The 56,351-nt window shown below is 75.8% G+C and carries 56 protein-coding genes and 1 pseudogene (2 of these 57 running past the window's edge); 43 read left to right on the top strand and 14 right to left on the bottom strand.

Translation table 11 applies throughout. From position 1 onward, the window contains the following. A protein-coding gene (locus FKM96_RS02350) for an alpha/beta fold hydrolase (protein WP_147793878.1) crosses the window boundary here: on the bottom strand, positions 1-779 show its 5' portion. It extends 55 nt beyond the left edge of the window; the window shows 779 of its 834 coding nt (coding positions 1-779); it begins with the start codon at positions 777-779; its stop codon lies beyond the left edge, outside the window. 364 nt (positions 780-1,143) lie between these two features. On the opposite strand from FKM96_RS02350, the gene rpsP reads away from it, so the two are divergent. The 13 genes from rpsP to whiG all read left to right on the top strand — a co-directional run bounded on the left by rpsP (position 1,144) and on the right by whiG (position 11,696). After that, positions 1,144-1,575: a 30S ribosomal protein S16 gene (gene rpsP / locus FKM96_RS02345; protein ID WP_147793877.1), complete on the top strand. Its 432-nt coding sequence runs from the start codon at positions 1,144-1,146 to the stop codon at positions 1,573-1,575. Then, positions 1,575-1,814 carry an RNA-binding protein gene (locus FKM96_RS02340; RefSeq protein ID WP_147793876.1) on the top strand — a complete coding sequence of 80 codons (240 nt, stop codon included), beginning with the start codon at positions 1,575-1,577 and terminating at the stop codon, positions 1,812-1,814. The genes rpsP and FKM96_RS02340 overlap by 1 nt, the downstream gene beginning before the upstream one ends. 136 nt (positions 1,815-1,950) lie before the next feature. After that, entirely contained in the window at positions 1,951-2,526 is a 576-nt protein-coding gene (gene rimM / locus FKM96_RS02335; protein WP_147793875.1) for a ribosome maturation factor RimM, read from the top strand. Between the two features lies 1 nt (position 2,527). Next, positions 2,528-3,310 carry a tRNA (guanosine(37)-N1)-methyltransferase TrmD gene (trmD, locus tag FKM96_RS02330; RefSeq protein ID WP_147793874.1) on the top strand — a complete coding sequence of 261 codons (783 nt, stop codon included), beginning with the start codon at positions 2,528-2,530 and terminating at the stop codon, positions 3,308-3,310. A gap of 195 nt (positions 3,311-3,505) precedes the next feature. Beyond that, positions 3,506-3,874: a 50S ribosomal protein L19 gene (gene rplS, locus FKM96_RS02325; RefSeq protein ID WP_147793873.1), complete on the top strand. Its 369-nt coding sequence runs from the start codon at positions 3,506-3,508 to the stop codon at positions 3,872-3,874. Positions 3,875-4,004: 130 nt separating this feature from the next. Next, a complete protein-coding gene (gene lepB / locus FKM96_RS02320; RefSeq protein WP_246855159.1) occupies positions 4,005-4,733 on the top strand; it encodes a signal peptidase I in 729 nt (242 codons plus the stop codon). Continuing rightward, positions 4,730-5,530 carry a ribonuclease HII gene (locus FKM96_RS02315; RefSeq protein WP_210417348.1) on the top strand — a complete coding sequence of 267 codons (801 nt, stop codon included), beginning with the start codon at positions 4,730-4,732 and terminating at the stop codon, positions 5,528-5,530. Before lepB ends, FKM96_RS02315 begins: the two co-directional genes overlap by 4 nt. 63 nt (positions 5,531-5,593) lie before the next feature. Continuing rightward, positions 5,594-5,917: a DUF2469 domain-containing protein gene (locus tag FKM96_RS02310; protein WP_147793871.1), complete on the top strand. Its 324-nt coding sequence runs from the start codon at positions 5,594-5,596 to the stop codon at positions 5,915-5,917. A 129-nt stretch (positions 5,918-6,046) separates the two neighbouring features. Beyond that, complete coding sequence (locus FKM96_RS02305; RefSeq protein WP_147793870.1) at positions 6,047-6,409, top strand: YraN family protein; 363 nt, start codon at positions 6,047-6,049, stop codon at positions 6,407-6,409. After that, positions 6,409-7,938: a YifB family Mg chelatase-like AAA ATPase gene (locus FKM96_RS02300; RefSeq protein WP_147793869.1), complete on the top strand. Its 1,530-nt coding sequence runs from the start codon at positions 6,409-6,411 to the stop codon at positions 7,936-7,938. The genes FKM96_RS02305 and FKM96_RS02300 overlap by 1 nt, the downstream gene beginning before the upstream one ends. A 393-nt stretch (positions 7,939-8,331) precedes the next feature. Next, positions 8,332-9,288, top strand: coding sequence for a DNA-processing protein DprA (gene dprA / locus FKM96_RS02295; RefSeq protein WP_371300474.1), 957 nt, complete (start codon positions 8,332-8,334; stop codon positions 9,286-9,288). 471 nt (positions 9,289-9,759) lie between these two features. Next, the gene (locus FKM96_RS02290; RefSeq protein WP_246855158.1) at positions 9,760-10,647 is read left to right on the top strand and encodes a tyrosine recombinase XerC; all 888 of its coding nucleotides are present in this window, start codon (positions 9,760-9,762) and stop codon (positions 10,645-10,647) included. Positions 10,648-10,667: 20 nt separating this feature from the next. Further along, positions 10,668-11,696: an RNA polymerase sigma factor WhiG gene (gene whiG, locus FKM96_RS02285; protein ID WP_147793867.1), complete on the top strand. Its 1,029-nt coding sequence runs from the start codon at positions 10,668-10,670 to the stop codon at positions 11,694-11,696. A 166-nt stretch (positions 11,697-11,862) separates the two neighbouring features. Here whiG and FKM96_RS21225 read toward each other — a convergent pair. Beyond that, positions 11,863-12,102: pseudogene (locus FKM96_RS21225) on the bottom strand (peptidoglycan DD-metalloendopeptidase family protein); the annotation flags it as partial. A 565-nt stretch (positions 12,103-12,667) separates the two neighbouring features. Between FKM96_RS21225 and rpsB the strand changes: the two are divergent. The 8 genes from rpsB (at position 12,668) to dxr (ending at position 19,779) form a co-directional block, all read left to right on the top strand. Further along, positions 12,668-13,621: a 30S ribosomal protein S2 gene (gene rpsB / locus FKM96_RS02275; protein WP_147793866.1), complete on the top strand. Its 954-nt coding sequence runs from the start codon at positions 12,668-12,670 to the stop codon at positions 13,619-13,621. 43 nt (positions 13,622-13,664) lie between these two features. Continuing rightward, positions 13,665-14,510: a translation elongation factor Ts gene (gene tsf, locus FKM96_RS02270; protein WP_147793865.1), complete on the top strand. Its 846-nt coding sequence runs from the start codon at positions 13,665-13,667 to the stop codon at positions 14,508-14,510. Positions 14,511-14,601: 91 nt separating this feature from the next. Continuing rightward, positions 14,602-15,321 carry a UMP kinase gene (gene pyrH / locus FKM96_RS02265; protein ID WP_147793864.1) on the top strand — a complete coding sequence of 240 codons (720 nt, stop codon included), beginning with the start codon at positions 14,602-14,604 and terminating at the stop codon, positions 15,319-15,321. 66 nt (positions 15,322-15,387) lie between these two features. Next, positions 15,388-15,945, top strand: a complete 558-nt coding sequence (gene frr / locus FKM96_RS02260; RefSeq protein WP_147793863.1) for a ribosome recycling factor — start codon at positions 15,388-15,390, stop codon at positions 15,943-15,945. Between the two features lie 328 nt (positions 15,946-16,273). Beyond that, positions 16,274-16,801, top strand: coding sequence for a phosphatidate cytidylyltransferase (locus FKM96_RS22050; protein ID WP_371300473.1), 528 nt, complete (start codon positions 16,274-16,276; stop codon positions 16,799-16,801). 86 nt (positions 16,802-16,887) lie between these two features. Continuing rightward, a complete protein-coding gene (rlmN, locus tag FKM96_RS02250) occupies positions 16,888-18,012 on the top strand; it encodes a 23S rRNA (adenine(2503)-C(2))-methyltransferase RlmN (protein ID WP_147793862.1) in 1,125 nt (374 codons plus the stop codon). Continuing rightward, the gene (locus FKM96_RS02245; RefSeq protein ID WP_147793861.1) at positions 18,012-18,569 is read left to right on the top strand and encodes a DivIVA domain-containing protein; all 558 of its coding nucleotides are present in this window, start codon (positions 18,012-18,014) and stop codon (positions 18,567-18,569) included. The genes rlmN and FKM96_RS02245 overlap by 1 nt, the downstream gene beginning before the upstream one ends. Before the next feature lie 25 nt (positions 18,570-18,594). Further along, complete coding sequence (gene dxr, locus FKM96_RS02240; RefSeq protein ID WP_147793860.1) at positions 18,595-19,779, top strand: 1-deoxy-D-xylulose-5-phosphate reductoisomerase; 1,185 nt, start codon at positions 18,595-18,597, stop codon at positions 19,777-19,779. A 123-nt stretch (positions 19,780-19,902) separates the two neighbouring features. Here dxr and FKM96_RS02235 read toward each other — a convergent pair whose 3' ends face one another. Further along, positions 19,903-21,342, bottom strand: coding sequence for an FAD-binding oxidoreductase (locus FKM96_RS02235; protein ID WP_147793859.1), 1,440 nt, complete (start codon positions 21,340-21,342; stop codon positions 19,903-19,905). A 188-nt stretch (positions 21,343-21,530) separates the two neighbouring features. Here FKM96_RS02235 and FKM96_RS02230 point away from each other — a divergent pair, with 188 nt between their 5' ends. From FKM96_RS02230 to FKM96_RS02215, 4 genes are all read left to right on the top strand, one after another. Further along, entirely contained in the window at positions 21,531-22,775 is a 1,245-nt protein-coding gene (locus FKM96_RS02230; RefSeq protein ID WP_147793858.1) for a diguanylate cyclase, read from the top strand. Positions 22,776-22,789: 14 nt separating this feature from the next. After that, positions 22,790-24,106, top strand: coding sequence for an RIP metalloprotease (locus FKM96_RS02225; protein ID WP_147793857.1), 1,317 nt, complete (start codon positions 22,790-22,792; stop codon positions 24,104-24,106). An 83-nt stretch (positions 24,107-24,189) separates the two neighbouring features. Next, positions 24,190-25,326, top strand: a complete 1,137-nt coding sequence (gene ispG, locus FKM96_RS02220; protein WP_210417417.1) for a flavodoxin-dependent (E)-4-hydroxy-3-methylbut-2-enyl-diphosphate synthase — start codon at positions 24,190-24,192, stop codon at positions 25,324-25,326. A 5-nt stretch (positions 25,327-25,331) separates the two neighbouring features. Continuing rightward, a complete protein-coding gene (locus FKM96_RS02215) occupies positions 25,332-26,240 on the top strand; it encodes a DUF4081 domain-containing GNAT family N-acetyltransferase (RefSeq protein ID WP_246855157.1) in 909 nt (302 codons plus the stop codon). Between the two features lie 15 nt (positions 26,241-26,255). Here the strand turns inward: FKM96_RS02215 and FKM96_RS02210 are convergent, their stop codons facing one another. The 3 genes from FKM96_RS02210 to FKM96_RS02200 all read right to left on the bottom strand — a co-directional run bounded on the left by FKM96_RS02210 (position 26,256) and on the right by FKM96_RS02200 (position 28,436). Further along, on the bottom strand, positions 26,256-27,134 hold the full coding sequence (locus tag FKM96_RS02210) for an LCP family protein (protein WP_147793855.1): 879 nt from the start codon (positions 27,132-27,134) through the stop codon (positions 26,256-26,258). After that, a complete protein-coding gene (locus FKM96_RS02205) occupies positions 27,134-27,439 on the bottom strand; it encodes a hypothetical protein (RefSeq protein ID WP_147793854.1) in 306 nt (101 codons plus the stop codon). The genes FKM96_RS02210 and FKM96_RS02205 overlap by 1 nt, the downstream gene beginning before the upstream one ends. Before the next feature lie 91 nt (positions 27,440-27,530). Beyond that, positions 27,531-28,436 carry an Fpg/Nei family DNA glycosylase gene (locus tag FKM96_RS02200; RefSeq protein WP_147793853.1) on the bottom strand — a complete coding sequence of 302 codons (906 nt, stop codon included), beginning with the start codon at positions 28,434-28,436 and terminating at the stop codon, positions 27,531-27,533. Positions 28,437-28,491: 55 nt separating this feature from the next. On the opposite strand from FKM96_RS02200, the gene FKM96_RS02195 reads away from it, so the two are divergent. Next, positions 28,492-30,303, top strand: a complete 1,812-nt coding sequence (locus FKM96_RS02195) for a proline--tRNA ligase (protein WP_147793852.1) — start codon at positions 28,492-28,494, stop codon at positions 30,301-30,303. Between the two features lie 213 nt (positions 30,304-30,516). On the opposite strand, the gene FKM96_RS02190 is transcribed toward FKM96_RS02195, so the two are convergent. Next, complete coding sequence (locus FKM96_RS02190; RefSeq protein WP_147793851.1) at positions 30,517-31,701, bottom strand: DUF4439 domain-containing protein; 1,185 nt, start codon at positions 31,699-31,701, stop codon at positions 30,517-30,519. Positions 31,702-31,961: 260 nt separating this feature from the next. Between FKM96_RS02190 and rimP the strand changes: the two genes are divergently transcribed. From rimP to rbfA, 5 genes are all read left to right on the top strand, one after another. After that, positions 31,962-32,540 (top strand): ribosome maturation factor RimP, encoded by a 579-nt coding sequence (gene rimP / locus FKM96_RS02185; RefSeq protein ID WP_147793850.1) that lies wholly within the window; start codon positions 31,962-31,964, stop codon positions 32,538-32,540. A 2-nt stretch (positions 32,541-32,542) separates the two neighbouring features. Further along, positions 32,543-33,664: a transcription termination factor NusA gene (gene nusA / locus FKM96_RS02180; protein ID WP_147793849.1), complete on the top strand. Its 1,122-nt coding sequence runs from the start codon at positions 32,543-32,545 to the stop codon at positions 33,662-33,664. A 167-nt stretch (positions 33,665-33,831) separates the two neighbouring features. Further along, a complete protein-coding gene (locus FKM96_RS21220; protein WP_246855156.1) occupies positions 33,832-34,032 on the top strand; it encodes a YlxR family protein in 201 nt (66 codons plus the stop codon). A 177-nt stretch (positions 34,033-34,209) separates the two neighbouring features. Next, the gene (infB, locus tag FKM96_RS02170; protein WP_147793847.1) at positions 34,210-37,119 is read left to right on the top strand and encodes a translation initiation factor IF-2; all 2,910 of its coding nucleotides are present in this window, start codon (positions 34,210-34,212) and stop codon (positions 37,117-37,119) included. Between the two features lie 98 nt (positions 37,120-37,217). Next, positions 37,218-37,676 carry a 30S ribosome-binding factor RbfA gene (gene rbfA, locus FKM96_RS02165; protein ID WP_147793846.1) on the top strand — a complete coding sequence of 153 codons (459 nt, stop codon included), beginning with the start codon at positions 37,218-37,220 and terminating at the stop codon, positions 37,674-37,676. Between the two features lie 111 nt (positions 37,677-37,787). Here the strand turns inward: rbfA and FKM96_RS02160 are convergent, their stop codons facing one another. Then, complete coding sequence (locus tag FKM96_RS02160; protein WP_147793845.1) at positions 37,788-39,290, bottom strand: DHA2 family efflux MFS transporter permease subunit; 1,503 nt, start codon at positions 39,288-39,290, stop codon at positions 37,788-37,790. 74 nt (positions 39,291-39,364) lie between these two features. On the opposite strand from FKM96_RS02160, the gene FKM96_RS02155 reads away from it, so the two are divergent. Beyond that, positions 39,365-39,997 carry a TetR/AcrR family transcriptional regulator gene (locus FKM96_RS02155; protein ID WP_246855155.1) on the top strand — a complete coding sequence of 211 codons (633 nt, stop codon included), beginning with the start codon at positions 39,365-39,367 and terminating at the stop codon, positions 39,995-39,997. Next, the gene (gene truB / locus FKM96_RS02150; protein ID WP_147793844.1) at positions 39,994-40,959 is read left to right on the top strand and encodes a tRNA pseudouridine(55) synthase TruB; all 966 of its coding nucleotides are present in this window, start codon (positions 39,994-39,996) and stop codon (positions 40,957-40,959) included. Before FKM96_RS02155 ends, truB begins: the two co-directional genes overlap by 4 nt. 5 nt (positions 40,960-40,964) lie before the next feature. Here truB and FKM96_RS02145 read toward each other — a convergent pair whose 3' ends face one another. Further along, positions 40,965-41,405 (bottom strand): YdeI/OmpD-associated family protein, encoded by a 441-nt coding sequence (locus FKM96_RS02145; RefSeq protein WP_147793843.1) that lies wholly within the window; start codon positions 41,403-41,405, stop codon positions 40,965-40,967. A 155-nt stretch (positions 41,406-41,560) separates the two neighbouring features. On the opposite strand from FKM96_RS02145, the gene FKM96_RS02140 reads away from it, so the two are divergent. From FKM96_RS02140 to FKM96_RS02110, 7 genes are all read left to right on the top strand, one after another. Next, on the top strand, positions 41,561-42,562 hold the full coding sequence (locus tag FKM96_RS02140; RefSeq protein ID WP_147793842.1) for a bifunctional riboflavin kinase/FAD synthetase: 1,002 nt from the start codon (positions 41,561-41,563) through the stop codon (positions 42,560-42,562). A 107-nt stretch (positions 42,563-42,669) separates the two neighbouring features. Further along, the gene (rpsO, locus tag FKM96_RS02135) at positions 42,670-42,939 is read left to right on the top strand and encodes a 30S ribosomal protein S15 (protein WP_147793841.1); all 270 of its coding nucleotides are present in this window, start codon (positions 42,670-42,672) and stop codon (positions 42,937-42,939) included. A 219-nt stretch (positions 42,940-43,158) separates the two neighbouring features. Further along, the gene (locus tag FKM96_RS02130; protein WP_147793840.1) at positions 43,159-45,393 is read left to right on the top strand and encodes a polyribonucleotide nucleotidyltransferase; all 2,235 of its coding nucleotides are present in this window, start codon (positions 43,159-43,161) and stop codon (positions 45,391-45,393) included. 1 nt (position 45,394) lies between these two features. Beyond that, positions 45,395-46,720, top strand: coding sequence for a pitrilysin family protein (locus tag FKM96_RS02125; RefSeq protein WP_147793839.1), 1,326 nt, complete (start codon positions 45,395-45,397; stop codon positions 46,718-46,720). Positions 46,721-47,015: 295 nt separating this feature from the next. After that, on the top strand, positions 47,016-47,717 hold the full coding sequence (locus FKM96_RS20485) for a hypothetical protein (RefSeq protein WP_168216843.1): 702 nt from the start codon (positions 47,016-47,018) through the stop codon (positions 47,715-47,717). A gap of 20 nt (positions 47,718-47,737) precedes the next feature. Further along, the gene (gene dapB / locus FKM96_RS02115; protein WP_147793838.1) at positions 47,738-48,493 is read left to right on the top strand and encodes a 4-hydroxy-tetrahydrodipicolinate reductase; all 756 of its coding nucleotides are present in this window, start codon (positions 47,738-47,740) and stop codon (positions 48,491-48,493) included. Positions 48,494-48,498: 5 nt separating this feature from the next. After that, positions 48,499-49,032 carry a hypothetical protein gene (locus FKM96_RS02110; protein WP_246855154.1) on the top strand — a complete coding sequence of 178 codons (534 nt, stop codon included), beginning with the start codon at positions 48,499-48,501 and terminating at the stop codon, positions 49,030-49,032. Between the two features lie 133 nt (positions 49,033-49,165). On the opposite strand, the gene FKM96_RS02105 is transcribed toward FKM96_RS02110, so the two are convergent. The 3 genes from FKM96_RS02105 to FKM96_RS02095 form a co-directional block, all read right to left on the bottom strand. Continuing rightward, positions 49,166-50,935, bottom strand: coding sequence for a bifunctional diguanylate cyclase/phosphodiesterase (locus FKM96_RS02105; RefSeq protein ID WP_147793837.1), 1,770 nt, complete (start codon positions 50,933-50,935; stop codon positions 49,166-49,168). 141 nt (positions 50,936-51,076) lie between these two features. Next, positions 51,077-51,637 (bottom strand): GNAT family N-acetyltransferase, encoded by a 561-nt coding sequence (locus FKM96_RS02100; RefSeq protein ID WP_147793836.1) that lies wholly within the window; start codon positions 51,635-51,637, stop codon positions 51,077-51,079. 5 nt (positions 51,638-51,642) lie between these two features. Continuing rightward, entirely contained in the window at positions 51,643-53,112 is a 1,470-nt protein-coding gene (locus tag FKM96_RS02095) for an NAD-dependent succinate-semialdehyde dehydrogenase (protein WP_147793835.1), read from the bottom strand. A gap of 73 nt (positions 53,113-53,185) precedes the next feature. On the opposite strand from FKM96_RS02095, the gene FKM96_RS02090 reads away from it, so the two are divergent. Continuing rightward, positions 53,186-54,001, top strand: coding sequence for a thymidylate synthase (locus FKM96_RS02090; RefSeq protein ID WP_168216842.1), 816 nt, complete (start codon positions 53,186-53,188; stop codon positions 53,999-54,001). Positions 54,002-54,022: 21 nt separating this feature from the next. On the opposite strand, the gene FKM96_RS20960 is transcribed toward FKM96_RS02090, so the two are convergent. Both FKM96_RS20960 and FKM96_RS20955 read right to left on the bottom strand, forming a co-directional pair. Next, positions 54,023-54,343: an AzlD domain-containing protein gene (locus FKM96_RS20960; RefSeq protein WP_147793834.1), complete on the bottom strand. Its 321-nt coding sequence runs from the start codon at positions 54,341-54,343 to the stop codon at positions 54,023-54,025. Continuing rightward, a complete protein-coding gene (locus tag FKM96_RS20955) occupies positions 54,340-55,107 on the bottom strand; it encodes an AzlC family ABC transporter permease (RefSeq protein ID WP_147793833.1) in 768 nt (255 codons plus the stop codon). Before FKM96_RS20955 ends, FKM96_RS20960 begins: the two co-directional genes overlap by 4 nt. Before the next feature lie 214 nt (positions 55,108-55,321). On the opposite strand from FKM96_RS20955, the gene FKM96_RS02075 reads away from it, so the two are divergent. Both FKM96_RS02075 and FKM96_RS02070 read left to right on the top strand, forming a co-directional pair. Then, positions 55,322-56,278, top strand: coding sequence for a carbohydrate ABC transporter permease (locus tag FKM96_RS02075; RefSeq protein ID WP_147793832.1), 957 nt, complete (start codon positions 55,322-55,324; stop codon positions 56,276-56,278). Further along, on the top strand, positions 56,275-56,351 hold the 5' end (the start) of the coding sequence (locus tag FKM96_RS02070; RefSeq protein ID WP_147793831.1) for a carbohydrate ABC transporter permease. The gene runs 850 nt beyond the window's last position; 77 of the gene's 927 nt are visible here — the first part of the coding sequence; the start codon lies at positions 56,275-56,277; its stop codon lies off the right edge, out of view. Before FKM96_RS02075 ends, FKM96_RS02070 begins: the two co-directional genes overlap by 4 nt.

The raw sequence follows: 56,351 nt of genomic DNA, 5'->3' as shown, positions 1-56,351 counted from the left end.
GCGGGGTCGTCCGTGATCGGCCGCCCGTCGAGCCAGCACCGCACCGCGTGCGCCAGCTCGTCGGGGTGGCTGTAGTTCATCGCGTGCGCCGCGCCCAGGATCACGACCACCGTCAGGTGTCCCGGCCCGAGGTGCGCGAGCTCCCGCACCCGGTGCGGCGGCGGCATCAGCGGGTCGCGCGACCCGACCACCGCGAGCGTCGGCACCGGGGTGCGCAGCAGCCGCTCCAGGGACGGGAACTGCACCATCTCCCGGAACGCGGCCAGCGCGGGCACCGCGCCGTAGTGCGCGTAGTCCGGCAGCGAGTACCGGCCCATCCGCACGTCCTCGCGGACCGAGTCGCGGAGCAGCTGGACCACGGCGCGCGCCAGCGGCTGGTTGTGCGCGCCGCCGGCGGGGGAGGCGAGCACGATCCCCGCGACCCGGTCCGGTGCGCGGTGCGCGGCCTCCAGGCTCACCGGCCCGCCCATCGAGTTGCCGACGAGCACCACCCGGTCCAGGTCCAGCGCGTCGAGGGTGCCGAGCAGGGCGTCCGCGAGGTGCGGGATCGACAGCGGCGGCCGCGGGCCGGGGCTCGCGCCGTGGCCGGGCAGGTCGGGGACGTACGTCGTGCCGCGGTCGGCCAGCGCGGCGGCGGTCGGCAGCAGGTACCGGCCCGACACCGCGAACCCGTGCACGTGCACCAGCGGCGTGGCCCCCGGGACCTCGGGGCCGACGCGCACCGTGACGGGGCGCCCGGCGACCTCCACCTCGCGCGTCTCCCAGTCCACGGCGGTCATGCCGCGATCGTGGCAGCGCGCGGGCGGCGGCGACGCACCCGGCGCGGGTGACCCTCCGGCGGGCGGGGTCGGCACGCTCGGGCGGCCGGGTCCCGTTCCCCTCCCGGTTCTCGCCGGCCCGCCCGATCCGGCGGGTGGTTCCGCGAGAATCGGTGGGGGTCGTGGGGCGGGAAGCAGCGTGACCCGGGGCACGCGCGCGCAGGGTCGCCCGCACCGGCGGCGGTCTGGCACAATGGCCTGCTGTACTCGGCGCGCGCGGCCCCTCTACCCGCTCGATGCCGTGTCCTCCAGGCCGGACCGGACCGCATGCCCCACGTGCGAACCGCGACGGCCGCCTCGCAGACATCCAGGAGAAGACCACACCGTGGCCACCAAGATCCGCCTCAAGCGTCTCGGCAAGATCCGGGCGCCGTACTACCGCGTCGTCGTCGCGGACTCCCGCACCAAGCGTGACGGTCGCGTCATCGAGGAGATCGGCAAGTACCACCCGACCGAGGAGCCGTCGCTCATCGACATCTCCTCGGAGCGCGCGCAGTACTGGCTGTCCGTCGGCGCCCAGCCGACCGAGCAGGTCCTGGCGCTCCTCAAGGTCACCGGCGACTGGCAGAAGTTCAAGGGCCTCCCGGGCGCCGAGGGCACCCTGCGCACGAAGGCCGCCCCGGCCGACGTGAAGGCCGCTGTCGACGCCGTCGCCGCGGACGCCGAGAAGGCCAAGGCCAAGGCGTCCGAGAAGAAGGCCGCCGCGGCCGAGGCACCGGCCGCCGACGAGGCGCCGGCCGAGGACGAGCAGGCCTGATGCTCGCCGACGCGCTGGAGCACCTGGTCCGGGGCATCGTCGACCACCCGGACGACGTGCGGGTCGACGCCCGCACGCTCCGCCGCGGTGACCTGCTCGAGGTCCGGGTGCACCCGGACGACCTCGGGCGGGTCATCGGCCGCGGCGGCCGGACCGCCCGCGCGCTGCGCACCGTCGTCGGCGCGCTGTCGTCCGAGGGTCCGGTCCGCGTGGACGTCGTGGACGTCGCCCGGCGGTGAGCCGCGCACCCGGTCGGCCTCGCGCCGGCCGGTGAGACACCGGCACAGGCCCGGTCCCGAGCAGGGGCCGGGCCTGTGTCGTGCCCGCACCCGTACGCTGGTCCGGCCCGGAGCCGGACCCCCCGAGAGGAACCCCATGCTGCTGACGGTCGCCCGGATCGGCCGCGCGCACGGCCTGCGCGGCGAGGTCGCCCTCGACGTGCGCACCGACGACCCCGCGGCGCGCCTCGCGGCCGGTGCGGTGCTCGCGACGGAGCCCGCCGACCGCGGCCCCCTGACGGTCGCGCGCACCCGCGAGCAGCAGGGGCGCTGGTACGTCACGTTCGCGGAGGCGCCCGACCGCACCGCGGCCGAGGCGCTGCGGGGCGTCGACCTGGTCGTGGAGGTCGCGGACGACGCGAGCACCGCCGACGACGACGAGGACGCCTGGTACCCGCACGAGCTCGCCGGGCTGCGCGCCGAGCACGTCGACGGCCGGCTGCTCGGCGAGGTCGTCGGTCTGGAGCACCTGCCGGCGCAGGACGCCCTGGTGCTGCGGGAGCCCGACGGCGCGCGGACGCTGGTGCCGTTCGTGCGCGCGATCGTGCCGGTCGTGGACGTCCCCGGCGGCCGGGTGGTGCTGGACCCGCCCGGCGGGCTGCTGGCGTCGGACGCGGCGAACCTCGTGGTCAGCGACGAGACGCGCGGCGACGCGACGGGGGACGACGACTGACGTGCGCATCGACATCGTCTCGATCTTCCCGGACTACCTGAGCCCGCTCGGCCTGTCGCTGGTGGGCAAGGCCCGCACGAGCGGCCTGGTCGACCTGCGCGTGCACGACCTGCGCGACTGGACCACCGACCGGCACCGCACCGTCGACGACACCCCGTTCGGCGGCGGCGCCGGCATGGTGATGAAGCCCGACGTCTGGGGCGCGGCCCTCGACGACCTGGTGACCGAGGGCAGCCACCTGCTGCTGCCGACGCCGTCCGGCGCCCCGCTCACCCAGCGGCACGCGGAGGCGTGGGCCGCCGACGCGCACCTCGTGATCGCCTGCGGGCGGTACGAGGGCATCGACGCCCGGGTCGCGGCGCACTACGCGTCCCGGCCGGGCGTGCGGGTCAGCGAGTACTCCATCGGCGACTACGTGCTCAACGGCGGCGAGGTGGCGGCGATGGTGCTCGTCGAGGCCGTCGTCCGGCTGCTGCCGGGGGTCGTCGGCAACCCGCACTCGCTCGTGGAGGAGTCGCACGGTGCCGCCAGCCTCCTCGAGTACCCCGTGTACACGAAGCCGCCGGCCTGGCGGGACCTCGAGGTCCCCGAGGTGCTGCTGTCCGGGCACCACGGCCGCGTCGAGCGCTGGCGCCGCGACCAGGCGCTCACCCGCACCGCCGCGCGCCGGCCGGACCTGCTCGCGCGGCTCGCGCCGGCCGACCTCGACAAGGCCGACCGCGCGGTGCTGACCGACCTCGGGTGGGTCGTGGGCGACGACGGGCCCGTGCCGGCGGGGGAGTAGCGGCCCCGGTTTCGACCGCGGGGGCTCGGCTGTGGCACACTTGACGGTCGGTGCCCGACGGCCCCGCCTCTGCCACAGGGGAGGCGACCACGGCCCGCCGAGCGATCGGCCGCGCACCGCACCTCATGCCACCCGGCGCCCCAGGCGCCGACGATGACGCGCGTGACCTGTGGCACGGCGGGAAAGCGACACACGATGTCCCACATCCTCGACTCGATCGACGCGGCTTCGCTGCGCACCGACGTCCCCGACTTCCGCCCCGGCGACACGCTGAAGGTGAACGTCAAGGTCGTCGAGGGCAACCGCTCCCGCGTCCAGGTCTTCCAGGGCGTCGTGATCGCCCGCCAGGGCGACGGCATCCGCGAGACCTTCACGGTCCGCAAGGTCTCGTTCGGCGTCGGCGTCGAGCGCACCTTCCCGGTGCACTCCCCGACCCTGGAGTCCATCGAGGTCTTCACCCGCGGTGACGTCCGTCGCGCGAAGCTGTACTACCTGCGCAACCTCCGCGGCAAGAAGGCCAAGATCAAGGAGAAGCGCGACGCGGTCCCGGCCAAGCAGGCCTGAGACCTCCGCAGCACGCCGACGGGCGGTCACCCCTCACGGGGGTGGCCGCCCGTCGGTCGTGCCGGAGAGGTTCGGTGCGGACCGGCGCGTGGGTGTGGGCGCGGGTCCGACGACGTGGGAGAGTGATCCGGTGACGGACCAGCACGCAGCACCCGCCGGCCACGAGGCGGCCGGCAGGTCCGAGGAGCGACGGCGCGGACCCGTCACCTCCTTCCTGCGGGAGACCGCGATCATCCTCGTCAGCGCGATCGTGCTGTCGTGGCTGGTCAAGACGTTCCTCGCGCAGGCCTTCTTCATCCCGAGCGCGTCGATGCACGACACCCTGCTCGAGGGCGACCGCGTGCTCGTGAGCAAGCTCGCGCCCGGGCCGCTCGACATCCACCGGGGCGACATCGTCGTGTTCTCGGACCCCGGCGGCTGGCTGGACCAGCAGACCGTCCCGGAGACCAACGTCGTCCAGGACGCCCTCATCGCGATCGGCCTCATGCCGCAGCAGTCCGAGGACCACCTCATCAAGCGCGTCATCGGCCTGCCCGGGGACCGGGTCGCCTCGACGGGCGACGGGTCGCCCCTCACCGTGAACGGCGAGCCGGTCGACGAGTCCGAGTACCTCGCGCCCGGCGCCAGCCCGAGCCACATCGCGTTCGACGTCGTGGTGCCCTCCGGGTCCGTCTGGGTCATGGGCGACAACCGGCAGCAGTCCGCGGACTCGCGGTTCCACCTCGGCGACCCCGGTGGCGGCTCCGTGCCGATCGACGACGTCGTCGGCACCGCGTTCGTCAAGCTGTGGCCCCTCGACCGGATCGGGCTGCTGCGCAACCCGGGCGACGTGTTCGCCGACGTCCCGGACCCGTCGTGACCGCCGCCGGACGGGCGCGCACCGCCTGGAACCGGGCTGCGCCGACGCTCCGGGTGGAGCGCCAGATCATCCGGGACGGCGTCCCGGCCCTCGCGTGCGCCGACGAGGTCGGGCGGGGCAGCCTCAGCGGCCCCGTGACCGTGGGCGTCGTCGTGGTGACCGCCGAGAGCCGCGCCGTGCCGCAGGGCGTCCGGGACTCCAAGCTGCTGAGCGCCACCGAGCGCGAGCGGCTCGCCCCCCTCATCCGCCGCTGGGCCGCCTGCTGGTCGGTCGGGCACGCCGAGCCCGCCGAGATCGACGCGTACGGCATCATCGCGGCCCTGCGCCTGGCCGCGCACCGGGCCCTCGCGGGGCTCGAGACCGCGCCGGGTGCCCTGCTGCTCGACGGCAACCACGACTACGTGACCACACCGGCGCAGGACGCGCTGATCGGGCCACCGGCCGTGCTCGACGTCGTGCCGCCCGTGCGGACGATCGTGAAGGCGGACCTGCGGTGCGCCGCCGTCGCCGCCGCGAGCATCCTCGCGAAGACCGAGCGCGACGCGATCATGACCCGGCTGCACGACGACCACCCCGAGTACGGGTGGGCCGAGAACAAGGGCTACTCCGCGCCCGAGCACCTGGCGGCGCTGCGCCGGCTCGGGCCCACGCCGCACCACCGGACGTCCTGGCGGCTGCCGGGCGTCGAGGCGGGTGCGGGGGTGGGTGCGGGCACCGCCGCGGGCGTGCCGGGCGCCGCCGCGCTCGACGACGCGCTGCTGGCCGGCGAGCCGCTGACGCTCGACGTCGCGGGCTGACGTCGCGGCCCGGCGCGGGCGCCCGTTGCGGGCCGATGTGCCCGGATGGGGGATGATGGGTCGGTGAGCGCCGAGGACCTGGAGAACTACGAGACCGAGATGGAGCTCGCGCTGTACCGCGAGTACCGCGATGCCGTCGGCCTCTTCTCGTACGTCGTCGAGACCGAGCGCCGGTTCTACCTGGCGAACCACGTGGACCTGCAGGTCCGCTCCGCGGCGGGCGAGGTGTACTTCGAGCTGACGCTCGCCGACGCGTGGGTGTGGGACGTCTACCGGTCCGCGCGGTTCGTGAAGTCCGTGCGCGTGGTGACGTTCAAGGACGTCAACGTCGAGGAGCTGGTCAAGGCCGACCTGGATCTCGGCTCGGGCGGCGGCTTCGGGCGGTAGCCCTCCCGCTCGGGGGGCGGGCGCCGAGTCCTCCACAGGCGCGGCTGCGCGCGTCGTCCCCAGCACCGCCGGGGCGGGGCGGCGGGTCGCCTCCCGGCCCCGGCAGCCTCGGTGCCGGAGGTGGTGCCGATGCGCACGCGGAACGAGACGGGCCGGCTGGGTGAGGACCTGGCGGCGCGGCTGCTGGAGAACGAGGGTTGGACGGTCCTCGACCGGAACTGGTTCGGGCCGGGCGGCGAGCTCGACCTCGTCGCCCTCGACCCCGACGAGGACGCCGTCGTCGGCGTCGAGGTGAAGACGCGCCGGACGGCGACCTACGGGACGCCGCACGAGGCCGTGACGCCGCGGAAGGTGCAGCGGCTGCGCGTCCTGCTCGCCGCCTGGCTCGCGGAGCACGACGTGCACGCCGGCTCGATCCGGCTCGACCTCGTGGCCGTGGAGCTGCGCGACGGGCGCCCGCCCCGTGCCGAGCACCTCGCGGGCATCGGCTGATGGCGCTCGGGCGCACCCGGGCCGTCGGGCTCGTCGGGCTCACCGGGCACCTGGTCGAGGTCGAGGCGCACCTCGCGCCGTCGCTGCCCGCCTTCGCGCTGGTCGGGCTGCCGGACGCCTCGCTCGCCGAGGCGCGGGACCGCGTGCGGGCGGCCGTCGGGTCCACCGGCCTCACCTGGCCGAACCGCCGCATCACGGTCAACCTGTCGCCCGCCGCCCTGCCCAAGTCGGGGCCTGGGTTCGACCTCGCGGTCGCCGTCGCCGTGCTCGCCGCGGCCGAGCTCCTGGAGGCGCCGCGGGCCGCGGGCGTCGTGCACCTCGGCGAGCTCGGCCTGGACGGGCGCCTCCGCCCCGTGCGGGGCGTCCTGCCGGCCGTCGCCGCCGCCGTCGCCGCCGGGCACCCCGACGTCGTCGTCCCGGAGGCCGACGCGCCCGAGGCCGCCCTGGTCCCGGGCGCGCGCGTCGTCGCCTGCCGGAGCCTCGCAGAGGTCGTCCGGCGGTACGGCGGGGCCGTCGCCGTCCCGGACGTCCCAGCCGTGCCGCCCGCACGGGTCGGCGGGGCGCACCGCGCCCCGTCCGGGGACCTCGCCGACGTGCTCGGGCAGGGTGAGGCCCGTGCGGCCGTCGAGGTCGCCGCGGCGGGCGGGCACCACCTGCTGCTCGTGGGGCCGCCCGGGGCGGGCAAGACCATGCTGGCCTCCCGGCTCCCCGGGCTGCTGCCCGACCTGGACGAGGCCGAGGCCGTCGAGGTCACCGCCGTGCACTCGGTGGCCGGCACGTTCGACCCCGACGGCGGGCTGCTGCACCGGCCCCCTTACGAGGACCCGCACCACACCGCGACGCCCGCCAGCATCGTCGGCGGCGGCTCCGGGATGCCGCGGCCGGGCGCGGCGTCCCGGGCGCACCGCGGGGTGCTGTTCCTCGACGAGGCCCCTGAGTTCCCGACGGCCGTCCTGCAGACGCTCCGGCAGCCGCTCGAGCACGGCGAGGTCGTCGTGCACCGCGCAGCCGGCGCCGCCCGCTACCCGGCGCGGTTCCAGCTCGTCCTCGCGGCCAACCCCTGCCCGTGCGGGCGGGCCGTCGGGACCGGGATCGCGTGCACCTGCCGCTCGCTCGAGCGGCGGCGGTACTTCGGCAAGATCTCCGGGCCGCTGCTCGACCGCGTCGACGTCCAGGTCGAGGTCCCCGCGGTCCGGAGGGCCGAGCTCGGGGAGCCCGCCGAGAGCACCGCCACCGTCGCCGCGCGCGTCGCCGCCGCCCGGAGCGCCCAGGCCGGACGGTGGTCGGGGACCCCCTGGCGGCTCAACGGCGACGTGCCGGGGCGGGTGCTCCGTGACCGGCTGGGACCGGGCCGCGCGCTGCTCGGGCTCGTCGACCGGGGGATCGACCGGGGCACGCTCACCCTCCGCGGCGCCGACCGGGTGCTGCGCCTGGCCTGGACCGTCGCCGACCTCGCGGGCCGCGCGGCCCCCTCGACGGACGACGTCGGACGGGCCGTCGCGCTGCGCACCCGGGGGCAGGGGGCGTGAGCGCGGAGAAGAGTGTGGCCGCCGAGCGGGGCGGCGAGGCGTGGGCTCGGGCCGCGTGGAGCATCGTCGCGGAGCCCGGCGACACGACGGCGGGTGCCGTCGTGGCTGCCCTGGGCGCCCCGGCGGCGCTCGCCTGGGCGCTCTGGGCGGTGACGGCGACGCCGACGGAGGCCGCGCGCCGGCTGCGCGAGCTGGCGCGTGCCGACGCCGGGACAGCCGCCTCGGCCGAGACCGACGGGGGACTCGGACCGGTCGGTGCGGGTGCCGCCGACCCCTGGCCGGCGGGCACCCACCGCGTGCTCGCACGGGCGGTGCCCCGCTGGGCTGCGGCTGGCGGACCTCGACCCTCGACCTGCGCTGGACGACCTCGCGGCGCGGGGCGGCATCCTCCTGGTGCCGGGCGATCCGGCCTGGCCGCGCGCGCTCGACGACCTCGGGCCTGCCGCGCCGCTCTGCCTCTGGGTCCGCGGCGACCCGGACCTCGCGGGCGCGGCGGCGCGGTCGGCGGCGGTCGTCGGGGCCCGGGCGGCCACGGCCTACGGCGAGCGCGTCGCGGGCGACCTCGGTGCCGGGCTGGCCGACCGGGGCGTCACCGTGGTCTCGGGCGGGGCGTTCGGCGTCGACGTCGCCGCCCACCGCGGCGCCCTGGCGGTGGGCGGGCAGACGGTCGCGCTACTCGCGGGCGGCATCGACCGCCCGTCGCCGGCGGGCAACCTCGCCGTCCTGGAGCGGATCGTCGACGCCGGGGGCGCCCTCGTCGCCGAGAGCCCGCCCGGCACGCCGCCGAGCCGCGCCCGGTTCCTCCAGCGCAACCGCGTCATCGCGGGGCTCGCGAGGGCGACCGTGGTCGTCGAGGCCGCGTGGCGCAGCGGGGCGCTGAGCACCGCCGCGCGCGCGGGCGAGCTGCTGCGTCCCGTCGGCGCCGTGCCCGGCCCCGTCACGTCCGTCGCGTCCGCCGGGTGCCACCGGCTGCTGCGGGACGGAGCGGCCGTGTGCGTGACCGACGCGGCGGAGGTCGTCGAGCTGCTCGACCCGCCGGACGCGGGCGGCGAGGCGGACGGCCGCGCGGCGTCGGGGTCGGGGTCGGTGCTGGAACCCTCGGGCGCGGGTCGGCCGCCGGGTCCCGCCGACCGGTCGGACAGCCCCGCGGCCCGCACCCTCGACGCGCTCGACCGCCGGCGGGCCCGCACCGTGGCGGAGGTCGCCCGGCGTTCCGGCCTCGGCGAGGGCGAGGTGGTCGCGGCGCTCGGCCTGCTCGAGCTCGCGGGGGACGCGACCCCGGTGGCGGGGCGGTGGCGTCGGGGTGGTGAGCCGCCGCGAGGTGGCGGGGCGGTGGCGCCGGGGTGGTGACCCGCCGTGGGGCGGCGCCGTGTCGGTGTGCCGTGCGGCCGCGGCACGGAGCGGTGGTGCTCGAACCGACGCGCTGAGCCGCGCGGGCACGACCGGGAGGTAAAACCACACATTCGGTCGGTGACGCACGCGTTCTGCGGGCGGAGGCCTTCGGGGCGGCCGCGGTTCACCCGTGCGGCCCCTCGTCAGCGGGCCGCGGCTGCGCTCCGGCGATTTCGCGCGTGGGAAAACGCATTCACCCGCCCGGCGCACATCCAGCGCCGCCCCGAGGTGTCCGACAGGTGGACGCGAACGCCGCGGAACCGCTGCCGAACGGTAGGAAATTGCGTCGTGGAATCGGACATTTGACCGTGATTCGTACAGGGGTGGGTGAAACGCGCCACAGACCGCTTGTCGCCCGGAGGTGTGACAGGTGACCGTAGTGCCGTGCACACGGGGGCTGCAGCGGGACCGGGCCGGGGGACATCCCCGGTGACCGACGCGTTCGCGCTCCACCTGCGCACCCAGCGCGGCCTCTCCGAGAACACCGTGCGGGCCTACCTCGGCGACCTGGAGCACCTCGCGGGGTACGCGCGGCGCCACGGCGTGGCCGACCTGCTCGCCGTCGACCTCACGGTCCTGCGCGGCTGGCTCGCCTCGATGGCGACCGCCGAGCGCAGCCGCGCCACGCTCGCCCGGCGCGGCGCCGCCGCCCGCACGTTCTACGCCTGGGCGGCGCGGACCGCCCGCGTCGCGCAGGACCCGGCGCTGCGTCTGGCGAGCGCCCGCCCGGCGTCGCACCTGCCGACCGTGCTCGACCAGGGCGCGGCCGCCGCGCTGCTCGACACCGCCCGGGTGCGCGCGGACGACGGCGACCCGGTGCACCTGCGGGACTGGGCGGCGCTCGAGCTGCTGTACGCGACCGGCGCGCGCGTCGGCGAGCTGTGCGGCGCGGACGTCGACGACCTGGACCTGGCGACGCGCACGATGCGCCTCACCGGCAAGGGCGACAAGCAGCGAGTCGTCCCGGTCGGGGAGCTGGCGGTCGAGGCGGTCGAGGCCTGGCTGGCCCGCGGCCGGCCGGCGCTCGCCACGGAGACCTCCGGCCCGGCGCTCCTGCTCGGCCGCCGCGGCGCCCGGGCGGACCAGCGCCAGCTGCGCCGGGCGGTGCACGACGTGTCGGCCGCCGCCGGGGTGAGCGACGTGGCCCCCCACGCGCTCCGGCACTCGGCCGCGACGCACCTGCTGGAGGGCGGCTCCGACCTCCGCAGCGTGCAGGAGGTGCTGGGGCACGCGAGCCTCGCCACCACCCAGCGCTACACCCACGTGACCGCGGACCGCCTCCGCGCGTCCTTCGAGCAGGCTCACCCCCGCGCATGACGTCCGAGATGGAGAGGCCCATGTCAGTTCCGGCTGAGGACACCGTCCCGCTGGCTGCCTCGTCGCGCCGTGCGCCCGGTGCGCCGTCCGCGCCCCTCGGGGTGATCCCGCGGCAGCAGTCGCTGGACACCGACGAGCTCGAGCTGGACGCCGCCGGTGTGGTCGCCGTGGCCGCCGAGGTCGCGGAGGCCGCGCTCGAGGACGTCGACCTCGAAGCCGTCGTCACGCTCACCGCGGTCGACGACCCGGAGCTGGACGACCTCGAGGCGCTCGCGGGCGCGGCGGCCGACCCGGTCGCCCTGGACTGGCAGCTGTTCAAGGCGGGCGGAGACCGCCTGGTCCGCGAGCGGCTGATCCTGCACTACGCCCCGCTGGTCACCGCCGTGGCCGGTCGCGTGGGCATGCGCCTGCCGGCGATGGTCGAGCAGGCCGACCTGGTGTCCTACGGCATGTTCGGCCTGATCGACGCGATCGAGAAGTACGAGCCCGGCCGGTCGGTCAAGTTCGAGACCTACGCGAGCGCCCGCATCCGCGGCGCGATCATCGACGAGCTCCGCGCGATGGACTGGATCCCGCGCTCGGTGCGGACCAAGGCCCGCGCGGTGGACCGCGCGTACGCCGAGCTCGAGAGCAGCCTGCACCGGGTCCCGACCGAGTCCGAGGTGGCCGCGCGGCTGCAGATGGACATCCGCGAGCTCCGGGCGCTGTTCACGCAGCTGTCGACCGTGAACGTCGCGGCGCTGGACGAGCTGCTAGGCGCGGGGGAGGACCGCGGCGACCGGCTGTCGCTGCTCGACACCCTCGGCGACGACCGCACGCCGGACCCCGAGAACTCCTTCGAGGCCCAGGAGACGAAGTTCCTGCTGGCCCGGGCGATCGACCAGCTCGGCGAGCGGGAGAAGCTCGTGCTGGTCCTCTACTACTACGAGGGCATGACGCTCGCCGAGATCGGCCGCGTCCTCGGGGTGACGGAGTCGCGCATCTCGCAGATGCACACCGCCGCCATGCTGCGCCTGCGCGCGCGGCTGACGGAGGCCGACCGCGGCTGACCCGCCGCGGGCGAGCAGGACGACCGGCCCGCCCCGGAGCAGCAGCATCGGGTCGAGGTAGACGTCGCCGTCGCGCACGCCCCAGTGCAGGCAGGTTCGGCTCGCAGTGGCTGCGGTCGGCGGTGACGGTGCCGATCACCGACCCCGCCGCGACCCGGTCGCCCGCGGCGACGGTCGCGGCGACCGGCTCGACGGAGCTCCGCAGACCGTCGTCGTGCCGGACGGTCAGCACGGGCCGGTCGACCACCACCCCGGCGAACGCCACCACCCCGGCGCGCGGCGCCAGCACGGGCGTCCCGACGGGTGCGTCGAGGTCGACGCCGCGGTGACCCGGAGCCCACGGCACCGCCGGGCCGTCGAACGGCTCGACGACGACGACCCGGGTCGACCGGAGCCCGCCACGCATCGGCGTGCGTCGCACCGACCGCCCGCGGCCGCCCCGGCCCGAGCGCGGCGTGGGCGAGCGGCAGCGGCACGGCGACGAGGGCGAGCAGCACGACGGCGGCGACGACGCGGCGGGGGAGCGGGACGGCGGGCACGGTCCGAGCGTCCAGGGACCGCGGCCCACGCGCAGGCCGGCCGCGACCGCCCTGGGGACGCGACGCGACCGTGGACCCTGTGGAGGACTCGGCACCCGCGTCGCGCCGCGTCGCGCACGTCACGCCGTCGCGGGCCTGCGCCGGTCCGGGCCCTGGTGCCCGTCCGGTAGACTCCTTCCTGCGACCGGTACGTGCCGGTCGACATCGCGCGTCATCACCGACGCTCACACCCCACCGCCCCGGCGGGACAGGTGCGTGCGGAGGGCCGGCGCCGGCAGCGGTCCGGGTCCCCGAGGGGCCCGGTGTCGGCAAGGGCGTGGCGCCAGGGGTGCTTCCCGCTCGGGAGGCGCCGACAACCGGACGAGCGGGTGCGCCGAGGCGGGCCCGCGATCACTGTGCGCGCCCCCGACGCGGGCGCGCGGAAGGACCACCATGGCCGTCGTGACCATGCGCCAGCTGCTCGAGAGCGGTGTCCACTTCGGGCACCAGACCCGCCGCTGGAACCCCAAGATGAAGCGCTTCATCTTCACCGAGCGCAACGGCATCTACATCGTCGACCTGCAGCAGTCGCTGTCCTACATCGACCGCGCGTACGACTTCGTCAAGGAGACGGTCGCCCACGGCGGCACCATCCTGTTCGTCGGCACGAAGAAGCAGGCCAAGGAGCCGGTGGCCGAGCAGGCCGCCCGCGTCGGGATGCCCTACGTCAACCAGCGCTGGCTGGGCGGCATGCTCACCAACTTCCAGACGGTGAACAAGCGCCTGCAGCGCCTCAAGGAGCTCGAGCTCATCGACTTCGACGACGTCGCGGGGAGCGCGTACACGAAGAAGGAGCTCCTCATCATGCGTCGCGAGAAGGACAAGCTCGCGAAGACGCTGGGCGGCATCCGCGACATGACCCGGACCCCGTCCGCGGTCTGGATCGTCGACACCAACAAGGAGCACCTGGCCGTCGACGAGGCGCGCAAGCTCGGCATCCCGATCGTCGCGATCCTCGACACCAACTGCGACCCGGACGTCGTCGACTACCCGATCCCGGGCAACGACGACGCGATCCGCGCCGTGCAGCTGCTGACCCGCGTGATCGCGGACGCGGCCGCCGAGGGCACGCTGCAGCGCCACTCGGGCCGCCAGGGTGGCGCCGAGGCCGCGTCGGCCGAGTCCGAGCCGCTGGCCGAGTGGGAGCGCGAGCTCCTGGCCGGTGCCGAGGAGTCGCTGGCCGCCACGCAGGCGACCGCCGACGAGGCCCCCGCGGGCGAGGCCACCCCGGCCGAGGGCGCTGCCACCCCGGGTCAGGACGCCGCTCCGGCCGTCGAGGCCGCTGCCGAGGCCGCCGCCACGGAGACCGCCGCCGCCGAGTCCGAGGGCGACGCCGAGTCCAAGTGACCCGGTCCGCCGATCGCACGTACTGACGAGAAGGACGGAACAGATGGCCAACTACTCCATGGCCGACATCAAGGCGCTCCGCGAGAAGACCGGCGCGGGCATGATGGACGTCAAGAAGGCGCTCGAGGAGGCGGAGGGCGACGCCGACAAGGCGCTCGAGATCATCCGCGTCAAGGGCCTGAAGGGCGTCTCCAAGCGTGAGGGCCGTTCGGCCTCCGACGGCCTGGTCGCGGCCGAGGTCGTCACCGCCGGCGACGGCGAGGACGAGGTCGGCGTGATCGTCGAGGTGAACTCGGAGACGGACTTCGTCGCCAAGAACGCCACGTTCATCACCCTGTCGGAGAAGGTGCTCGCCACGGCGGTCGCCTCCGGCGCCCGCGACGCCGACGCGCTGCTCTCGGCCGACGTCGACGGCAAGTCGCTGCAGGAGGTCGTCGACGAGACGGCCGCCGTGCTCGGCGAGAAGGTCGTCGTGCGCCGCGTCGCCCGCGTCGCCGGCGAGAAGGTCTCGGTCTACCTGCACAAGGTGAACAAGGACCTCCCCCCGCAGGTCGGCGTGCTCGTCGCGACCGACGCCAAGGGCGCCGAGGTGGCCCGCGACATCGCGACGCACATCGCCGCGTTCTCGCCGTCCTACCTGACCCGCGACGAGGTCCCGGCCGAGACGGTCGAGAACGAGCGCCGCATCGCCGAGGAGACCGCCCGCAACGAGGGCAAGCCCGAGGCCGCGCTGCCGAAGATCGTCGAGGGCCGCCTGACCGGCTACTTCAAGGACGTCGTCCTCCTGGACCAGCCGTTCGCGAAGGACTCGAAGAAGTCGATCGCCCAGGTGCTCGCCGAGGTCGGCGGCACGGTGACCGGCTTCGTGCGGTTCCGCGTCGGCGCCTGACGACGCCACACCCGGTGGCCCCGGCCCTGATGGGCCGGGGCCACCGGCGCGAGATCCCCGCAGCACCCCGCCGACACCCTGGAGGTACCCCATGACCGAGACCGATCCGCGGCGGGTGCTGCTGAAGCTGTCGGGCGAGGCGTTCGGGGGCGGGTCGATCGGCCTCGACGCGGGCGTGGTGCGCCGCGTGGCCGCCGAGATCGCGGCCGCGGTCGCCGACGGCGTGCAGGTCGCCATCGTGTGCGGCGGCGGCAACTTCTTCCGCGGGGCCGAGCTGGCCCAGAACGGCCTGGACCGGGCCCGTGCGGACTACATGGGCATGCTGGGCACGGTCATGAACTGCCTGGCGCTGCAGGACTTCCTGGAGCAGGCCGGCGTGGACACGCGCGTGCAGACCGCCATCACGATGGGCCAGGTCGCCGAGCCGTACATCCCGCTGCGCGCCATCCGGCACATGGAGAAGGGCCGGGTCGTGATCTTCGGCGCCGGCGCCGGCATGCCGTACTTCTCGACCGACACCGTCTGCGTGCAGCGCGCCCTCGAGACGCACTGCGACGAGGTGCTGATGGGCAAGAACGGCGTCGACGGCGTCTACACCGCGGACCCGCGCACGGACCCCACGGCCACGAAGCTCGACCACCTGACGTACACCGAGGCGATCGTGCAGGAGCTCGGCGTCATGGACTCGACCGCGCTGTCGATGTGCCGCGACAACGGCGTGCGCATGCGGGTCTTCGGGCTGGAGGAGCCGGGCAACGTCACCCGGGTGCTCCGGGGTGAGAAGATCGGGACGCTGGTCACCGAGGACTGACCGCGTCGTCGCCGGCGCCCCGACCGGCAGCACGCCACCAGCACGACCATGACTGAAGGAGCAACCGTGATCGACGAGATCCTCCTCGAGGCCGAGGAGAAGATGGACAAGGCCGTCGAGGTCGCCAAGGAGGACTTCGCCGCGATCCGCACGGGTCGTGCCAACGCGGCGATGTTCAACAAGATCACGGTCGACTACTACGGCAGCCCCACGCCGCTGCAGCAGCTGGCGTCGTTCAACGTCACCGAGGCGCGCACGATCCTCATCTCCCCGTTCGACAAGTCGTCGATGCAGGGGATCGAGAAGGCGCTGCGCGACTCGGACCTGGGCGTGAACCCGACGAACGACGGCAACGTCATCCGGGTGACCCTGCCGGCCCTGACCACCGAGCGCCGCAAGGAGTTCGTCAAGCTCGCCAAGACCAAGGCCGAGGACGCGCGCATCTCCCTGCGCAACATCCGCCGCCGCGCCAAGGACGAGCTGGACCGCCTGGTCAAGGACGGCGAGGCCGGCGAGGACGAGGTCGTGCGCGCGGAGAAGGAGCTGGAGGCCGTCACCAAGCGGCACGTCGACCTGGTCGACCAGCTCCTCTCCTCCAAGGAGAGCGAGCTGCTCGAGGTCTGATGTCGTCCCAGCCCGCCGTCGCCCCGGCGCCCGGCACCTCGCGTGCCGGGCGCGACCTGCCCGTCGCCCGTCGCCGTCGGCCTCGGGTTGCTGGTCCTCGTCGCGGCGTCGCTGTTCATCCGCCGCGAGGCGTTCGGGCTCATCGCGGTCGCCGCGGTGGGCGCGGGCCTCTGGGAGCTCGCGCAGGCGTTCGCCCGGCGCGGCGTGCACATCCCCGTGCTGCCGCTGCTCGTCGGAGACGTCGGCATCCTCGTCTCCGCGTACGTCGCGGGGATGGAGGCCCTGTTCGTCGCGTTCGTGCTGACCGTCGGCGGCATCGTTCTGGCGGGTGCTGGACGGCAGCGGCCCGCGGGCGGTGCGGGACGCGACGTCGGGCGTGTTCGCGGCGGCGTACCTGCCGCTCATGGCCGGCTTCGTCATGCTGATGCTGGCGGCCGAGGACGGCGCGATGCGGGTGGCGCTGTTCATCCTGCTCTGCGTCGCGAACGACACCGGCGGCTACGTCGTCGGCGTGCTGATCGGCCGGCACCCGCTGGCGCCGTCGGTCAGCCCGAAGAAGACCTGGGAGGGCCTGCTCGGCTCGGTCGTGCTGGCCTCGGTGGTCGGCGTCCTGGGCGTGCACCTCATGTTCGACGGGGACCCCGCCGTGGGCGCGCTGCTGGGCGTGGCCACGGTCGTGGTCGCGACGCTGGGCGACCTGGGGGAGTCGCTCATCAAGCGCGACCTCGAGCTCAAGGACATGGGCACCCTGCTGCCGGGGCACGGCGGCATCCTGGACCGGATCGACTCGATGCTGCTGGCCGCCCCGGTGGTCTACCTGCTGCTCGAGGCGCTCCAGCCCGTCGCCGGCGCCTGACGCCGCACGGCCGGGACCCGACCGGCTCCCAGCCCGCACCCAGCACCACCCGACACCCTGACCACGACACCCCCGAGGAGGACCGCGTGAGCGCCACGCCCGTCGCACTCAACCTGTCGGCCCCGACCCGCGGGGCCCGCGGCAAGCCGCCGAAGCACTTCGTCGACCTCACGCCCGCCGAGCGCGTCGAGGCCGTCACGGCCCTCGGCGAGAAGCCGCTGCGCGCGAAGCAGCTCGCGACGCACTACTTCAGCCACCTGACGGTCGACCCCGCCGCGATGACCGACCTGCCGGCCGCGAGCCGCGACAAGCTGGTCGAGGCCCTGTTCCCGCAGCTGCTGACCGCCGCGCGGACCATGCAGGCCGACGGCGGCACCACGGTCAAGACCCTGTGGCACCTGTTCGACGGCGCCAAGGTCGAGTCCGTGCTCATGCGGTACGCGCACCGGTCGACGCTCTGCGTGTCCAGCCAGGCGGGCTGCGGCATGGCCTGCCCGTTCTGCGCCACCGGCCAGCTCGGGCTGACCCGCAACCTGTCGACGGCGGAGGTCGTCGAGCAGGTGCGCGCCGCGGCCGCCGCGCTGGAGGCCGGTGAGGTCCCCGGCGGTCCGACCCGGCTGTCGAACGTCGTCTTCATGGGCATGGGCGAGCCGCTCGCGAACTACAAGACCGTCATGGAGACGGTGCGGCGGATGATCGCCCCGGTCCCGGACGGCCTGGGCATGTCCGCCCGCAACATCACCGTCTCGACCGTCGGCCTGGTGCCCGCGATGCGCAAGCTCGCGAAGGAGGGCATCCCGGTGACGCTCGCGCTGTCGCTGCACGCCCCGGACGACGAGCTGCGCAACGAGCTCGTGCCGATCAACACCCGGTGGAGCGTCGCGGAGACGATCGACGCCGCCTACGAGTACTTCCAGGCGACCGGCCGGCGGGTGTCCATCGAGTACGCGCTCATGCGCGACATCAACGACCAGGCGTGGCGCGCCGACCTGCTGGGCACCGAGCTCAACCGGCGCGGCCGCGGCTGGGTGCACTGCAACCCCATCCCGCTGAACCCGACGCCCGGTTCGAAGTGGACGGCGAGCGATCCCGCGGTCGAGCAGGAGTTCGTGGCACGCTTGCGCGCACACGGCATCCCGACCACCGTCCGGGACACCCGTGGGTCCGACATCGACGGTGCGTGCGGCCAGCTGGCGGCTGAGGAGGACTGATGAGCGGCGGCGCCATGTTCCGGCGGGTCACCGGGATGCGGACGGGGTACCACCCCGAGGAGGTCGACGACTTCTTCACCCACGCCCGGACGGTCTACGAGCAGGGCCCCGCCGGCGCGCTGTCCAGCCGGGACGTGCGGACCGTCGCGTTCGACCTCGTCCGGCACGGCTACTCCACCACCGCCGTCGACGCCGCGCTCGACCGGCTCGAGGCGGCGTTCGTCGCGCGGTCCCGCGCCGACTTCATCGCCGACCGCGGGCGCCAGGCGTGGATGGAGACGCTCGCCGAGCAGGCGCGCTCGCTGTACGGCCGGCTGACCCGCCCGGAGGGCGAGCGGTTCGGGCACCCGAAGGGCCGCCAGCCCGGGTACGACGCCGCCGAGGTGGACGCGCTGTGCGACCGCCTCGTCGCGTACTTCGACACCAACGCGCCGCTGACCGCGCAGGAGGTGCGCTCCGCGGTGTTCACCCGCCGCAAGGGCGCCCGCGCGTACGCCGAGGGCCCGGTCGACGCGTTCCTCGAGCGCGCCGTGGACGTGCTGCTCGCCGCGGAGTGAGTCCCGCTCGGGCAGGATGGGGCGGATGAACGCGCGCACCGTCGTCCTGCTCGGCTCCACCGGATCGATCGGCACCCAGGCCGCCGACGTCATCACGCGGGACCCGGAGCGGTTCCGGGTCACCGGGATCAGCGCCGGGGGCTCGGACCCCGTCGCGCTGGCGCGGCAGGCCGTGGCGCTCGGCGCGCAGACCGTCGCCGTCGCCGACCCGGACGCCGCCGGGACGGTGTTCGCCGAGGTCGTGCGGGCCTCCGCCGAGGCGGGGCTCCGCCAGGTCGGCGTCGAGGTGCTGACCGGACCGGACGCGGCGTCCCAGCTCGCCGCCCGCGGCGCCGACGTCGTGCTCAACGGCATCACCGGTTCCGTCGGGCTCGGGCCCACCCTCGCCGCGCTCGGCTCCGGCAGCGTGCTGGCCCTCGCGAACAAGGAGTCGCTCGTGGCCGGCGGGCCGCTCGTGCGGGCGGCGGTCCAGCGCCCCGGGCAGGTGGTCCCCGTCGACTCGGAGCACTCGGCGATCGCGCAGTGCCTGCGCGGCGGGCGGCGGTCCGAGGTCCGTCGGCTGGTGCTCACCGCGTCCGGCGGCCCGTTCCGCGGCCGCACCCGGGCCGAGCTCGCCGACGTGACCCCCGAGCAGGCGCTCGCGCACCCCACGTGGTCCATGGGGCCGGTCGTGACGATCAACTCGGCCACCCTGGTCAACAAGGGGCTCGAGCTCATCGAGGCGCACCTGCTCTTCGACGTGCCGGTGGCCGACATCCAGGTGGTCGTCCACCCGCAGTCCGTCGTGCACTCGATGGTCGAGTTCGCCGACGGCTCGACGATCGCGCAGGCGTCCCCGCCGGACATGCGGCTGCCGATCGCCCTCGGGCTGTCCTGGCCGGACCGGCTGCCGGACGCCGCGGCTCCGGTCGACTGGACGCGGTCCGGCCGGTGGGAGTTCGAGCCGCTGGACGAGGACACGTTCGGTGCCGTGGCGCTCGCCCGGGCCGCGGTCGCCGCGTCGGCCACGCACCCGGCGGTGTACAACGCGGCCAACGAGGAGGCCGTCGCGGCGTTCCTCGCCGGGCGGCTCGGGTTCCTCGGCATCGTGCAGACCGTCGAGGAGGTGCTGGCCGCGCACGACGGCGGCCCGGTGCGCGACGTCGCGGACGTGCAGGCGGCGGAGGACTGGGCCCGCGCCCGCGCCCGGGAGCGGGTCGCGGCGGCCTGACCCGGAGCGGCGGGGCCGCCGGGTCGTCGAGAACGGTGGTTCGCGTCGAGAACGGCGGTTCCACGCACCGATCTCGGGCGGAGGCACCGACCTCGGCGGGGTCGCCGGGTCGCGCGTGCCGGGTCAGCCCTCGCCCGCGAGACCGGTGAGCCGGCTCGGGCGGCCCGTGGCGCGCTCCTCCCGGTCGGCCAGGGCTGCCGCGCCGTCCCGGAGCGTCGCCGCGACCCGGTCCGTGAGCCGCCGCGCGGCCGCGCCGTCCAGGCCGCGCGACCCGCGGCGCGCCGACCCGCGGCCCGCCGCCCCTCGGCCCGCCGGCCCGCGCACCACCCACGGCAGCCGCGTCAGCGCCCCGTCGCCCCCGGTCAGCAGCTCCGCCAGCGTCCGCCCCGCGAGGTTCCCCGCCGCGACGCCGTCGTCCCCGCCGCCGTCCGCCCACGCGATCCCGGCGTCCGCGTCGAACCCGAGCGCCGGCAGCGGCCCGCCGGCGAGCGCGACGCCCCACGCGTGGGTGGTCCGCGCCTCGGCGCCGAGGGGCAGCAGCCCGGCCAGCGACCGCTGCAGGCGCAGCACGGCGGCGAGGTCCTTGCCGGACGGGGCGGCGGGGGTGCGCGCGCTCCGCAGGCTGAGCACGAGCCGGTCGTCGGCGGTGCGCAGGGCCCGGACGGGCCGGTGCCCGGCGTCGGCGAGCACGACGCCGCGCCGCAGGCCCAGCGCCGTCCAGACCTCCTCGACCAGCGGCGCGGTGGCGACGGCGTGCCGGGCGCCCGCCGGGGCCCCGCCGCCGGTGGCCCGGACGAACGCGAGGGGTGCGCGCACCGTGCCCTGGTCCGTGACGACGGCGCCGGGGGAGAGCCGCAGCGCCCGGGTGCCCTCGGCGACGCGGGCGCCGTGCGCGGTCAGCACGTCGACGAGCCCCCGGACGAGCGCCGCGGGCTGCAGCCGGCCCACGTCGGGCGCGAGGGTGCCGCCGAGCGCCCCGGGTGCCCGCACGAGGCGGGCCACGTCGTCCGGCCCGAGCGCCTCCACCTCGTCGCCCCAGGCCCGGGCGGTCCCGGCGTCGACGGTGAGCCGCGCCAGCTGCGCGGGCGTGCGCGCGACGGTGAGCAGGCCGCCGACCGCCACGTCGGCGTCGATCTGCTCGGCCGCCGCGACGCCGCCCACCTCGACGACGGCGTCGCGCAGGGCGGCACGCGCGCTGCGTGCCGCCTCGGGTCCGTGCGCGGCGGCGACCCGGGAGGCGGCGGACGCGGGTCCGGCGCCGTACCAGCCGCCGGTCCGCCCGCTGGTCCCGGCGCCGGCGACGTCCCGCTCGACCACGAGGACGTCGAGGGCAGGGTCCGCCTCGAGGAGGTAGTACGCGGTCCACAGCCCGGTGAGCCCCGCGCCCACGACGACGACGTCGGCGCTGGTGTCCCCGTCGAGCGGCTCGCGGGGCGGGCGGGGGTCCACGGCCTCGGCCTGGTCGAACCACAGGGACCGTGCCGACGGGTCGCCCCCGGTGCTCCACCGCAGGACGAGCGCGGAGCCGTCGTGGCCGGGCCCCACCTCATGCACGTCCTCCACGCCACCTCCCGGGGTCGTCGGCCGTCGGACCGATCGTCACGGTTCGCCCCGGGCGGCGCAAGGCGGTCGCCGGACGGGTGATCCGGCGGGTGACCGGGCCCCTGCGCCCCTCCGGCCCGCGACCTGCGGGGTACCGTGCCACGACGAGTCCCTCCCCGGCAGCACCGGGCCGCCCGGAACGAGGAGCGATGTCCGCACCCGCACCGCCGCCGCGGGACCTGCCGGTCGCCCGGCGGTCCGGCGACCCGACGCTGGGTCTCATCCGGCGGGTGCTGCTGGTCTGCCTGCTGTTCGGTGCGGTGTCGGTGGTCGCGGTGGCGGTGCTGCGCTGGGACGACGCGCTGCTGCGGGCCGCGTCGCCGGTGCTGCTGGTCGTCGTGCTGCTGTTCGCCTGGCTGGTGCTGCGGCGCCCCGCGGCCACGGTGCCGGTGTCGCGGGTCGTGCTGCTCGGGCTGGACGCGCTGTGGCTCGTGACGATGGGCAGCCGGCTGGGCTCGGCCGGGGGCGGGGGCTGGGATGCGCTGTTCCCGACGACGTTCATGGGCCTCGCGCTGTTCGTGGTGATCGGCTACCTGGTGTTCCCCACCCGGTTCGCGGCGCTGCACGCGGCCGCGGTGGTGCTCGCCACGCTGGCGGTCGGCTGGGTCGCTCTCGCGCTCGGCCCGTCCGACGGCGACGCGCGCGGGCACGCGGTCGACCTGGCGCGGTACGCGGTGTACCTGGCCGTGCTGGCGGCGATGGTCTGGGTGCTGTCCCGCACGAAGGAGCACGCCGCCCGGGCGTTCCAGGTCGCCGAGCACGCCAGCGCGGAGGCGGCGTCCATGCGGGAGATGGCCTACCGCGACCCGCTGACCGGCGCGGCGAACCGCCGTCGGCTCGAGGACGAGCTGGCGTACCAGGCGCGGGTCGTCGGGTCGGGGCTGGACGTGGCGCTGGTCTACCTGGACCTGGACCGGTTCAAGGCGGTGAACGACGTGCACGGCCACGCCGTCGGCGACCGGGTGCTGGTGGCGGTGGCGCGGGCGCTGGAGCAGCACGTGCGGTCCGGGGACCTGGTCGCCCGGCTGGGCGGCGAGGAGTTCCTCGTGGTCGCTCCCGGGACGGGGGCCGACGACGCGCGGGCGCTGGCCGAGCGGCTGCGTGCGGCGGTCCCGGGCGCGGTGCGGGGGCAGGCGCCGGTGGACGTGACGGCGAGCCTCGGGGTCGCCGCGCTGCGGGCGGGCGAGGAGCCGGCCGCCGCTCTCGGCCGCGTGGACGCGCTGATGTACCGGGCGAAGCGCGCGGGCCGGGACCGGGTGGTCGTCGACGGCGACCCAGACCACGACGCGGGCCACGGCACGGCCGACGTCCAGCCCGCCCCCAGGAATCCGGGGCAGGATGGGGGGTCGTCCCACCCCCGCCGAGCCGACCCGCTCGGCGGGTCGCCGCACTGAACGGAGACCCCCGCATGGCCTACGCGATCGGCGTCGTGGTGCTCGTGGTGGGCATCCTCGTGTCCATCGCGCTGCACGAGGTCGGGCACATGGTGCCGGCCAAGAAGTTCGGCGTGCGCGTGAGCCAGTACATGGTCGGCTTCGGCCCGACCCTGTGGTCCCGGACGAAGGGCGAGACGGAGTACGGCGTCAAGGCCATCCCGCTCGGCGGCTACGTCCGGCTGATCGGCATGTACCCGACGCCCGACGCGGTGGGGAACCCGCCGGTGCGCGGCTTCTTCAGCCGGATCGCCGCCGACGCCCGCGAGGCCAGCGCGGAGGAGATCCGTCCGGGCGAGGACCACCGGGCGTTCTACCGGCTGTCGACGCCGAAGAAGCTCGTGGTCATGCTCGGCGGGCCGGTGATGAACCTGATCATCGCCGTGGTGCTGCTGGCGGTCGTGCTGGTCGGCATCGGTGTGCAGGGCGCGAGCACGACGCTGTCCTCGGTGAGCCAGTGCGTGCTCCCGGCGGGGTCGACCGCGACGGAGTGCTCGGCCGACGACCCGGCCGCCCCCGGCGCGGAGGCCGGCCTGCAGCCCGGTGACACCGTGGTGTCGTACGACGGCGTGGCGATCACGTCCTGGGACCAGCTCAGCGGGCTGATCCGCGGCTCGGGCGACCAGGCGGTGCCGGTCGTCGTCGAGCGCGAGGGCGAGCGCGTCGAGCTGACGGTGACCCCAGTGGTCGCCGAGCGCCCGGTCACGGACGACTCGGGGCAGGCGGTCCTCGACGACGACGGCGACCCGGTGACGCGCCCGGTCGGGTTCCTCGGGGTGAGCCCCGGGACGGAGCTGCAGCGTCAGCCGGTGTCCGAGGTGGTCGAGCTGACCGGCGACGCCGGGTGGCAGACGATGCGGGCCGTCGTCACGCTGCCGGCGAACCTGGTGGGCATCGCGGAGAGCGCGTTCGGGAACGGGGAGCGGAGCTCCGAGGGCGTGCTCGGCCCGGTCGGCGTGGCGCGGCTGGCCGGCGAGGTGGCCTCGTCGGACGCGACGGGCGTCGGGGTGGCGGAGCGGGTGTCCGGGATGCTCAGCCTGCTCGCCTCGCTCAACATCGCGCTGTTCGTGTTCAACCTCATCCCGCTGGTCCCGCTCGACGGCGGCCATGTCGCGGCGGCGCTCTGGGAGGGCCTCAAGCGCCAGGTCGCCCGCCTGCGGAAGCTGCCCCGCCCCCGCCCCGCGGACGCCGCCCGGCTGCAGCCCGTGGCGCTCGCGGTGTTCGTCGTCCTCGGCGGGATGGGCCTGCTCCTGGCCTACGCGGACATCGTCGCGCCGATCACGTTCGGCTGACCGGTGACCGGCCGGCCCTGCTCGGGCGCGCTGCGGCCCCGCGGTGCGATGATGGCCCCGTGAGCACCCCCATCAGCCTGGGCATGCCGGAGGCTCCTCCGCCGGTGCTGGCCCCGCGCCGCCCGACCCGGAAGATCCGCGTGGGCAAGGTCGAGGTCGGGGGCGACGCCCCGGTCAGCGTGCAGTCGATGACGACGACCCTGACCTCCGACGTGAACGCGACCCTGCAGCAGATCGCCGAGCTGACCGCGGCGGGCTGCGACATCGTCCGCGTGGCGGTGCCGACCCAGGACGACGCGGACGCGCTGCCGGCCATCGCGCGCAAGTCGCAGATCCCCGTGGTCGCGGACATCCACTTCCAGCCGCGCTACGTGTTCGCCGCGATCGACGCCGGCTGCGCCGCGGTGCGGGTGAACCCGGGCAACATCCGGAAGTTCGACGACCAGGTCAAGGAGATCGCCCGCGCCGCGCAGGACGCCGGGGTGTCGCTGCGGATCGGCGTGAACGCCGGCTCGCTCGACCCGCGGCTGCTCGCGAAGCACGGGAAGGCCACCCCGGAGGCGCTGGTCGAGTCGGCCGTGTGGGAGGCGTCGCTGTTCGAGGAGCACGACTTCCACGACTTCAAGATCTCGGTGAAGCACAACGACCCGGTCGTGATGGTGCGCGCCTACGAGCTGCTGTCCGAACGCGGCGACTGGCCGCTGCACCTCGGCGTGACCGAGGCCGGGCCGGCATTCCAGGGCACGATCAAGTCGGCGACCGCGTTCGGCGCGCTGCTGAGCAAGGGCATCGGCGACACGATCCGGGTGTCGCTCTCGGCGCCTCCGGTCGAGGAGGTCAAGGTCGGGATCCAGATCCTGCAGTCGCTGAACCTCCGGCCGCGCAAGCTCGAGATCGTGTCCTGCCCGTCGTGCGGGCGCGCTCAGGTCGACGTGTACACGCTGGCCGAGCGGGTCACCGCCGGGCTGGAGGGCCTCGAGGTGCCGCTGCGGGTCGCCGTGATGGGCTGCGTGGTGAACGGCCCCGGCGAGGCGCGCGAGGCGGACCTCGGCGTGGCGTCGGGCAACGGCAAGGGGCAGATCTTCGTGCGCGGCGAGGTCGTGCGCACGGTCCCCGAGTCGGCCATCGTCGAGACGCTCATCGACGAGGCGATGCGGATCGCCGAGGGCATGGAGCCGGCCGGCGACGGTCCCGGCGGCCCCGTGGTGACGGTGGGCTGACGCCGGTGCGGGGGCTCTGGGAGGACCTGGCGGCGGGGCGGCCGCCGGCGGGCACCGACGGTGCGCGGGTGCTGGCCGACGCGGACCTGCCGCGCGCCCTCGCGCTGTGCGCGCAGGACCCGGTGGCGGCGGTGCTCGCGACCACCCGGCTCGAGCAGGCGGCGGTCGTCGGGCTGCGCCGCTCCGGCGGGCAGCTGTGGGGGTACGAGGTCGACGGCGCGCTGGTCGCGCTCGCCTGGGCCGGCGCCAACCTGGTGCCCGTCGTCCCGGACGCCGCGGTGCGCGGGGCGGCGCTCGACGCGTTCGCGGCGATGGGCCGGGCCCAGGGGCGGCGGTGCTCGTCCGTGGTCGGCGACGCCGAGGCGGTGCTGCCGCTCTGGGAGCGGCTGGCGCCCGCGTGGGGCGTGGTCCGGGAGGTCCGCGCGGAGCAGCCGTCGATGGTGATCGACGGCGACCCGGTGGTCGCACCCGACCCGGCGGTGCGGCGCTCGGCGCCGGAGGAGTACGACCTGGTCCTGCCGGCCTGCGTGCGGATGTTCACCGAGGAGGTCGGCTACTCGCCGATCGGCGGCACCGGCGGGGCGTACGAGGCCCGGGTGCGCTCGCTCGTGCGCGAGGGCCGGTCGTTCGTCCGGATCGACCCCGGCGAGGACGGGGCGCCGCAGGTGGTGTTCAAGGCCGAGCTGGGCGCCGTCGCCGGCGGGGTGGCCCAGGTGCAGGGCGTCTGGGTCGAGCCCACGCGGCGCGGCGAGCGGCTGTCCGAGGCCGGGATGGCGGCGGTGGTGGCCGCGACCCGGCGGGACGTCGCGCCGACCGTGTCCCTGTACGCGAACCACTACAACGAGCGGGCGCTCGCGGCGTACCGCGCGGTGGGCTTCCGCCGCGTGGGCACGTACGCGACGGTGCTGTTCTAGGCGCCCGGCCCGGCGTCAGGCGCCGGTCGTCGTGGTCGCGCCCGCCGTCGGGGCGCCCGCCGCGTCCGTCAGCGGCTGATCGGCCGCCAGCCGGTCCCAGAGGTCCTGCGCCTGCGACGTCCACACCACGCGGTACCGGTCCTGCGGCGCCTCGGCGACCGGCACGGTCACCGGCTGCAGCGTGGCCGGGTCGACGTCGCGCAGCGTCAGCGCCAGGCCGGCGAGGTCCCGCACGTCCGCCAGGCCCTCGCTGATCGACAGCGACCGCGTGACGGACGTGAGCACCGGCATCAGCGTCGTCGGGTCGCTCAGCAGCCCCGCGCCCTGCACTTGGGCGGCCAGCGCGTCGACGAGCTGCTGCTGCCGCTCGATGCGCGCCAGGTCCGAGCCCATCTCGAGCCCGTTGCCGGTCCCGGTGCGGGCGCGGAGGAACTGCAGCGCGGTGGTGCCGTCGAAGGTCTGCGGCCCGGCGGGGACGTGCAGGCCGGCCTTGGGGGAGTCCATCGCCTCCGGCAGGTCCATGGGCACGCCGCCGAGCGCGTCGATGACGTCCCGGACGCCGTCCATCTTCACGACGATGCTCTCGTCGGTCCGCAGCCCGCTGTTCTGCTCGAAGGTCCGCCGGGTGCAGGCCGCCGCGGCCGCGAGGTTCTGGGTCTCGCCCCCGCCGATGTGGAACGCGTCGTTGAACATCGCGTCCGACTGCGGGTCGGTGGTGCTGCCGTCCTCGAGCGTGCAGGACGGGATGTCGACCAGGGAGTCGCGCGGGATCGAGACGACGTCCACCCGGCTCCGGTCGGCCGACAGGTGCACGAGCATCGTGGTGTCCGAGCGCATCCCGTCGACGTCCCCGGCGATCTCGGCGTTCTCGCCGTCCCGGAGGTCGGTGCCCATCACCAGGATGTTGAGCGGCCGGCCGGCGTAGCCGTCGACGGGGTCCTGCTCCGCGCGGGGGCCGTCGGCCGGTCGTCGCCCAGGAACTGGTCCACGTCGGCGGCGTCGATGCTGCCCTGGACCTGGGCGTACAGCGCGACGGCACCGGTGGTGCCGCCGAGCGCGAGCACGCCGGCGGTCGCGGCGGCGACGCGGGCGACGCGGCGGCCGACGCCCCCGCGGGCGCGGCGGACGTGCCGGGCGGGGCGCTGCACGGCGCGGCTGTGCCGGACGGGGCGGTCGCTCCTGGGGGTGGTCTCGGGCATGGCTCCCACGCTAGGGAGGGTCCCGCGGGGGCCGCTCGGCGACCAGGGAGAGCCCTCGGAGGGATCCTGTGCGCGACGTGTGAAGCCCGCCTCAGCGCAGCAGGCGGGACATCCGCCGGTCGGCGAGCGGCTTGCCGCCGGTCTGGCAGGTCGGGCAGTACTGCAGCGACGAGTCGGCGAACGACACCTCGTGCACGGTGTCCCCGCAGGGGACGCCGTCCCAGCCGGGGCAGGCCTCGCCCGTGCGGCCGTGCACCCGCATGCCGCGGCGCTTGGCGTCCTTGAGCTCGGCGGCGGGCCGGCCGGCGGCGGTCGCGACGGCCTCCCGCAGCACGCCGACGGTCGCCGCGTGCAGCCGGGCGACGGCGTCGGCGTCGAACGACCGGGTGAGCGCGAACGGGCTCGTGCGGGCGACGAGCAGGATCTCGTCCGAGTAGGCGTTGCCGATGCCGGCGATCGTGCCCTGGTCGCGCAGCAGGCCCTTGACCTGCTGGTTGCGCGCGGCCATGAGCTCCCCGAGCCGCGCGGGCGTGAACTCCTCGGACAGCGGCTCGACGCCGAGCGTGGCGACCTGCGGCACCTCGGCCGGGTCGGCGACCACGTGCACGGCGAGCCGCTTGCGGGTGCCCGCCTCGGTGAGGTCGAAGCCGGACCCGTCGTCCAGCCGGACGCGGAGCGCGAGCGGCGACTTCCCGGGCCGGACCGGCGTCGCGGGCAGCTGCTCGGACCAGCGCAGCCAGCCCGCGCGCGCGAGGTGGAACACGAGGTGCAGCGGGTCGCCGACGCCGCCGCCCGCGGCCGGGGGCGCGACGCCGAGGTCGAGCCACTTGCCGTGCCGGCCGGCGGACACGACGGTGCCGCCGGTCAGGTCGGTGGGCGCGGGGCGGAACGTCTTGAGGGCGCTGATCGCCCCGACCTCGACCCCCGCGACGGTGCGCCCCACGGCGCGCTCGCGCAGGAAGTCGGCCAGCGACTCGACCTCGGGCAGCTCGGGCATGGACCCATGGTGGCCCAGGCGTCCGACACCCGGCACTCCCACTAGGCTGCCGCCCATGCTGCTACGCCTGTCCACGCTCTTCGTCCGCACCCTGCGCGAGGACCCGGCCGACGCGGAGGTGGCCAGCCACAAGCTGCTCGTCCGCGCCGGCTACATCCGCCGCGCCGCCCCCGGCATCTACACCTGGCTGCCGCTGGGCCTGCGGGTGCTGGGCAAGGTCGAGCAGGTCGTGCGCGAGGAGATGGCCGCCGCGGGCGCGCAGGAGGTGCACTTCCCGGCGCTGCTGCCGCGCGAGCCCTACGAGGCGACCGGCCGGTGGACCGAGTACGGCCCGAACCTGTTCCGGCTGCAGGACCGCCGCGAGAACGACTACCTGTTGGCGCCGACGCACGAGGAGATGTTCACGCTCCTGGTCAAGGACCTGTACTCGTCGTACAAGGACCTGCCGCTGACGCTGTTCCAGATCCAGACCAAGTACCGCGACGAGGCCCGCCCGCGCGCCGGCCTGATCCGCGGCCGCGAGTTCATCATGAAGGACGCCTACTCCTTCGACGTGGACGACGCGGGGCTGGACGCGTCGTACGCCGCGCAGCGCGCCGCGTACCAGCGGGTGTTCGAGCGCCTGGGCCTGGGGTACGTCATCGTGGCGGCGACCTCCGGCGCGATGGGCGGCTCCCGCTCCGAGGAGTTCCTCAACCCGACCGCGATCGGCGAGGACACGTTCGTGCGGTCGCCGGGGGGCTACGCGGCCAACGTCGAGGCCGTCACGACGGTCGCGCCGCCGGCCCTGCCGTACGACGACGCCCCCGCCGCGCATGTCGAGGACACCCCGGACACCCCGACGATCGACTCGCTGGTCGCGGTGTCGAACGAGCGGTTCCCCCGCGCCGACCGCCCCTGGACCGCCGCTGACACGCTGAAGAACGTCGTGCTCGCGCTGGTGCAGCCGACCGGCGAGCGCGAGCTGCTCGTCGTCGGCCTGCCCGGCGACCGCGAGGTCGACCTGAAGCGCCTCGAGGCCGCCGTGGCCCCCGCCGAGGTCGAGCCGGCCGTCGAGGCCGACTTCGCCGCGCACCCCGAGCTGGTCAAGGGCTACATCGGCCCGCTCGCGCTCGGCCCGAACCGCGAGGGTCTGGCCGCCGACGCCGAGGGCCGCACCGCGGTGCGGTACCTGCTGGACCCGCGCGTCGTCCCCGGCACCCGCTGGATCACCGGCGCGAACGAGCCCGGCAAGCACGTGTTCGACCTCGTGGCCGGCCGCGACTTCGCCGCGGACGGCACCGTCGAGGCCGCCGAGGTGCGCGCCGGGGACGAGGCGCCCGACGGCTCCGGCCCGCTGGAGCTCGCGCGGGGCATCGAGATCGGCCACATCTTCCAGCTGGGCCGCAAGTACGCGCAGGCGCTCGGCCTGACCGTGCTCGACCAGAACGGCAAGTCCCAGGTCGTCACGATGGGCTCGTACGGCATCGGCGTGTCCCGGGTGCTCGCGGCGCTGGCCGAGGCGAACCACGACGACCGCGGCCTCGCCTGGCCCGCGGGCGTGGCCCCGGCGCACGTGCAGATCGTCGCGACCGGCAAGGACGCCGCGGTGTTCGAGGCCGCCGAGTCCCTGGCGCAGACCCTGGACGCGCGCGGCATCGAGGTGCTGTACGACGACCGGTTGAAGGTCTCGCCCGGCGTGAAGTTCGCCGACGCGGAGCTCCTGGGCGTCCCGCTGACCGTCGTGGTGGGCCGCGGGCTCGCGGACGGGCTGGTCGAGGTGCGGCCGCGCGTGGTCGTCGAGGGCGGGCCGCAGGCCGAGCAGGTCCCGGTCGCCGAGGCCGCGGACCGCGTGGCGGAGCTGGTGGACGCGCTGCTGGCGCGCTGACGAGCCGGCCACGACGGCCCCGCCCCCTGCCGGGACGGCAGGGGACGGGGCCGTCGCCGCGCGGAGTGCGAGGAGGCCCGGCGCGCGACGCGGCCCCTCCGGGCGGCGGCCTACGCTTTCCGGCCACGCCCACGCCGACCTGCGGTGGCGGGGCCGGGAGCGTTGGCGCCGCGCTTGCGCGACGCCCGCCGCGACCGCGCGACCCCCCGGGGGTCAGCCCGCGGGCGGGGTCGGCGTCGGGGACGCCGTGGCGGCGGCGGCCGGCAGGCCCGGGAGAGCCGTGGGGGTCGCGCCCCAGGACAGCGCCTCCACGGCCGAGGTGCGCAGGCCGTCGACCGCCGCGGTGCGGTCGGCCGTCGAGGCGCCGGTGTCGAGCACGGCGTCGGCGTGCACGGCGGCCAGGTCGGTGAGCAGCCCGGCGGCGAACGTCCGCACGGCCTCGGCGGACGACAGGTCGCCGCCCAGCTCGTACGCCACGCGGCGGGGGTCCTCGGCGGTGCCGGCGACGCCGACCGCCTCGGCCCACGCGGTCGCCGCGGCCCGGTGCGCGGCGGCGGCGGACCGTGCCTGCGCGCGGGCGTCGTCGGACAGCCGGGCGGCGACGACCTCGAAGCCGTAGCCCGCCTGGTCCTCGGCGAGCACGAGCGCGAGGGCGTCGGCCCGGTCGAGGTCCGCACCGAGCGCGTCGGCGGGGCCGGTCGCGGTGGGCGACGGGGCGGGGGTCGCCGACCCCGAGGCGGACGCCGACGGCAGCGCCGCCGACCCGTCGCCCGACCCCGACCCGTCCGCTGACCCGCCGGCGGTGAAGCCGCCCTCGGGCTCGGCGTCGACGGCGGGCGCCTCCGCGCCGAGCGCGGCCGCGAGCCGGTCGGCCAGCTGAGCGCGGGACGCGGCGACGGACGCGAGCAGCCGGGCCAGGCCCGGGTCGTCGGTCGCGCGGGCGTCGGCGCGGGCCTCGGAGGCGGCACCGCCGAGCAGCGCCAGGACGTCGGCGGGCGTGGCGGCCGGGTCGGTGGCGGACGGCGTGGGGGAGGGGGTCGCGTCGGGGTCCTCGGCGAGCCCCGACTCGTACACCCCGCCCAGCGCCTCGACCTGGACCTCCGACGTCGACGCGACCAGGCCCAGCACGGCCGCGACGCCCTCGTCGGTGCCCGCGGTGGCGGCCTCGGCGGCCGTGGCGAGCGCGAGGGCGTCGTCCACGGCGTCCCGCCGCACCTGCTCCGTGGCGTCCGGCACCGGCTCGGCGGGCGGGTCGGTCTCGAGGCGCAGGCCGCAGCCCGCCAGCAGCGCCGCGGTGCCGAGCGCGAGCACCCCGGCGAGGGCGCGGGCGCGCCGGGACCGGGCGGGCGCGGGGTGCGGGGCGGGGCGCGACGGGCGGCGCGAGGCGGTGCGGGGCATCGCGGGCGATCCTGCCACGGACACCCGGTCCCGCACCGGACCCGAGGTCCCCGCCCGGGCCGGTGTCGCGCACGTCGCACCCGGTCCGCGCCCCGTCCGGCGGGTGCGGCGCCCGGGAGTCAGTACGCTGGTCGCAGCACGCGGTCCGCCGCGCGCCGCTCCACCGTGCAGGACCGACAACCACACAGCGTCGACGTCCCCGGTGTCGGCGTGCGCGCGACGAGGCCGCACCCCGCCGAGGACCGACACAGGAGGTCAACATGCCCGCGCCCGCCAGCGCGCAGCGCATCCGGGAGACCATCGAGCCGGTGGTGACCGCCGCCGGCCTGTGGCTGGAGGACGTCGAGCTGGGCCGCGAGGGCGGCCAGGCCGTGGTGCGCGTCGTGCTCGACGCGCCCGAGGACGCCGAGGAGCAGGTCGACCTGGACGGCGTCGCCGACGTGTCCCGCGCCGTCTCCGCGGCGCTCGACGACCTGGACGGCCTGCCCGAGCGGTACACCCTCGAGGTGTCGAGCCGCGGGGCCACCGCGCCGCTCGTCGCCCGCCGGCACTACGCGCGGGCCATCGGCCGCCTCGTGGTGCTCCGTCTGGACGACGGCGGCTCGCTGACCGGCCGTCTCGTCGACGTCGAGCGCGGGGCGACCGACGCGGAGGACGCGGTGGTCGTCACGCCCGAGACGCCGGGCGTCAAGGGCCGGCCGGCCAAGATCGGCGAGCCGGTCCGGCTGCCGCTGGCGCGGGTCCGCGAGGGCCGCGTCGAGGTGGAGCTGGTCCGGGACAAGGACGACGCACGGGGCGGCGACTCCGCCCCCGACGGGCCGCAGGGCCGGGAGGACTGATCGTGGACATCGACATGCAGGCGCTGCGGCTCATCGAGCGGGAGCGCGAGATCAGCCTGGACGTGCTCGTCTCGGCCATCGAGCAGGCGCTCCTGTCCGCGTACCACCGGACGCCGGACGCCCACGCCGACGCGCGGGTCGAGCTCGACCGCCGGTCCGGCCACGTCACCGTGTGGGCGCGCGAGCGCACCGTGGTGCCCGCGCCGGACGCCCCGGAGCCGGCGGAGGGCGAGGACGGCACGGTGACCGCGGTCCCGCCGACCACGACGTCGCTCGGCCCGGAGTTCGACGACACCCCGGCCGGCTTCGGGCGGATCGCGACTGCCACCGCGCGCCAGGTCATCGTGCAGCGCCTGCGCGACGCCGAGGACGACCAGGTGCTCGGGCAGTTCCGCGGTAAGGAGGGCGAGGTCCTCGGCGGCGTCATCCAGCAGGGCCGCGACCCGCGCGTCGTGCTGGTGGACGTCGGCGGCACCGAGGCCGTGCTGCCCGCGCACGAGCAGGTCCCGACGGAGAAGTACGTGCACGGCGAGCGGATCCGCGCGCTGGTGCTCGACGTGTCGCGCGGCTCGAAGGGCCCGCAGATCACGCTGTCCCGCACGCACCCGAACCTGGTCCGGAAGCTGTTCGAGCTCGAGGTCCCGGAGATCGCCGACGGCCACGTGGAGATCACCGCGCTGGCCCGCGAGGCCGGGCACCGCACCAAGATGGCCGTGCGGTCCCGCGTGCAGGGCCTCGGCGCGAAGGGCGCGTGCATCGGCCCGCTCGGTGCTCGCGTGCGTGCCGTGATGGCCGAGCTGCACGGCGAGAAGATCGACATCGTCGACCACTCGGACGACCCGGCGGAGATGGTCGCGCACGCGCTGTCGCCGGCGCGCGTGCTGTCCGTCACGGTCGTGGACCCGGCCGCCCGCGCCGCGCGCGTCGTCGTGCCGGACTACCAGCTGTCGCTCGCGATCGGCAAGGAGGGCCAGAACGCCCGCCTCGCCGCGAAGCTGACGGGCTGGCGCATCGACATCCGGTCCGACGCGCAGGGCGCCGACGGCGGCCACGAGGGGACGCCCGAGACCGCGGGTTCGCCCTCGGCCGACGGTGACGGAAGCGCCGCCGGTCGAGTCGGGTGACGTCGCGCGCTAGACTGTCGTCGGCTGGGCCGGAGGCTCGGCTCTCCTCGCCGAGCAGGCGCCACCCCGACACCCACGCAGCGGACGACGCTGCGGAGGTCGTCGTGGGCCCGGTGCGCACGTGCGTGGGGTGCCGGAACACCGGTCCGAGGTCGGTCCTGCTGCGCGTGGTCGCGGCGACGACGGACGCGGGACATCCCGCGGTCGTGGTCGACGTGCGCCGGGCGCTGCCGGGCCGGGGTGCCTGGCTGCACCCCGATCCTCACTGCCTCGAGCTCGCCGAGCGCCGTCGTGCGTTCCCGCGGGCCCTGCGTCTCGCGGGGCCGCTGGACACGTCCGCGGTGCGGGAGCACCTCGGGGTCGTGTGAGGAGGACCGTCGCCGCCCGGGCAACCCGCCGGGGTGGCATGTGCACCGTCGAACAGGGAAAGCGGGTCGAAGAGCCGATGGCTGCCCGATGAGCACGCACCGATGAGTACCCAGCGATGAGTACCCAGCACTAACGACGGTCCGACCCTGTCCGGGCGGGCCGAGACAGGGAGAGATGTGGCCAAGGTCCGCGTCTACGAGCTCGCCAAGGAGCTCGGAGTCGACAGCAAGTCCCTCATGACCAAGCTGAACGAGCTCGGTGAGTTCGTGCGCTCGGCGTCCTCGACGATCGAGCCGCCGGTGGTCCGCAAGCTGCGGGACACCTACCCCGCCGGTGGTGGCGCGAAGCCCGCCGCGAGCCGGCCCGCCAACGCCCCGGCCGCCGCGCCGGCACCGTCGGCGACCCCCGCCGCCCCCGCGCCGTCGGCCCCGGCCGCCGCCGCGCCGGCTGCGCCCGCCCCGGCCGCGCGCCCCTCGGCGCCGGCCCCGTCCACGCCCGCCCCGGCGGCGCGTCCGGCCGCCGCGGCCCCGGCCGCTCCGGCCCCGGCCGCCCCCGCGGCCCCGGCTGCGGCTGCGTCCGCCCCGTCGGCCCCGGCCGCGCGCCCCGGTCCGGCCCGTCCGGCCGCCCCGGCGCCGCGTCCGGCCCAGCCGGCCCGCTCCTCCGAGGGTCAGGGCGGCGGCGACCGCGGCCCGCGCCCCGGTGGCGCCCCGCGTCCGGGCGGTCCCCGCCCGGGCAACAACCCGTTCGCGTCGTCCCAGGGCATGCCCCGCTCCGGCGGTCCGCGCCCCGGCGGCCCGCGCCCGGGCAACAACCCGTTCGCGTCCTCGCAGGGCATGCCCCGCCCGGGCGAGCGCCGCTCCGACGCCCCGGCCGCCTCGGCCGGCGCGCAGGCCGGCGACCGTCCCGGTGGGCCCCGTCCCGCCGCGCCGCGTCCCGGTGGTCCGCGCCCGAACCCGGGCATGATGCCGGGCCGCAGCACCAGCGGCGTCGGCCGCCCCGGCGACCGTCCGGCCCGTGCCGGCGGCGGCGGTGGCCGTCCCGGCGGTGGTGGCGGCGGCTACGGCGGCGGCGGTGGTCGTCCCGGCGGTGGCGGCGGCTTCGCCGGCCGTCCGGGCGGCGGCGGTCGTCCCGGTGCCGGTGGGCGTGGCTCGACCCAGGGCGCGTTCGGTCGCGCCGGTGGTCGTCCGGTCCGCGGGCGGAAGTCGAAGCGCGCGAAGCGCCAGGAGTTCGAGCAGATGCAGGCGCCGTCGCTCGGCGGCGTGCAGGTGCCCCGCGGGAACGGCTCGACCGTCATCCGCCTGCGCCACGGCTCGTCGCTGAACGACTTCGCCGACAAGATCGACGCCAACCCGGCCTCGCTGGTCACGGTGCTGTTCCACCTCGGTGAGATGGCGACCGCGACCCAGTCCCTCGACGAGGACACCTTCGGCACGCTGGCCACCGAGCTCGGCTACGTCGTGGAGATGGTCTCGGCCGAGGAGGAGGACCGCGAGCTGCTCGGGGCCTTCGACATCGACCTGGACGCCGAGCTCGAGGGCGAGGGCGACGAGGACCTGTTCCCGCGCCCGCCGGTCGTCACCGTCATGGGTCACGTCGACCACGGAAAGACCAAGCTCCTCGACGCCATCCGGTCCACGGACGTCGTCGCGGGCGAGGCCGGCGGCATCACGCAGCACATCGGTGCCTACCAGGTGCGCACGGAGCACGAGGGCCAGGACCGGGCCATCACGTTCATCGACACCCCGGGTCACGAGGCGTTCACCGCCATGCGTGCCCGTGGTGCGCAGGTGACGGACATCGCGATCCTCGTGGTCGCGGCGGACGACGGCGTGATGCCCCAGACCATCGAGGCGCTCAACCACGCCCAGGCGGCCGGCGTGCCGATCGTGGTCGCGGTCAACAAGGTGGACAAGGAGGGGTCGAACCCCGCCAAGATCCGCCAGCAGCTCACCGAGTACAACCTGGTGGCCGAGGAGTACGGCGGCGACACCATGTTCGTCGACGTCTCCGCCAAGCAGCGGATGGGCATCGACCAGCTGCTCGAGGCCGTGCTGCTGACCGCGGACGCCGCGCTCGACCTGCGGGCCAACCCCGACAAGGACGCCCGCGGTGTCGCCATCGAGGCGAACCTGGACAAGGGCCGCGGCGCCGTCGCGACCGTCCTGGTCCAGTCCGGCACGCTGCACGTCGGTGACGCGATCGTCGCTGGCACGGCCCACGGCCGCGTCCGGGCGATGTTCGACGAGCACGGCGACAACGTCACCGAGGCGGGCCCGGCGCGTCCGGTGCTGGTCCTCGGCCTGGCGTCGGTCCCGAGCGCCGGCGACACCTTCCTGGTGGCGCCGGACGAGCGCACCGCCCGGCAGATCGCCGAGAAGCGCGAGGCCGCCGAGCGCGCCGCCCTCCTGGCCAAGCGCCGCAAGCGCATCAGCCTCGAGGACTTCACGCAGGCGCTGCAGCAGGGCAAGGTCGAGACCCTCAACCTGGTCCTCAAGGGCGACGTGTCCGGTGCCGTCGAGGCGCTGGAGGACGCGCTGCTCAAGATCGACGTGGGCGACGAGGTCGACCTGCGGGTCATCCACCGCGGTGTCGGTGCGATCACGCAGAACGACGTCAACCTCGCCACGGTCGACAACGCCATCATCATCGGCTTCAACGTCAAGTACGCGGAGCGGGTGGAGGACCTCGCCGAGCGCGAGGGCGTGGACGTCCGGTTCTACTCGGTCATCTACCAGGCGATCGACGACGTCGAGGCGGCCCTCAAGGGCATGCTCAAGCCGGAGTACGAGGAGGTGCAGCTCGGTTCCGCCGAGGTGCGCGAGGTGTTCCGCTCCTCCAAGTTCGGCAACATCGCCGGCTCGATCGTCCGGTCCGGGGAGATCCGCCGCAACACCAAGGCGCGGGTGCTCCGGAACGGCGCGGTCATCGGCGACAACCTCACCGTCGAGTCGCTCAAGCGGTTCAAGGACGACGCCACCGAGGTCCGCGAGGGCTTCGAGTGCGGTATCGGCCTCGGGTCGTACAACGACATCACGGTGGGCGACATCATCGAGACCTGGGAGATGCGCGAGAAGCCGCGCTCCTGACCGGTCCCACTTGCGGGTCTGCCCCCACGCGTCGAGCGTGGGGGCAGGCCCGCGGCCGTTCGTCCGCCCGCCGACGCGGGCGCTGAGAGGAGATCGACATGGTGGACCACCCCCGGGCCCGCAAGCTCGCGGACCGCATCCAGCAGATCGTCGCGCAGATGCTCGACACCCGGATCAAGGACCCGCGGCTCGGCTTCGTCACCGTCACCGACGTGCGCGTGACCGGCGACCTGCAGCACGCGAGCGTGTTCTACACGGTGCTGGGTGACGAGGAGGCCCGCACGGGCACGGCCCAGGCGCTGGAGAGCGCGAAGGGCCTGATCCGGTCCGAGGTCGGCAAGCAGACCGGCGTCCGGCTCACCCCGACGCTGGAGTTCCACCTGGACGCCGTGCCCGAGACCGCCGCCCACCTGGACGCGGCGCTGCTCGAGGCCGCCCGCCGGGACCGCGAGGTCTCGGCCCTGGCCACGGGCGCGCAGTACGCCGGCGAGGCGGACCCGTACCGCAAGCCGGCGGACGAGGACGAGGACGCCGACGAGGCGGACGCCGCGCGCTGAGCGTCCCCGCCCCGCGGCCGTGAGGTCGTCACAAGCCCACGAGGTCGTCACTCAGGAGTGACGACCTCGTGGCGTGGTGACGACCTCGGCAGGCTGCTGGCGGCTGACGGGTCAGGCGTCCTCGCGGCCGGTGCCGCGCGGCATGGCCAGCGACGCGACCGCGGCGAGCGCGATGACCGCCGCACCGGTCAGCACCGCCGGGCGCAGGCCGGCGTCGAACCCGTCCGGGCTGATCGTGCCGCCCGCGGCGGTGAACACGGCGGTCAGGACCGCGACGCCCAGCGCGACGCCGACCTCCCGCAGCGTCGAGTTCGTCGACGACGCGGTGCCGTGGTCGTCCGGTGCCATGCCGGAGAGCACCGCCGTGGCGCTCGGGGCGAAGGTCAGGCCCATGCCGACGCCGGCCAGCACCAGGCCCGGGACCAGCGCGGCGTAGCCGCCGTCGGAGGCCGCGAACCCGAGCCACGCGAGCCCGGCGGCCTGGGCCACGAGGCCACCGGTGAGCAGCACCCGCACGCCCACCCGGGGTGCCAGCATCCCGGCCAGCGGGGCGACCACCATCGGCGCGGCGGTCCACGGCAGGGTCCGCAGGCCCGCCTCCAGGGGCGAGTAGCCCTGGACGACCTGCAGGTACTGGGCGAGCAGGAACACGGCGCCGAACGCGCCGAGCGAGAACGCGAAGCCCGAGACGTTCGCGACGGAGAAGCTCCTCGACCGGAACAGGCGCAGCGGGACCAGCGCGTGCGGGGTGCGGGCCTCGTGCCGGAGGAACAGCGCGAGGGCGACGACGCCGCCGACGATCGGGCCGAGCACCCCGGCCGACGTCCACCCGTCCTCGTTGCCGTGCACGACGCCCCAGACGATGCCGAGGACGCCCGCGGCGGCCAGCACGAGGCCGAGCAGGTCGAGCCGCTGCGCCCGCCCGCGGCCCTCGGGCAGCGCGCGCAGCACCAGCGGCACCGCGACGAGGGCGACCGGCACGTTGATCCAGAACATCGCCTCCCAGGAGATGCCCTCGACCACGGCGCCGCCGACGACGGGGCCGAGCGCGACGCCGAGGCCGGAGACCCCGCCCCAGACGCCGATCGCCATGGCGCGACGCGAGGCCGGGACGGCAGCGGCGAGCAGGGTGAGCGACAGCGGCATGACGGCCGCGGCCCCGACGCCCTGGAGTGCGCGGGCGGCGATCAGCGCGTCGGGGGAGCCCGCGAGGGCCGCGGCGATCGAGCCGAGGGTGAACACGGCGATCCCGCCGAGGAACGTGCGACGGCGTCCCCAACGGTCGCCGAGCGTCGCGGCGGCGATCATCAGGGTCGCGAACGCCAGCGTGTACGCGTTCACCACCCACTGCAGGTCGGTGAGCGTGGCGCCGAGCTCGGCCTGCAGGACGGGCAGCGCGCTGGTGACGACGAGGTTGTCGAGCGTCGCCATGAACATGGGGAGCGAGGCGGCCAGCAGGGCGACGGCGACCGGGACGGCGCGGGTCGCGGCGCGGACGGGGCCGGGCGCGGGGGCTCCGGCGACGGGGGAGCCGGCCGCGGCGGCCGACGGCGGGTCGGCCGGGGCGCCGGCGGCGCCGGCACCCGGGGCGGTGGTGCGGGTCTGCGTCGACATCGGAGGCTCCTGTAAGCATCGGCTGATTACTTGGACCCAAGGGACGTTAGTAATCGACTGATAACATGTCAACCATGGACTTCGAGCACGCCGCCCGGCCCGCCCCGCGCGCCCCCCGGATGTCGGGGGACCAGCGGCGCGAGCAGATCCTCGCCGCCGCGATCGAGGTGTTCGCCGAGGGGGGCTACGCCGGGACGACGACGGACCAGGTCGCGCGCGCCGCGGGGGTGTCGCAGCCCTACGTCGTGCGGCTGTTCGGGTCGAAGCAGCGCCTGTTCCTGGAGGCCTACCGCCACACCACCGAGCGGGTGCTGGCCGCGATGGCCGCGGTCGAGCCCGGTCCGGGTGCGGTGGAGCGCACGGGGCGCGCGTACGTCGAGCTCATGGCCGACCGCGACCTGCTGCGCGTCCTCATGCACGGCTTCACCGCGGAGGACCCGGAGGTGACCGCGCTCGCCCGGCACACGCTCGGCGAGGTGTTCCGGCTGTTTCGGCAGCGGGTCGAGCCGGACGACGCCGACGGCGACGAGACCGCCCGGAGGTTCGTGGCCGACGGCATGCTGATCAACGTGCTGCTCAGCTCGGACGGCTTCGCGCACGCCGGGCAGGACGCCGGCTTCGACGCGCTGCTGCGGTGCTTCGCGCCCGAGGTCGTGGCCGCGGGGACCGCCGCCGCGGCGGGCGACCGCGCCGGGGCGACCGCGTGAGCCCCGCGCGCGACCAGCGCCGCCCCGACCGCCCCCGCCGCCCCACGGCGCCCGACGGCCTGCTCGTCGTCGACAAGCCGCAGGGCTGGACCAGCCACGACGTCGTCGCGAAGGCGCGCGGCCTCGCGGGCACCCGCAAGGTCGGCCACGCCGGCACCCTGGACCCGATGGCGACCGGCGTGCTCGTGCTGGGCGTCGGCCGGGCGACCCGCCTGCTCACCTACGTCGTCGGCGCGGACAAGGAGTACACGGCGACGATCCGGCTCGGCGTGACCACCACGACCGACGACGCGGAGGGCGAGCTCGTCGCGCGCGCCGACGCCGCCGGGGTGACCCGGCCCGCGCTGGACGCGGGGGTGGCGGCGCTGACGGGCCCGATCCAGCAGGTGCCCAGCGCGGTCAGCGCGATCAAGGTCGACGGGCAGCGCGCCTACGCGCGGGTCCGGGCGGGGGAGGACGTCGAGCTGGCCGCGCGGCCGGTGACGATCTCCCGGTTCGACGTGCACGAGGTGCGGCAGGTGCCGGACGCGGACGGGTCGGGCGTCGCCGCGCTCGACGTCGACGTCACCGTGGTCTGCTCGTCGGGCACGTACATCCGCGCGCTGGCGCGGGACCTGGGCCGGGGGCTCGGCGTCGGCGGGCACCTGACCGCGCTGCGGCGCACCCGGGTCGGCGGCTACGGCATCGACGGCGCCCGGTCGCTCGACGAGCTGGAGGCGTGGCCGGCCGACGTGCCGCTCGACACCCTGCCGCTGGCGGACGCCGCCCGGGCGACGTTCCCGGTGCGGGAGCTGACCGAGGCCGAGGCCCGGGCGCTGTCCTACGGCCAGCGGATCCCGGCGACGGGTACCGGCGCGGGCGTGACGGTCGCCGCGCTGACGCCGGAGGGCGCCCTCGCGGCGCTCCTGGAGGACCGCGGCCCGCACGCCCGGCCGGCCCTGGTCTTCGCCGCCGCCACCTGACGGGCTCAGCCCAGCGCGGCGACCACCGACGCGACCCGGCGCTCCCGGGTCGCGTCGGTCCTCGCGCCCTCGACCGCCAGCACGTGCGCGCGCTGCTTCGAGTACGACAGGGCCGCCCACGCCTCGGCCAGCGCGGGCCCGCCCGCGGCGAGCGCGGCCGCCAGGTCCGCCGGGACCTCGACGGTGCGGGGTGCGTCGTCCACCGCGAGGTCGACCTCGACGGGTTCGCCGGCCTCGATGCCCGCGGCGGCCCGGTTCGCCGCCGAGACGCCCACCCAGTACCCGCCCGAGTACGGGGCGATCGACCCGCGGTAGGCGTGCCCGTTGATCGTGACGACCACGGGCACCCGCTTCCCGCGGCCGAGCCCGGCGACGACGTCCTCGGGTACTGCGATGCCGGTGGTCGTGCCCCCGGTGGCGACGAGCGTGGTGCGCAGGGTGACCATGCGGGACCTCCGGGGTCGTGGGCCGCGGCGCGGCCGCGGGCCGAGCGTAGCGCCGCCGCGCGCGAGGCACCCCGCGCGCCGTGGCAGGCTTGTCCCCGCGCCGCGACCCCGCCGGCGCGGGGCGCGCCGCGAGGCGCCGACCGACGGGAGAGCTGGTGCAGCGCTGGACGGACCTCGCGCAGGTCCCCGCGGACTTCGGGCCGTCGGTGGTGACGGTCGGCAACTTCGACGGGGTGCACCGCGGCCACGTCGGCGTGCTGACCCGGATGGTCGCCGACGCCCGCGCGGTGGGCGCCCGCTCGGTCGCCGTGACGTTCACGCCGCACCCGCAGCAGGTGCACCGCCCCGACAGCGCCCCGCCGCTGCTCACCGGCGACGCCGACCGGCTCGAGCTCCTGGAGCAGACCGGCCTCGACGCGGTGCTGCTGCTGACGTACACCCTGGACTTCGCGCAGCAGACCGCCGAGGAGTTCGTCCGCCGGCACCTCGTGGACGGGCTGCACGCGCGCACCGTGGTCGTCGGCCGGGACGTGCGGTTCGGGCGCGGCAACGCCGGCGACCTGGCGACGATGGTCGAGCTGGGGGAGCGGTTCGGGTTCGCGGTCGAGGTGATCGAGGACGTCGCGCCCGACCCGGCCGACGACGACCCCGCCGCCGCCCTCGCCGACCCCCTGCGCCGCCGGTGGTCCTCGACCTGGGTCCGCGAGCTGCTGGTCGCCGGCGACGTCCGCCAGGCCGCCCGCGTGCTCGGCCGCCCGCACCGGATGCGTGGCACCGTGGTGCACGGCGACAAGCGCGGCCGCGACCTCGGGTTCCCGACTGCCAACCTGTCCCAGGACGCGACCGGCATGGTCCCGGCCGACGGCGTGTACGCCGGCTGGCTGCGCCGCCCCGCCGCGCCCGCCGGGTCGCCGGACGCGGTGCTGCCCGCCGCGGTGTCGGTCGGCACCAACCCGACCTTCGCCGGGCTGCAGCGCCGGGTCGAGGCCTACGTGCTCGACCGGACCGACCTCGACCTGTACGGCGAGGAGGTCGTGCTGGAGTTCGTCGAGCGGCTGCGCCCGACCCTGCGGTTCGACTCGGTGGACGAGCTGATCACTCGCATGCACCAGGACGTCGCCGGGGTCCGCGACGTGCTCGCGGGCGCCGCGGGCTGACGACCCGGGCCTGGTAGACTCGCACAGCCGTCAGAACGGCCGCGGACCGAGAGCGCCCGGGTGGACCTGCCCCGGAGCACCGCGCAACGAGACAATCCAGGAGAGTCGTGCCCCTCGACAGCGCCACCAAGAAGTCCATCATGGCCGAGTACGCCACCCACGAGGGTGACACCGGCTCGCCGGAGGTCCAGATCGCGATGCTCACGCAGCGCATCAACGACCTCAACGAGCACCTCAAGACGCACAAGCACGACCACCACAGCCGCCGCGGGCTGCTGCTGCTGGTCGGCCAGCGTCGCCGCCTCCAGGGCTACCTGCAGAAGGTCGACATCGACCGCTACCGCAGCCTGATCCAGCGGCTCGGCCTGCGCCGATGACCGCGTGACCGGCCCGGACCCCCGCGGGGGTCCGGGCTGGTCCTGCGTCGGGCCCCGGTGTCCGGGACCCGACGCCAGCACCACCACCGCACCACTCTCACTCCGCGCCGGTCGACGCGTCCGGTCCTCGGTAGTGGTTCCCGGAACCTGCGTGTCCGGGTGCCTCGATCGAAGACCGCCGTGACCGGTCCGGCGCCTTCGAGACAAAGGAGGGCACCCGTGGAGGGTCCCGAGATCCAGTTCGCCGAGGCCGTGATCGACAACGGTCGCTTCGGCACCCGCACCGTCCGCTTCGAGACGGGCCGCCTGGCCAAGCAGGCCGCCGGCTCCGCGATGGCCTACCTCGACGGCGAGACGGCCCTGCTGTCCGCCACGACGGCCGGCAAGCACCCCAAGGACCAGTTCGACTTCTTCCCGCTGACGGTGGACGTCGAGGAGCGGCAGTACGCCGCGGGCAAGATCCCCGGCTCGTTCTTCCGCCGCGAGGGCCGCCCGTCGACCGACGCGATCCTGGCCTGCCGCCTCATCGACCGCCCGCTGCGCCCCCTGTTCGTCAAGGGCCTGCGCAACGAGGTCCAGGTCGTCGTCACCGTGCTGGCGATCCACCCGGACGACGCGTACGACGTGCTGGCGATCAACGCCGCGTCCATCTCCACCCAGATCTCCGGCCTGCCGTTCTCCGGCCCGGTCGGTGCGGTGCGCATCGCGCTGATCGACGGCCAGTGGGTCGCGTTCCCGCGGTACACCGAGCGCGAGCGCGCGACGTTCGAGATCGTCGTCGCCGGCCGCGTGGTCGAGGGCGGCGACGTCGCGATCGCGATGATCGAGGCCGAGGCCCCGGAGAAGTCCTGGAACCTCATCAAGGACGAGGGCGGCGTCGCCCCGACCGAGGCCGTCGTGGCCGAGGGCCTCGAGGCGTCCAAGCCGTTCATCAAGGCCCTGGTCGAGGCGCAGCAGCAGCTCGCCGCGCAGTCGGCCAAGGAGACCCGCGACTTCCCGACGTTCCCGGACTACCAGCCGGACGCGTACGCGGCCGTCGAGGGCGCCGCCGAGGCGAAGATCCTCGAGGCCATGCAGATCGCGGACAAGCAGACCCGCGAGGGCCGCCTGGACGAGATCAAGGCCGAGGTCCTGGACCAGCTCGCCGGCTCGTTCGAGGGCCGCGAGAAGGAGCTGTCCGCCGCGGTGCGCTCGGTGACCAAGAAGGTCATCCGCCAGCGCATCCTGACCGACGGCTTCCGCATCGACGGCCGCGGCCTGCGGGACATCCGCACGCTGTCCGCCGAGGTCGAGGTCCTGCCCCGCGTGCACGGCTCGGCGCTGTTCGAGCGCGGCGAGACCCAGATCATGGGTGTCACCACGCTGAACATGCTCCGCATGGAGCAGCAGCTCGACACGCTGTCGCCCGAGACGCGCAAGCGCTACATGCACAACTACAACTTCCCGCCCTACTCGACCGGTGAGACCGGCCGCGTGGGCTCGCCGAAGCGGCGCGAGATCGGCCACGGCGCCCTCGCCGAGCGCGCGCTCATGCCGGTGCTGCCGAGCCGCGAGGAGTTCCCCTACGCGATCCGCCAGGTGTCCGAGGCCCTCGGCTCCAACGGCTCGACCTCGATGGGCTCCGTCTGCGCGTCGACCCTGTCGCTGCTGAACGCGGGTGTGCCGCTGCGCGCGCCCGTCGCCGGCATCGCCATGGGCCTCGTGTCCGACACGGTCGACGGCGAGACCCGGTACGCCGCGCTGACCGACATCCTGGGCGCCGAGGACGCGTTCGGCGACATGGACTTCAAGGTCGCCGGCACCCGCGAGTTCGTCACGGCCATCCAGCTCGACACCAAGCTCGACGGCATCCCCGCCTCCGTGCTGGCCGACGCGCTGACCCAGGCGAAGGAGGCGCGCCTCGCGATCCTCGACGTCCTGAACGAGGCGATCGACGTCCCGGACGAGATGTCGCCCAACGCGCCGCGCGTCATCACGGTGAAGGTGCCGGTCGACAAGATCGGCGAGGTCATCGGCCCGAAGGGCAAGATGATCAACCAGATCCAGGAGGAGACCGGCGCCGACATCTCGATCGAGGACGACGGCACGGTCTACATCGGCGCCACCGACGGTCCGTCGGCGGAGGCCGCGCGGGCGGCGATCAACGCGATCGCCAACCCGCACATGCCGGAGATCGGCGAGCGCTTCGTCGGCACGGTCGTCAAGACGACCACCTTCGGCGCGTTCATCTCGCTCTCGCCGGGCAAGGACGGTCTGCTGCACATCTCGCAGATCCGTCGCCTCGTCGGCGGCAAGCGGGTCGAGAAGGTCGAGGACGTCCTCGGCGTGGGCCAGAAGGTCCAGGTCGAGATCGGCGAGATCGACCCGCGCGGCAAGCTGTCGCTGCACGCCGTGGTCGAGGGCGAGGAGGCGGGCTCGGACGAGTCCGCCGCCGCTGAGCCGGCCGACGCCTGACGTGCCGCTGGACCTCCCCCTGGTCGCGCCCGGTCAGCCGGGCAGCGACCTGACCGCCGGGCAGGCGGGTGACGGATCCGTCCGTCGCTCCGTCCTGCCCGGCGGGGTCCGCCTGCTCACCGAGCACGTCCCCGGCGTGCGGTCCGCGTCCGTCGGGGCGTGGGTCGGCGTCGGCTCGCGGGACGAGTCCGACGGGCACCACGGCTCGACGCACTTCCTCGAGCACCTGCTGTTCAAGGGCACCGCGCGGCGCACGGCGATGGACATCGCCGAGGCGTTCGACGAGGTCGGCGGCGAGGCGAACGCCGCCACGGGCAAGGAGCACACCTGCTACTACGCCCGGGTGCTCGACGAGGACCTGCCGATGGCGGTCGACGTCATCGCCGACATGGTGACCTCGGCCCGCCTGGACCGCGACGAGCTCGAGACCGAGCGCGGCGTGATCCTCGAGGAGCTCGCCATGAACGACGACGACCCGAGCGACGTCGTGCACGAGCGGTTCGCGACGGTCGTCCTGGGCGAGCACGCCCTCGGCCGGCCGATCGGCGGCACGCCCGACACGATCCGGGCCGTGCCGCGGGACGCCGTCTGGGAGCACTACCGGCAGCACTACCGCCCGGACACGCTGGTCGTGACCGCGGCGGGCAACGTCGACCACGACGCCCTGGCCGCGCAGGTCGCCCGGGCGCTGGAGGAGGGCGGCTGGGACCTCGCGGCCGGCGCCGCCCCGGCCGCGCGCCGCGGTGCCGCCGGGGCGCAGCCCACGGCGGGCGCCTCCGACGTCACGGTGCGCCGCACGACCGAGCAGGGCAACGTCATCGTCGGCGGGACCGGCCTGACGGCCACCGACCCGCGACGGTTCACGCTCTCCGTGCTGAACGCGGTGCTGGGCGGCGGGATGTCGTCCCGGCTGTTCCAGGAGATCCGCGAGAAGCGGGGCCTGGCGTACTCGACGTACTCGTTCGCGTCCGGCCACGCCGACACCGGCGTCTTCGGCCTGTACGCGGGCTGCGCCCCGGCCAAGATCGACGAGGTCACCGAGCTCATGGTCGCCGAGCTCGAGCGGCTCGCGGACGGCGGCATCACCGACGCCGAGCTGCGCCGGTCGGTCGGGCAGCTGTCCGGCGGCCTGGTGCTCGGCCTCGAGGACTCCGGGTCGCGCATGAGCCGGCTGGGCAAGTCCGAGCTGGTGCACGGCCAGCTGCTGTCCACGCAGGAGTCGCTCGACCGCGTCCGCGCGGTCACGGCCCGCGAGGTGCAGGAGCTGGCCGCCGACCTGGCCGCACGGCCGCGGTCCGTGGTGCGCGTGGGCCCGTTCGGCGGCTGACGCCGACGGCCGTCCGTCGTCACCGGAGCCGGGTCCCCGTCGGGGGGCCCGGCTCCTGCCGTTCCCGGGCTCCCGCACGCCGGACGGGCCGGAGGTCCCGTTCCCCCGCGCGCGGCACGGGACGATGATGAGGGCATGGCCGCCGTCACCTCCGCCCGCCGCTCCGTCGCCGTCGCCCCCCGGTCACCCGGGCTGGTGGAGGCGTTCTGGGTGGCCCGGGCACCCCACGCCGCCCCGCCCCGGGTCGCGCTGCCCGACGGCCGCCCGTCCGCCCGTCGTCCGGCTCGGCGCTCCGGTGCACTGGGTCGACCCGCTGACCCGGGAGGCGGAGTCGATCGGCAGCGTGCTGCGCGGCCCGCGCGTCGTCCCGGGCGTGGTGCTGCCCGCGGGGGACGCCGAGTCCTGGGAGGTCGGCGCGCGGCTCGCGCCCTGGGCGCTGTCGGCGCTGCACCCGGCGGGCTTCCTCGTCGACGAGCACCGGCCGCTGGGCGAGGCGCTCGGCCTGGACGAGCCCGCGCTCGCCGCCGGCATGCGCGCCGCGTGGGACGCCGCCGCCGGGCTCGGCGAGGGCGCCGCGGCCGCCGCCTGCGTCGCCGTCCTCGAGGACGCCCTGGCCGCCGCGGTCCGGCGCCCGGTGCCCGCGGCCGACCGGGACGCCGTCGACCGGGTCGCCCGGTACGCCGACGCCGAGCGCGGCCTGGTCCGCCCGGTCGACCTGGCGCGCGAGGTCGACCGGTCGCTCGCGGGGCTGCACGCGCTGCTCGCCGCGCACGTGGGCCTCAGCCCGTCGGCGTTCCTGTCGACGGTCCGGCTGTCCTGCGCGGTGCGCGAGCTCGGCGTCGACGACCGCGGCGACGCCGTCGGCGTGGTCCGGGTGCTGCGGGCCTACGCGGACGCCGGCTACCCGCAGCGCGAGGTGGAGCGGTTCACCGGCCTGCACGCGCTGGAGCTGCGCCGGGCGGTCCGCGGCATGGAGGACGTGCTCGCGACCGCATGAGGCTCGCATAGGGTGCCGGGGTGAGCGAAGCGATCACGGTGGCCGTGCTGGGCGCGGCCGGCCGCATGGGACGGACCGTCGTCGACGCCGTGGAGGCGGCGCCCGACCTGGAGCTCGTGGCCGCCCTCGAGCACGGCGACGACGTCGGCGCGGTGGCCGCGACCGGCGCGCAGGTCGCAGTCGACTTCACCGTCCCGTCGGTCGCCGAGGCCAACGTGCGGTCGCTGGTCGCCCAGGGGGTGCACGCGGTCGTCGGCACCACCGGCTGGACGCCCGAGTCGCTGGCGCGGGTCGAGGCCGACCTCACGGGGCGTCCGGGCGTGGGCGTGCTCGTCGCCCCGAACTTCGCGCTCGGCGCGGTGCTGGCGATGGCGTTCGCCGCGCGGGCCGCCCGGTGGTTCGAGTCGGTCGAGGTCGTCGAGCTGCACCACCCCGACAAGGTCGACGCGCCGTCCGGAACCGCCCGGCACACCGCGCACGCGATCGCGGCCGCCCGCCGCGAGGCCGGCCTCGGCCCGGTGCCCGACGCCACCACGACGGCGCTCGACGGCGCGCGGGGCGCGGACGTGGACGGCGTCCGGGTGCACGCGGTGCGGCTGCGGGGACTCGTCGCGCACGAGGAGATCCTGCTCGGCAACGCGGGGGAGCAGCTGACCATCCGGCACGACTCGTTCGACCGGGTGTCGTTCATGCCCGGCGTGCTGCACGCGGTCCGGCAGGTCGGGTCCCGCCCGGGGCTGACGGTCGGGCTCGAGCACTACCTGGACCTGGGCTGACCGCGGTGGAGGAGCCCCGGGAGCCCGCAGGCACGCCCGCGCCCGCGTCGCCCGCTCGGCGTCGCACCGGCCTGGTCGCGGCGATCGCCCTCACCGCGCTGCTCGGCCTCTACCTCTGGCTGGTCGCGGGCCGGGCCGTCGCGCTGATCCGCACCGGCGAGCCGGTCGGCGTCGGCCTCGGCGCGGCGTTCGCGCTGCTGCCGCTGCTGGTGCTCGGCCTGGTGGCGCGCGAGTGGCTGCTCGCCGTCGACGTGCAGCGCATGGCCGACACGCTCGCCGCGCGCGGCGAGCTGCCGGTCGACGACCTGCCGCGCAGCCCGGGCGGCCGGATCGACCGCGCCGCGGCGGCCGGCCAGTTCGAGGCGGCCCGTGCGGAGGCGGAGGCCGCGCCCGACGACGACTGGGGCACCTGGTACCGGCTGGCGTTCGCCTACGACGCCGCGGGCGACCGCAGGCGCGCCCGCGCGGCGCTGCGCCACGCGTCGCGGGTCCACCGCGGCCGCGCGCGGGCGGGCGAGGACCCCCGCGGCCTGTCCTGACCCCGGGACCTGCCCCGTCGTCCCTCGTCCGCGCCCCAGCGCCACCGACAGTGGATGGTTGTGACGGACACGCCGACGGCGTGTCGGTCACAACCATCCACCGTCGGGCTTGTCGGGCGTCCCGGGAGCGTGGTCAGGCCGGGGTCAGGTACGCGCGCAGGGCGTCCGCCGGCATCGGGCGCGCCACCAGGAACCCCTGCACCAGCGGCACCCCCGCGGCCCGCAGCGCGTCGAGCTGCGCGTCGGACTCGACGCCCTCGGCGACGACGGTCATGCCCTGCTCGACCGCCATCCGGTGCACGAGCTCGACCAGCAGCGCGTCCAGCGGGTCGTCGAGCATCCCCGCCACCACCGAGCGGTCGATCTTGAGCACGTCGACCGGCAGCCGCGAGACCTGCCGCAGCCCCGACATCGCCCCGCCCAGGTCGTCGAGGGCGATCGGCACCCCGGCGTCCCGCAGCGCGTCGAGGGCCCCGAGCGCCCCGGCGACCTGCGCCTCGGTCGCGGCCTCGGACAGCTCGAGGCGCACGCCGTCGTGCGGCGTGCCCGACGCGTCGAGCGCCCGGAGCACCCGGTCGGCCAGCAGCGGCTCCTCCAGGGCGGCGGGGGACAGGTTCACGTTCACCACGGCCGGGGCGTCGTCGCCGAGGTCGGCGCGCCACGCGGCCCGGTCGGCGCACGCGCGCTCCAGGACCCAGAGGTCGAGCTCGAGCGCCAGGCCCGACCGGGCGGCGCGGTCGAGCGGCACCACCGGGCCGGACAGCCGGCCGTCGGCGTCCCGGGACCGCAGCAGCGCCTCGACCTCGCGCACCGACCCGTCGGCCGTGCCCGCGATCGGCTGGTAGTGCACCTCCAGTGCCGCCAGGTCGAGCCCCGGCAGCGCCGCGAGCCCGGCGAGCCCGACCGGACCGGCGCCCGGACCCGCGCCCGGACCCGCGTCCGCGCCGGCCAGCCGCACCCGGTCGCCGCCCGCCTTCTTCGCGCCGTACATCGCCAGGTCGGCCTCGCGCAGCAGCCGGTCGTGGTCGACGAGCGCGCCGGCGCCGAGCGCCAGGCCGACGGAGACCCGGGAGTGCGCGGGCACCGGCAGGCCCGGGTCGTGGGCCGCGATCGCGGAGCGCAGCACCTCGCCGAGGTCCAGCGCGCGCACCCGCCAGGTGTCGTCGGGGGTCTGCGGGGGCAGCAGGCGGGCGAGCGCGAACTCGTCGCCGCCCAGCCGCCCGACCACGTCGCCGGGCTCCGCCGAGGCCGCCAGCCGGGTCGCGACGGAGTGCAGCAGCGCGTCCCCGAACGAGTGGCCGAGGGTGTCGTTGACCTCCTTGAGCCGGTCGAGGTCGAGGAACGCCAGGACGACGGCGCCGCCGTCCTCGCGCGCGGCCGCGCAGAGCTCCCGGAGGCCGTCGACGAACCGGGCCCGCGAGGTCACGCCGGTGAGGTGGTCGTGCGAGGCCTCGTGCGCGAGCTCCGCGGCCAGCGCCTCCATCAGCGTCGTCGGGTCGAGGATCCCGACCGGGCCGCCGTCCGCGCCGGTGACCATCATGTCCTGGTAGCCGTCGCCCCCGACCAGCCGCTCGGCCGCCTCCGTGAGCGAGGCGCGGACGTCGACCCAGGGCACCTCCCAGCGCGCGACGTCCGCGACCGGCCGCCGCCCCCACAGCGACCGGCCGAACCCGTACCGCCCGGTCATCGTGGTGAGGAAGTCCTTGCGGGCGACCATCCCGTAGGGTCCGCCCACCTCGCGCGGGGCGACGAGGACGGACGAGCCCGTCCACCGGGTGCGGAAGCCGACGTCCACCGCCTCGCAGGAGTCGGTCGGGGCGACGACGACGGGCGCGGAGACCAGGTCGGACAGCAGCCGGCCGCGGTCGGCGCGCCGCCAGGGCGCGCGGGTCTGGGGGGACACGCCCGCACGATCGCCCGGCGCGCCCCTGACCTGAGGCGTCGCCGCGCCCCGTCGTCGGCTGTTCGCGCGCCGTTCACCGCGGGCCGCTCGTCCGGGTGACGCCGCCACCCGGACGGCCGCGGCCGACCACGCGACGCCGGGTCAGATGCTGGCGCCCCAGAGGTGCTCGGTGATCTCCCGCGGGTCGTCCTGCTCGCCGAGCACGCGGGTCGCGCCGACGTCGCCGAGGCCGGCCGACCCGAGGAACTGCTCGCGCGCGGTGTCCCCGGCGACGACCCAGGTCTGCACGCTGGTCGCCCGGTCCTCGTCGCGCAGCAGGTCGACGACGGCCGCGAGCAGCCGGGAGCCGTGGCCCAGCCGCCGCTCGGCGGGGTCGACCTCGAGCGCGAGGATCTCGCCGCCCGGGGTGTCGTCGCCGGACCCGGCCGGGGCGGTGACGGGCGCGACCGAGGCGAACCCGACGAGCCGCGGCCCGTGCATCGCGACCAGCACGCGGTAGCCGCGGCCCGGCGGCGAGGCGATCGCCGCGGACCACTGGTCCGTGATCCGCGCGAGGTCGACGCGGTCCAGCACCTCCTCGCCGACCAGGTCGCCGAGCGTCGCCCGCCACGCGGCGAGCTGCACGGCCGCGACGGCGCGCTCGTCCCCGGGGACGGCGGGGCGGACGGAGACGTCGGCGGTGGCGGCGAGCAGGGGGTCCATGCCGGTCACAATGCCACGTACACCGGCTCCAGGTACTCCTCGATGCCGGCCTCGCCGCCCTCGCGCCCGATGCCGGACGACTTCACGCCGCCGAACGGCGCGCTGGCGTCGGATACCATGCCGCGGTTGACGCCGAGCATCCCCGCCTCGACGCCCTCGGCCAGCCGCATGACCCGGTCGACGTCCTTCGTGTACGCGTAGGCGACCAGGCCGAACTCGGTCGCGTTCGCCAGCCGGAGGCCGTCGGCCTCGTCGCCGAAGGTCACGACCGGGGCCACCGGCCCGAAGATCTCCTCCCGCACGGCGCGGGCGTCCTCGGGCACCCGGTCGAGGACCGTCGGCGGGTAGAAGTACCCGCGCCGGCCCGGCCGCTCGCCGCCGGTCCGCACCCGGGCGCCGTCGTCCGCCGCCTCCGTGACCAGCTCCTCGACCCGGTCGACCGCGGCCTTCTCGATGAGCGGGCCGACCGCGACGTCCGGGGCGGTGCCGGGTCCCATCACGAGACGCTCGAAGGCGGTCGTCAGCCGGTCGGCGAACTCCGCCGCGACCGGCTCCTGGACCAGGAAGCGGTTCGCGGCGACGCAGGTCTGCCCGGCGTTGCGCATCTTGGCGGCCACGGCGCCCTCGACCGCGGCGTCCAGGTCGGCGTCCGCGAACACCAGGAACGGCGCGTTCCCGCCGAGCTCCATCGAGGTGCGCAGCACGTTGCCGGCGGCCTGCTCGAGCAGCGACCGCCCGACCTCCGTCGACCCGGTGAACGACAGCTTGCGCAGCCGGCGGTCGGCGATCACGGGCTCGGTGAGCGCGCGGGACGACGCGGTCGGCAGCACGTTGATCACCCCGGCGGGCAGGTCGCGCGCGTCGAGCTCCGCCCGCACGATCTCGGCGAAGTACGCGGTGGTCAGCGGCGTGAGCTGCGCCGGCTTGATCACGACGGGGCAGCCGGCGGCCAGGGCGGGCGCGACCTTCCGGGTGATCATCGCGATCGGGAAGTTCCACGGCGTGATGAGCAGCGCCGGGCCGACGGGCCGCCGGAGCACCAGCTGGTGGTGCGTGCCCGCGGGCGCCCGGCGGGTCAGGCCGCCCAGGCGCACCGCCTCCTCGGAGTACCAGCGCACGAACTCCGCGGCGTACTGCACCTCGGCGCGCGCCTCGGCCAGCGGCTTGCCGCCCTCCGCGGTGACGAGCGCCGCGAGGTCCTCCGCGCGGGCGACCATCGCGTCGAACACCGCCCGCAGCACGTCCGACCGGGTCCGCGGGGCGACCTCCCGCCACGCCGGGAACGCGCGGTGGGCCGCGTCGAGCGCCGCGAGGCCGTCCTCCGGGGTGGCGTCGGCCACCTCGAACAGCACGTCGGTGGTCGCCGGGTCGGCCACGGCGAACGTGCCCCGGCCGGTGGCGTGCCGCCACTCGCCGTCGATCAGCAGGCCGGTGGGCGTGTGGGCGGCGACGTACGGCGGCAGCGGCGAGGTCATGGGGCCCAGTGTCGACCCGGACCTCGCCGAGCGGCACCCCGAGATCGGCGGGCGGGAACCCTACGATGGCCCCATGACGACGCCCGCCGGACCGATCGAGACGCCGTACGAGGACCTGCTCCGCCTGGTGCTGGAGACCGGCACCCCCAAGGCGGACCGCACCGGCACCGGGACCCGCAGCGTGTTCGGGCACCAGATGCGGTTCGACCTGCAGCAGGGGTTCCCGCTCGTCACCACCAAGCGCGTCTTCGTGCGCGGGCTGACCGAGGAGCTGCTCTGGTTCCTGCGCGGCGAGCGCAACGCCCGCACGCTGCAGGAGAAGGGCGTGCACATCTGGGACGAGTGGGCCGCCGAGGACGGCGACCTCGGCCCGGTGTACGGGGTGCAGTGGCGCTCCTGGCCGACCCCCGACGGCGGGACGATCGACCAGCTGGCGCAGGTGCTCGACGGCCTGCGGCGGGACCCCGACTCGCGGCGGCACATCGTGTCCGCGTGGAACGTCGCGGACATCCCGTCGATGGCGCTCGCGCCGTGCCACGCGTTCTTCCAGTTCTACGTCGCCGACGGGAAGCTCTCCTGCCAGCTCTACCAGCGGTCCGCCGACCTGTTCCTGGGCGTGCCGTTCAACATCGCGTCCTACGCGCTGCTGACGCACATGGTGGCGCAGCAGGTCGACCTCGAGGTCGGGGACTTCGTGTGGACCGGCGGCGACTGCCACATCTACGACAACCACGTCGACCAGGTGCGCGAGCAGCTGACCCGGGAGCCGTTCCCGGCGCCGACGCTGCACCTGGACCGCGCCCCGTCGCTGTTCGAGTACAGCTACGCCGACGTGACGATCGAGAACTACCAGCACCACCCGGCGATCAAGGCGCCGGTCGCGGTCTGACGCCCCCGGCCGCGCGGCGCGTCAGGGCACCCCGAGCCAGCGGAGCAGGGCCGCCGTCGCGGCGGCCAGCAGCACCACCAGGACGAACGGCGCGCGCAGCAGCAGGGCGACCGCCGCGACCGCCAGCGCGGCCAGCCGCGCGTCCAGCACCAGGGCGCCGTCGGTCGTCGCCGTCTGCACCGCCACCAGCGCGGCCAGCAGCGCCGCCGTGACCAGCGCGGCCGTGCGGACCACCCGGGGGCGCTCGAGGACCGCGCGGGGGACCAGGTGACCGGCGACCTTCGTGGCGAGCACGACGACCGAGGCGGCCAGCACGGCCCACCACACCGCGAGGCGGCTCACGGGGTCACCACCGGGGCCTCGTCGTCCTCGTCGCCCCCACGGGCGCGCCCGACTCCGCCCCCGCCGTCGAGCACCCCCACGACCACCGCCAGCGCGGCGGCCGCGAGCACCGGCACCCCGGCCGGCGCCACCGGCGTGAGCGCCAGCGCCAGCAGGGCGGCCGCCGCGGCCACGACGCGCACGGTCCGGGTCGCGCGCCGGTCGTCGCCGGACAGCCGCGGCCACAGCAGCGCGAGGAACGCCGCCCCGGCCGCCGCGTCCAGCCCGTACCGCCGCGGGTCGCCCAGCGCGTCGCCGAGCAGCGCGCCCAGCAGCGAGAAGGCGTTCCACAGCACGAACACCCCCGCGCCGGTCCACCAGAACCCGGCGCGGGTCGCGGCGGGCGTCGGCTGCGCCGTCGCGACGGCCGTGGACTCGTCGATCGTCAGGTGCGCCGCGAGCACGCGCCGCCAGCCGGAGGCGCCCAGCAGCGGGGCCACCTGCACCCCGTAGAGCCCGTTGCGCGCCCCGAGCAGGCCCGCGGTCGCCACGACCGCCCCGATGCCCCCGCCCGCGCCCACGACGCCCACCGCGGCGAACTGCGAGCCGCCGCTGAACATCAGCAGGCTCAGCGCCATCGTCTGCGGGACGTCGAGGCCGGCGGCGACGGACAGCGCGCCGAAAGAGACGCCGTACAGCCCGGTGGCCACCGAGACGGACAGGGCGGTGCGGACGGCCGACCGGACGGCGGGGTCGGACCGGTCCGCGGGGGAGCGGGCGGGCACGCGACGAGGGTAGGACGTCCCGGTGCGGCGGTCGCCCGGGCGTCCACCCGCTGACCGCCCGGTGACGCCGCGGAACCCCAGGTGAACGACCCGGGAAGCCTTGCGGAACGCACCCCGGGAAGGGTCGTCCGGGGTGGCGCGGCCGGGGCAGGGTGTCCAGGGCCGGCGACGGAGCGGGCCAGCACCTGCCCCCTCGTGAAGCGGACTCCTCCCCGTGACCTCTGCCGACGTCCTCGCCCCGCCACCGGTGGCCGCCCCCTCGGGCGCCACAAGGCAGCGCGGTGCACTCCAGTCGCGCCGCCGCCGGTCGGCGCTGCTGTGGTTCCTCCTGCTGGCCGGGCCCAACGTGGCCCTGCTGCTGGTGTTCGTCTACCGGCCGCTGATCCAGTCGTTCTACCTGTCCACGCTGCAGTGGAACCTCGGCTCGCCCGTCGCCCGCAACATCGGGCTGGGCAACTACGTCGAGCTGTTCACCTCGCGGAACTTCACGCAGGTCGTGACGACCACGGTCGTGTTCACGATCGCGACCGTCGGCGGCGCCATGCTGCTGGGCCTCGGCCTGGCGGTGCTGCTCAACCAGAAGCTCCGCGGCCGCGGCTTCGCCCGCACCGTGGCGTTCGCGCCGTACGTGCTGTCGGGCTTCGCGGTCGGCATCCTCTGGCTGTTCATCTTCGACCCGCGGTACGGCCTGATGCGCGAGGTGCTGAGCTGGGTCGGGGCCTCCTCGCCCCAGTGGTACACCCAGCGCCCGTGGCCGCTGGTGATGGTGATCATCGTCTACCTCTGGAAGAACCTCGGGTACGTCGCGCTGATCTACCTGGCCGGCCTGCAGTCGGTCCCGCAGGACCTCAAGGACGCGGCGGCCCTCGACGGGGCGTCGTCGTTCCGGACGCTGCGGTCGATCATCCTGCCGCTGCTCACCCCGACGTCGTTCTTCCTGCTGGTCACGATGATGCTGGCCTCGCTGCAGTCGTTCGACATCATCAAGGCGATGACCCAGGGCGGCCCGCTCGGGTCGACCACGACGCTCATGTACTCCGTGTACCAGGAGAGCTTCGTCAACGGCCGCGCGGGCTACGCCTCCGCCGTCGCCACCGTCCTGTTCCTCGTGCTGCTGGCGGTCACCGCGGTGCAGATGCGGTTCGTCCAGCGGAAGGTCCACTACGCATGAGCGTCCTGACGCCCCGTCGCCCGGCCCCCGAGGCCGCGACCCCGCCCGCGGCGCGCACCGGGCGGGACGTCCG

Source organism: Cellulomonas sp. Y8, from assembly GCF_008033115.1.
Lineage (GTDB): Bacteria > Actinomycetota > Actinomycetes > Actinomycetales > Cellulomonadaceae > Cellulomonas.
The sequence above is the reverse complement of the archived record's forward strand: the minus strand, read 5'-3'. Positions and strand labels throughout refer to the sequence as shown.

Excerpts from the sequence above, each read along its gene's own strand:
- FKM96_RS02340 (WP_147793876.1), top strand. The coding sequence starts at position 1,575 with ATGCTCGCCGACGCGCTGGAGCACCTGGTCCGGGGCATCGTCGACCAC.
- rimM (WP_147793875.1), top strand. The coding sequence starts at position 1,951 with ATGCTGCTGACGGTCGCCCGGATCGGCCGCGCGCACGGCCTGCGCGGC.
- rplS (WP_147793873.1), top strand. The coding sequence starts at position 3,506 with ATGTCCCACATCCTCGACTCGATCGACGCGGCTTCGCTGCGCACCGAC.
- FKM96_RS02305 (WP_147793870.1), top strand. The coding sequence starts at position 6,047 with ATGCGCACGCGGAACGAGACGGGCCGGCTGGGTGAGGACCTGGCGGCG.
- FKM96_RS02300 (WP_147793869.1), top strand. The coding sequence starts at position 6,409 with ATGGCGCTCGGGCGCACCCGGGCCGTCGGGCTCGTCGGGCTCACCGGG.
- whiG (WP_147793867.1), top strand. The coding sequence starts at position 10,668 with ATGTCAGTTCCGGCTGAGGACACCGTCCCGCTGGCTGCCTCGTCGCGC.
- rpsB (WP_147793866.1), top strand. The coding sequence starts at position 12,668 with ATGGCCGTCGTGACCATGCGCCAGCTGCTCGAGAGCGGTGTCCACTTC.
- tsf (WP_147793865.1), top strand. The coding sequence starts at position 13,665 with ATGGCCAACTACTCCATGGCCGACATCAAGGCGCTCCGCGAGAAGACC.
- pyrH (WP_147793864.1), top strand. The coding sequence starts at position 14,602 with ATGACCGAGACCGATCCGCGGCGGGTGCTGCTGAAGCTGTCGGGCGAG.
- FKM96_RS02245 (WP_147793861.1), top strand. The coding sequence starts at position 18,012 with ATGAGCGGCGGCGCCATGTTCCGGCGGGTCACCGGGATGCGGACGGGG.
- dxr (WP_147793860.1), top strand. The coding sequence starts at position 18,595 with ATGAACGCGCGCACCGTCGTCCTGCTCGGCTCCACCGGATCGATCGGC.
- FKM96_RS02230 (WP_147793858.1), top strand. The coding sequence starts at position 21,531 with ATGTCCGCACCCGCACCGCCGCCGCGGGACCTGCCGGTCGCCCGGCGG.
- FKM96_RS02225 (WP_147793857.1), top strand. The coding sequence starts at position 22,790 with ATGGCCTACGCGATCGGCGTCGTGGTGCTCGTGGTGGGCATCCTCGTG.
- ispG (WP_210417417.1), top strand. The coding sequence starts at position 24,190 with ATGCCGGAGGCTCCTCCGCCGGTGCTGGCCCCGCGCCGCCCGACCCGG.
- FKM96_RS02210 (WP_147793855.1), bottom strand. The coding sequence starts at position 27,134 with ATGGGCACCGACCTCCGGGACGGCGAGAACGCCGAGATCGCCGGGGAC.
- FKM96_RS02205 (WP_147793854.1), bottom strand. The coding sequence starts at position 27,439 with ATGCCCGAGACCACCCCCAGGAGCGACCGCCCCGTCCGGCACAGCCGC.
- FKM96_RS02200 (WP_147793853.1), bottom strand. The coding sequence starts at position 28,436 with ATGCCCGAGCTGCCCGAGGTCGAGTCGCTGGCCGACTTCCTGCGCGAG.
- FKM96_RS02195 (WP_147793852.1), top strand. The coding sequence starts at position 28,492 with ATGCTGCTACGCCTGTCCACGCTCTTCGTCCGCACCCTGCGCGAGGAC.
- FKM96_RS02190 (WP_147793851.1), bottom strand. The coding sequence starts at position 31,701 with ATGCCCCGCACCGCCTCGCGCCGCCCGTCGCGCCCCGCCCCGCACCCC.
- rimP (WP_147793850.1), top strand. The coding sequence starts at position 31,962 with ATGCCCGCGCCCGCCAGCGCGCAGCGCATCCGGGAGACCATCGAGCCG.
- rbfA (WP_147793846.1), top strand. The coding sequence starts at position 37,218 with ATGGTGGACCACCCCCGGGCCCGCAAGCTCGCGGACCGCATCCAGCAG.
- FKM96_RS02160 (WP_147793845.1), bottom strand. The coding sequence starts at position 39,290 with ATGTCGACGCAGACCCGCACCACCGCCCCGGGTGCCGGCGCCGCCGGC.
- FKM96_RS02155 (WP_246855155.1), top strand. The coding sequence starts at position 39,365 with ATGGACTTCGAGCACGCCGCCCGGCCCGCCCCGCGCGCCCCCCGGATG.
- FKM96_RS02145 (WP_147793843.1), bottom strand. The coding sequence starts at position 41,405 with ATGGTCACCCTGCGCACCACGCTCGTCGCCACCGGGGGCACGACCACC.
- FKM96_RS02100 (WP_147793836.1), bottom strand. The coding sequence starts at position 51,637 with ATGGACCCCCTGCTCGCCGCCACCGCCGACGTCTCCGTCCGCCCCGCC.
- FKM96_RS02095 (WP_147793835.1), bottom strand. The coding sequence starts at position 53,112 with ATGACCTCGCCGCTGCCGCCGTACGTCGCCGCCCACACGCCCACCGGC.
- FKM96_RS02090 (WP_168216842.1), top strand. The coding sequence starts at position 53,186 with ATGACGACGCCCGCCGGACCGATCGAGACGCCGTACGAGGACCTGCTC.